This window comes from Lysobacter enzymogenes (genome assembly GCF_023617245.1).
Taxonomy (GTDB): domain Bacteria; phylum Pseudomonadota; class Gammaproteobacteria; order Xanthomonadales; family Xanthomonadaceae; genus Lysobacter; species Lysobacter yananisis.
This window is the reverse complement of sequence record NZ_CP067396.1, coordinates 397,378-454,237: the sequence shown is the minus strand read 5'-3', so window position 1 is coordinate 454,237 and position 56,860 is coordinate 397,378. Positions and strand designations below refer to the sequence as shown.

The following is a 56,860-nucleotide window of genomic DNA, read 5'->3' as shown; positions in this document are numbered from 1 at the left end:
GAAAAACGACGCTGCAACAACGACGATTGAAAATCGTCGAGCCGGCAACCATAGCAAACCGGTTGCGTCATCCATCGCCCCAGCGGGCCGTTGTCGGCGATGCAGCGTCCCATCCCTCTCCCCCATCCGACGCCAGCAGGCGCCATAATCCCAGCCGGAGGTGCCTATGCACGGTGGCGGTCTCGAACTTGCGTTGTTGTTCCTGCTGGCCGCGGTCATCGCCGTGCCGGTGTTCCGCAAGTTCGGACTGGGCGCGGTGCTGGGCTATCTGGCCGCGGGCGTGGTGCTCGGGCCGTACGGCGTCAAGGTCATCGCCGACGCCGAGCCGGTGTTGGCCGCGTCGGAAATCGGCGTGGTGATGATGTTGTTCGTGATCGGCCTGGAACTGTCGCCCTCGCGCCTGCGGGTGATGCGCAAGCCGGTGTTCGGCGCCGGCGGCCTGCAGGTGATCCTCAGCGGCATCGCCCTGGGCGCGCTGGCGATGTTCGGCGGCGGCCTGGGCTGGAAGGCCGCGACCGTGGTCGGCCTCGGCCTGGCCCTGTCTTCGACCGCGGTGTGCTTGCAGTTGTTGTCCGAACGCAAGGGCCTGACCGCCGACTACGGCAAGCTCGCGTTCGCGATCCTGCTGTTCCAGGACCTCGCCGCGATCCCGCTGCTGGCGGCGATCCCGCTGCTCGGCAAGGCCGCGGGCGTGGAAGGCCTGAACTGGATTTCGGTGGCCAAGGCGGTCGGCGCGATCGCCGCGGTGGTGTTCGGCGGCCGGGTGCTGCTGCGCCAGGTGTTCCGGGTGGTCGCGCGCACGCAGATGCCGGAAGTGTTCACCGGCGCGGCGCTGCTGACCGTGCTCGGCTCGGCCTGGATCCTGCAGACCGCGGGCCTGTCGGCCGGCCTGGGCGCGTTCCTGGCCGGCGTGCTGCTGGCCGATTCGGAATTCCGCCACGAGTTGGAATCGCAGATCGAGCCGTTCAAGGGCCTGCTGCTCGGCCTGTTCTTCATGGCCGTGGGCATGAGCATCGACCTGCAGCGGGTGATGAACGAGCCGCTGACCATCGGCGCGATCGTAGTGACCCTGCTGGCGGTGAAGTTCGCCCTGCTGTTCGCGGTCGGCGTCAGCGCCGGCGGCCTGGACAAGCGCGGCGCGTTCCAGCTGTCGACGGTGATGGCGCTCGGCGGCGAGTTCGCGTTCGTGGTGTTCAACGAAGCGTTCAAGGCCAAGCTGCTCGACGATCCGACCCGCGACCGCCTGATCGCCGCGGTCGGCGTGTCGATGGCGCTGACGCCGTTGCTGATGATCGCCGCGCAGCGCGTGCTCGACGCCAAGCCCGCGCCCAAGCCCAAGCGGCCGTACGACGAGATCACCGACGATCATCACCCGCAGGTGCTGCTGGCCGGCATGGGACGCTTCGGCCAGATCGTCGCGCGCCTGCTGGTGGCGCAGCGCACGCCGTTCATCGCGATCGAGAACAGCGCCGAGCAGGTCGACTTCATGCGCCGCTTCGGCAACATGATCTATTACGGCGACCCGGCCCGGCCGGAACTGCTGCGTTCGGCCGGCGCGGCGCAGGTGAAGGTGTTCGTGATCGCCATCGACGACCGCGACGCCTGCATCCGCACCGTGCGCACGATCCGCCGGCTGTACCCGAAGGCCAAGGTGTTCGCCCGCGCGCGCGACCGCCGCCACGCCTGGGACTTGATGGACCTCAGCGCCGAACCGATGCGCGAGACCTTCCACTCCAGCCTCAAGCTCGGCGAAGAGGTGCTGGTCGAACTCGGCGTCGAGCCGGCGACCGCGCGCAACCACGTCGAACGCTTCCGCGAACTCGACGAACGCATGCTCAACGCCCAGTACCTGGTCCACGACGACGAAGACGCGCTGCTGCAGAGCGCGCGCGACGCGCGCAAGGAACTGGAAGAACTGTTCGACGCCGACCGCGGCGAAGGCTTGCTGGCGGGGATGGTGGACAAGCAGGCGACGACGGTGCCGAGCGACAGCGCCACGCGGCATTGAAGCCGGTTCGCGGAACAACGGGGCCGCAATCGCGGCCGCCGCTTCGCTTCCGACTGTAGGAGCGACGCAAGTCGCGACCGCGGGGCTTCAAGCTCGCGCCGCAAGCGCGGTGGCGCGGTCGCGGCTCGCGCCGCTCCTACAGGCAGCGGCTGCAGTTTCGTTTCCGGCTGTAGGCGCTGCGCACGCTGCGACCGCGGGGGTTCAAGCCCGTGTCGCAAGCGCCGCGCGGCGGCTCAGTTTCCCGGCCCGCCGCGCAGGAACCGCGCCATCGATACGCCGCCGTTGTTGCCGTTGCCCGCGGTCGCCGGGGCGAATTCGGCGGCGATGTCGACGAAGCCGCGCATCACCGCGATTTCGCGCGGGGTGCGGTTGAGGGCGTCGCGCAGGTCCGGGTTGGCGCCGTGGCGCAGCAGGCGCTGGACCACCCGCAGCAGGCCGTGCAGCGCGGCCAGGTGCAGCGGACCGAAGCCGCGGGGGTCCTGCACGTCGAGCGAGGCCTCGTGGTCGAGCAGCAGCTCCAGGCCGGCGATCAGCACGTCTTCGTCGGCGGCGGTGCCCGGTTCGGCGCGCGCGCCCAGCAACAGCAGCAGCGGGGTGGCGCCGGCGGCGGACTGGTCGGCGTCGACGCCGGCCAGCAGCAGGGTGTCGAACAGGGCCACCAGGCGGCTGCGTTCGCGCGCGGTGAAGCCGTACATCGCCGCGCAGTGCAGGGCCATGCGACCTTGCGCGTCGCGCGCCTGGACGTCGGCTCCGGCGGCGAGCAGGCGCGCGGCCAGGTCGGTCAGGCCCAGCGCGCAGGCCACCATCAGCACGGTCAGGTCGCCCGGCAGGCGTTGCTCCAGCGAGGCGCCGGCGGCGACCAGGCGGTCGACGATCTCGGCGTGGCGCATGCTCACCGCCGCCGACAGCGGGGTGGCGCCGGAGTTGGCCGCGCGGCCCGGATCGGCGCCGCGCGCCAGCAGCAGGTCGACCACGGCGCGATGGCCGCCGCCGGCCGCGCGCAGCAGCGCGGTGCAGCCCTGGCTGTCGGGCGCGTCGACCGACAGGCCGAGGTCGAGCAGGCGCCGCACCGCGTCGGCGTCGCCGACGATGGCCGCGGCGGGCACGTCGCCGGCGCGCAGCGGACGCTTGGGCAGCGGCCAGCCGCGCCAGTCCAGCCAGTCGGCGAGGTCGCGCCGGCCCGAGGCCAGCGCCACGCCGAGCGGGGTCTGGCCGTCGGCGGCGAGCAGATCCGGGGCGGCGCCGTGGGCGACCAGCCGCTTGAGCATGTTCTCGCGGCCCAGCGCCGCGGCCAGGTGCAGCGCGCTCATGCCGTGGCTGTCGCGCGCGTTGAGGTCGACGCCGGCGGCGAGCAGGCGCTCGAGCAGGCGCGCCCAGCCCAGCCGCACCGCGATCGCCAGCGGCGGGTCGCCGGCCGGGGTGCGCGCGAACGCGTCGGCGCCGCGTTCGATCAGGTCCAGGGCGAACTGCTCCAGCCCGCGCGCGGCCTGTTCGCCGGCCGAGCAGGTGGCCAGGAACCGGCCCAGGCCGCCGCGGCCGGCCGGCGACACGCCGCGGCGCAGCAGCGCATGCAGCGCCGGCAGCGAGCCGGGCGCGCGGTCGAGCAGGGCGAACAACACGGTGTCGCCGGCGGCGTTGCGCACGTTGGCGTCGGCGCCCTGCCCCAGCAGCCAGTCGATGCGCTCGGCGGTCGGCGCCTGGCCGTCCTCTTCGTGCAGCTGCGCGCCCAGCTCGGCCGGGCTCAGCAGTTTGGCCAGGCCGGTCAATTCGCTGGAGCGGCCCTCACGCAGGCCGTCGCGCAGCAGCGCGGCGGGCATGCGGTCGACGATCACCCGTTCGCCGTCGGGCGCGTCCGCGTCGCCTTCGCCGCTGACCGCGGCCGGCAGCGGATAGGCGCGGTCGAGCGCGGCCACCAGCGACCAGCGCCCGGCCTCGGCGGCGCGGTCGACCGCGCGCTTGCCGTGGCGGTCGCGCAGTTCGGCGTCCAGACCCAGTTCAAGCAGGCGCAGCACCAGCGGCGGCGAGGCGGTCTCGGCCTGGCAGGCCAGGATCAGCGCGCTGGCGCCGTCGGCGTCGAGCGCCTTGGCGTGTTCGGCGCCGCCCTGCGGCAGGTGTTCGAGCAGTTTCTCCAGCACCGCCGGGCGGCCGCCGCGCGCGGCTTCCAGCACCGGCGTGCGTTGCTGGCTGTCGATCGCGGCCGCGTCGGCGCCGGCGGCGAGCAGGGTCGCGACGATGTCCTGGTGGCCGGCGAAGGCGGCGGTGTGCAGGGCGCTGCGGCGCTGGCCGTCGCGCGCGTCGATCCGCGCCTTGTGCTTGAGCAGCAGCTGCACCCCGGCCGGATCGTCTTCGTCGCCGCCGGCCGCGGCCAGCAGCGCCGGCGAGCCGCCGGGGTGCTCGGTCTTGGCGCCGCGCTCGAGCAGGAACTTGGCCAGCCGCCAGTTGCCGCTGGCGCAGGCCACGCCGAGCGGGCTGAGGCCGTCGTGGTTCAGCGTCTCCAGCTCGGCCTGGGCGTCGCGCAGCAGCGCGGCCACGCCCGGGTCGGAACTGCGCGCGGCGTGGTGCAGCGCGGTGTTGCCTTCGTGGTCGGCCAGGCGCGGGTCGGCGCCGTTGGCGAGCAGGGTCATGACCGCGTCGGGACGGCCGTGCCAGCTGTCGCGGGTGGCGGCCAGCAGCGGGGTCATGCCGGCGTGGGCGGCGTTGAGGTCGACACCGCGACCGATCAGCGCGCGCAGCAGGCGCAGGTCGGGCAGCACCGCGGCCAGCACCGGCAGGCTGCGGCGGTCGCGTCCGTCCTCGCCCGGCGGCGCCGCGTTGACGTCGGCGCCCAGTTCGATCAGCTCCAGCGCGCGCTCGACCTTGCCGGCGCGCGCGGCGACGTACAGCGCCTGCGCCAGTTCGGCGTCGCCGAGTTCGTTGGGGTCGCCGTCGAGGCGTTCGTCGTGGCCGTGGACGGTGTCGAGTTCGGGATCGAACTCGGCCCCGGGCAGCGCGTCGGCCGGGCGGATCGCCTGCAGCAACACGTGCAGCGCCGGCGAGGCCAGGGCGAAGGCGACCGCCAGGGTCCAGCGCGCGCCGCCGCCGAGCAGGCCCGGCCAGGCCAGCAACAGGACCAGCGCGACGAGGCCGGCGACGATGCCGGCCACGCCCAGGCCGCGCCAGGCGCCCAGGTCGAGGTCGGGCAGACGCGCCCATTGCGGCGGCAGCGCGGCGCCGTCGCGCTCGCTGCCCTGCCACAGCGGCCACAGCCGCCACAGCCCCAGCAGCAGCAGGCCGGCGACCACGCTCAGGCCCAGCGCGGCCAGCAACGAGCCGGTCTGCAGCAGCGAACTCAGCGGCCATGCCGCCAGCGCCGCGGTCGCAGCGGTGGCACCGCCCCACAGCGCGGCCAGGTTCAGCAGTTCGGGCTTCCAGTCGGGCGCCTGCGCCGAGGCGTCGCCGCGCTGGCGCCACAGCCGCGCCGCCAGCGCGAACGCCGGCTGCGCCAGGGCGCCGCCGAGCAGCGCCACGACCGCCCCCGCCGGCGTGCCGCCGAAGCCGGTCGCCAACGCCAGCGCCAGGCCGGCGGCCAGGGCGATGGCGAAGCCCTTCGACAGGGCGCGCGAGGTGGGAGCGTCAGGCATCGGGTTGCGCAGCCTCCGCGACGGGCGCGCCGGGCACCGGCGGGAACTGGATGTGGAAGCCGCGCGCGACGAGGTTCTCGCGCACCGTCGCCGCGTCGGCGCGGGCCAGTTTGCGCTCGGGCGACAGCTCGACTTCGAGCACGAATTGCAGCGAACCCAGTTGCTGGAGAACGGGTTCGGGCAGGCGCGCGAAATCGTCGCGCGCGCTCAGGAATACGTAGGTGTCTGGCTTGCGCAGACTTTTGTACACGTAGGCTTGCATGGGCCGGGCGATGCAGCCGGGGGAGACTGCTTTTTATGCATCGAAGATGCGACGCACAGCATACCCGCCCGTTCGGGCCGCGCGTACTTCCGCGTTCAGCGCGGGGCGCGTCCGCGGGTGGTAGGCCGGCGCGGACCGCGATCCGCGCCGCCCGGCGCCGTTTCGCCGGCCCCGGGCGAGGGTCCGGCCGCCGCCGTCAGTGGTAGCCGGCGTCGGCCGCGACCTTGCCGCGGAACACCCGGTAGGACCAGTAGGTGTAGCCCAGGATCGCCGGCAGCAGGATAACCATGCCGCCGAGCACGAACATCTGCGAGGAGCGCGCCGCGGCCGCCTCCCACAGGGTCAGCCCCGGCACGATGTTCGGCCAGATCCCCAGCACCAGGCCGACGAAGCCGAGCACGAAGAACCCCAGCGAGTACACGAACGGATCGCCGTCGCGGCCCTCGCGCCGCACCGAGCGCCACAGCGCCCAGGCGTTGGCGATCACCAGCAGCGGCACCGGGAACAGCCAGTAGAAATTCCCGCCCTCGAACCAGCGCGCCATGATCCGCGAGTCCAGGAACGGCAGCCAGGCGCTGACCAGGCCGATGAACACCGCCACCACCAGCGCCAGCGGCCGCGCCAGGGTGCGGGCGATGTACTGCAGCCGGCCCTCGGTCTTGAGCACCAGCCAGGTCGATCCGAGCAGGGCGTAGCCGAACACCACCGCCGCGCCGGTCAGCATCGAGAACGGGCTGAACCAGTCGAACATGCCGCCGACGTACTTGCCTTCCTGCATCGGCATGCCCTCGACGATCGCGCCGAGGATCACCCCCTGGGCGAACGCGCAGAACAGCGAGCCCAGCGAGAACGCCGCGCCCCACGCCGCCTTGGCGCGCCGGGCCTTGAACCGGAACTCGAAGGCCACCCCGCGGAACACCAGCGCGATCAGCATCAGCAGCACCGGCAGGTACAGCGCCGACAGCACCAGCGAATACGCCTTCGGGAACGCGGTCAGCAGGCCGACGCCGCCGAGCACCAGCCAGGTCTCGTTGCCGTCCCAGATCGGCGCGGCGGTGTTCATCATGTGGTCGAGCTGGTCCTCGTCCTCGGCGAACGGCGCCAGGATGCCCAGGCCGAGCACGAAGCCGTCCAGCAGCACGTACATCAATACGCCGAAGCCGATCACGCCGAACCAGATCACCGGCAGCCAATAGTCCATCGTCGCTCTCCGTCTCTCGCGTCCGCGGCGCTCAGGCGCCGCTCTGGCCCGGCGCGCTCACGCGCCGGCCTCGGTGGATTCGTCCGGCACCGACAGCGGCCGCGCCGGCGTCTTGTCGCCGTGCATGCGCTGCGGCGGCGGCTCGTGCGGATGCGGGCCCTTGCGGATCAGCTTGACCAGGTAGCGGAAGCCGGCGCCGAACACGGTGAAATAGACCACTGCGAACACGATCAGCGAGGTCATCACGCTCGCCGCCTCGACCGGGCTGACCGCGTCGGCGGTGCGCAGCAGGCCGTAGATCACGTACGGCTGGCGGCCGATCTCGACCACGTACCAGCCGGCCAGGATCGCGGCGAAGCCGCTCATGATCATCACCCGCCAGCCCCACAGCACCGCGCGCGACTCGTACAACCGCCGGCGCCACAGCAGCCACAGCGAACACGCCACCAGCGCCAGCATCGCCATGCCCAGGCCGACCATCACCCGGAACGCGTAGAACACCGGCTTCACCGGCGGCCGCTCGCTGGCCGGCACCGACTTCAGCGGCTGGATGTCGCCGTCCAGGGTATGCGTGAGGATCAGGCTGCCGAGCTTGGGCACGGCGATTTCCAGGTCGTTGCGCTCGGCCTTCTCGTTGGGCACCGCGAACAGGATCAGCGGCACGCCCTCGCCGGGCGGGTTGGACTCCCAGTGCGCCTCCATCGCCGCGACCTTGATCGGCTGGTGCTCGCGCGCGTTGAGCCCGTGCAGGTCGCCGACGAACACCTGGGCCGGCACCGTGATCGCGGCGAACACCACCGCCGCCTTGAGCATGCGCTTGCCGGCTTCGACGTGGATGCCGCGCAACAGGTACGACGCGCCGGTGCCGCCGATCACGAAGCAGGTGGTGATGAACGCCGCCAGCACCATGTGCGCCAGGCGGTACGGGAACGAGGGATTGAACACGATCGCCCACCAGTCGTCGGGAACGAACACGCCGTCGACGATGCGGTGGCCGGTCGGCGTCTGCATCCAGCTGTTGGCCGAGATGATCCAGAACGTCGAGATCAGCGTGCCCAGCGCGACCATGCACGTCGCCAGGAAATGCATGCGTTCGCTGACCCGGCCCCAGCCGAACAGCATCACCCCGAGGAAGGTCGCCTCCAGGAAGAACGCGGTCAGCACCTCGTACGACAGCAATGGCCCGAGGATGCTGCCGGCCTGCTCGCTGAGCACCGCCCAGTTGGTGCCGAACTGGAAGCTCATGACGATGCCGGAGACCACGCCCATGCCGAAAGACACGGCGAAGACCTTGGTCCAGAAGAAAAACAGGTCGCGCCACAGGGTGTCGCGGGTGCGCAGCCAGCGCCATTCGACGAACGCCAGCCAACTGGCCAGGCCGATGGTGAAGGCCGGGAACAGGATGTGGAAAGAAATGACGAAGCCGAACTGGATCCGCGACAGCAGCAGGGCGTCCACGCGATGTGCCTCCACGGCGCGGTGTGCGCCGTCGGGTTCATTTTTGCGCCGCAGCATGCGCCGCGCGCGCCGGGTTCGTGGGAGCACTTAAACCGCAAAGGCGGTGAGCGCGGCGTGGTCGGGGCCTGAAACTGCGACATTCGGCGACTGGCGCCGAATACGCGGCGCGGCCGGTCAAGCGCTCGGCGGGGCGCGCGCGGCGGCGGACACGATTCGCGCGATGCGCCGGCGCGATTCGCGCGCGCGGCCGCTGCGACAAACGGCGGCATTGGGCAGCATTGGGCGACATCGGCGCCGGACGCGTGATCGCGCGGATCGGCGCGGACGGGCACGCGTCAGCGCGAACGTTCGTCTGCGGCGCTCCCGCTCCGAAGCGCAGCGTCGCGCCCGCCCTTGTGGGAGGGCCTTCAGGCCCGACGCTTTCCGATCCGGGATACGAATCGAGCGGAGACAAAAGCGTCGGGCCTGAAGGCCCTCCCACAACGGCCCGCGAATCCGCATCGGCATCGCCACCCAATCCTGGATGGCCGCCCCTGCAAGGCCGCCGACCGCGGCGGCCCCGGTCGCCCCCAGTTCTCCGCCCTGCTTGCGCCCGCCGCGAAACCGCCGATCGCGCAAACCCGACGCCGGCGCATCGCCCGCCGGCTCCGCCTGTGGACCCGGATCGCCTCGAATCGTCCGGAATCGCCCCGAACCCGCCCGAATCCGCACCGCCGCCATGACCAACGACCGGCCCGCCGCGCCGCCGCCGGCTGCTACCCTGCCCCGTCTTTGTCCCAAGAGCCCGTTCGATGCGCCTCGCCTACGCCCGACTCGCCGCCCTGCCGCTGGCCCTGCTCGCCAGCGCCGCCTTCGCCCAAAGCGGCGCCGCCGCGCCGCTGACCCTGGCCGACACCATGGCCGACCCGGACTGGATCGGCCCGCCGGTCGAACGCGCCTGGTGGTCCTGGGACGGCCAGCGCGTGCAATACCAGCTCAAGCGCGACGGCGCGACCATCCGCGACACCTGGCAGGCCGGCGCCGCCGGCGGCGCGCCGCAACGCCTCGACGGCGCCGCGCGCAACGACCTCGACGCGGTCAATCCGGTCTACGACGCGCAGCGCGCGCGCATGGCCTTCATCCGCAACGGCGACGTGTTCGTGCGCGACCTGCGCTCCGGCGCGCTGACCCAGGTCACCCGCAGCAACGAGGCCGAAGCGCGCCCGCAGTTCTCGCGCGACGGCAACCTGGTGTTCCGCGCCGAGAATCAGTGGTTCCAGTGGCGCGCGGGCCAGGGCGTGAGCCAGGCCGCGCAGGTGCTGGCGCAGAACGACCCGGCCAAGGCGCCCAAGGCCGATGCGCTGCGCGACTACCAGCTGTCCACCATCGACACCCTGCGCAACGACCGCGCCCAGCGCGAAGCCTCGCGCGAGCAGGACGAAGCCTGGCGCAAGAGCGACCCCAGCCGCGCGCCGCGCGCGGTCTACCTCGGCAGCGACGTCGAGATCGTCGACACCGCGCTGTCGCCCGACGGCCGCTACCTGCTCGCGGTCACCCAGGACAAGAAGGGCGAGCCCGGCGCCAGCGGCAAGATGCCCAAGTACGTGACCGAATCGGGCTACGAGGAATTCGAGGAAGTGCGCACCCGCGTCGGCCGCAACGAGCCGCTGCCGCAGAAGCTGTGGCTGGTCGACGTGGCCGCGGGCAAGGCCAGCGAACTCAAGTTCGACAAGCTGCCGGGCATCGGCGAAGACCCGCTCGCGGCGATGCGCAAGGCGGCCAAGAAGGACCCGCTCAAGGGCGACCGCCCGGTGCGCATCGAGACCGACGGCGACGGCCGCAGCGCCGCGGTGCGCTGGAGCGACGACGGCCGCCACGCCGGCGTGCTGATCCGCGCCACCGACAACAAGGACCGCTGGATCGCCTCGGTCGACCTCGCCCGCGCCGCGCTCGAAACCCGCCACCGCCTCAACGACAAGGCCTGGATCGGCTGGGACTACAACGACTTCGGCTGGCTGCCCGACGGCGGCCTGTGGCTGCTGTCGGAACAAAGCGGCTACTCGCACCTGTACGTCAGCGACGGCGGCGCGCCCAAGCCGATCACCTCGGGCAAGTGGGAAGTCTCCGACCCGCAGCTCGGCGCCGACGGCAAGACCTTCTTCTTCCTGTGCAACCGCAAGTGGCCGGGCGACTACGAAGTCTGCGCGGCCGACCGCAACGGCGGCGGCGTGCGCGAAGTGACCGCGCTCGACGGCGTGGAGAGCTTCGCGCTCTCGCCCGACGGCCGCAAAGTGCTGGTGCGCTACTCCGAAAGCTATCTGCCGCCGCAGTTGGCGGTGGTCGATGCCAGCGGAGAGAACACTGTCAAGCTCACCGACACCCGCAAGGACGGCTTCAAGCAGCGCGAGTGGATCCAGCCCGAATACGTGCAGGTCCCGTCCAAGCACGGCGCCGGCACGGTCTGGGGCAAGTTCTACGGGCCGAAGAACTACGAGCCCGGCAAGAAGTACCCGATCGTGATGTTCGTGCACGGCGCCGGCTTCCTGCAGAACGTCAGCGAGCGCTACCCGAACTACTTCCGCGAGCAGATGTTCCACAACCTGCTGGTGCAGCAGGGCTACGTCGTGCTCGACCTCGACTACCGCGCCTCGCAAGGCTACGGCCGCGACTGGCGCACCGCGATCTACCGCCAGATGGGCCACCCGGAACTCGAGGATTACCTGGACGGCCTGGACTGGTTGGTCGCCAACAAACAGGGCGACGGCGACCGCGCCGGCATCTACGGCGGCTCCTACGGCGGCTTCATGACCTTCATGGCGCTGTACCGCGCGCCGGGCAAGTTCAAGGCCGGCGCCGCGCTGCGCCCGGTCTCGGACTGGTCGCAGTACAACCACGAATACACGTCCAACATCCTCAACACCCCCGAACTCGATCCCGAGGCGTACAAGAAGTCCTCGCCGATCGAGTACGCGTCCGGGCTCAAGGACAACCTGCTGATCGCCCACGGCATGATCGACGACAACGTGTTCTTCAAGGACTCGGTGATGATGACCCAGAAGCTCATCGAACTGCGCAAGGACAAGTGGGAGATCGCCCCGTACCCGCTGGAACGCCACGGCTTCGTCCATGCCGACGCGTGGTACGACGAATACCGGCGCATCTACGAGTTGTTCGAGCGCACCTTGAAGAAGTAACGTCCGCCCTCGAATCCCTGCAGGAGCGACGCGGGCCGCGACCGCGAAACAACGCTTGCGACGCGAGCTCGAAACCCCGCGGTCGCGACTCGCGTCGCTCCTACACCCAGAAGCGAAACCACGGCCGCTCCCTGTAGGAGCGGCGCAAGCCGCGACCGCGATACCGCACTTGCGACGCGAGCCCGAAGCCCCGCGGTCGCGACTCGCGTCGCTCCTACACCCGGAATCGAAACCACGGCCGCTCCCTGTAGGAGCGGCGCAAGCCGCGACCGCGCCACCGCGCTTACCGCGCAAGCCGCCCCTGGCAGGCCACCACCGCCTTCAGCCGAACCGGCTTGACCCAGGTCAATCCGATCCGCGCCGCGCATCGCTAGAATGCGCGCCATGAACGACTTCGACCGCGTCCGCGACTATCTCTCCGGCCTGCAGGACCGCATCTGCGCCGCCATCGAAACCGCCGACGGCGGCGCCCGCTTCGTCGAGGACCAGTGGCAGCGCGCCGAGGGCGGCGGCGGCCGCACCCGCATCCTGCGCGGCGGCAACGTGTTCGAGCAGGCCGGCATCGGCTTCTCCGACGTGTCCGGCAGCAAGCTGCCGCCGTCGGCGAGCGCGGCGCGGCCGGAACTGGCCGGCGCGTCCTGGCGCGCGGTCGGGGTGTCGCTGGTGTTCCACCCGCACAACCCCTACCTGCCGACCACCCACGCCAACGTGCGCCACTTCCGCGCCATGCGCGACGGCGAAACCGTGGCCTGGTGGTTCGGCGGCGGATTCGACCTGACCCCGTTCTATCCCTTCGCCGAAGACGTGCAGCACTGGCACCGCACCGCACGCGACCTGTGCGCGCCGTTCGGCGGCGAGGAGCGCTACCAGGCGCACAAGCGCTGGTGCGACGAGTATTTCTTCCTCAAGCACCGCAACGAGACCCGCGGCGTCGGCGGCCTGTTCTTCGACGACCTGCACGGCGACTTCGAACGCGACTTCGGCTACATGCGCGCGGTCGGCGACGGCTTCCTCGACGCCTACCTGCCGCTGGTGGACCGCCGCCGCGACACGCCCTACGGCGAACGCGAACGCCAGTTCCAGCTGTACCGGCGCGGCCGCTACGTCGAGTTCAACCTGGTGTTCGACCGCGGCACCCTGTTCGGCCTGCAGTCCGGCGGACGCACCGAGTCGATCCTGATGAGCCTGCCGCCGCTGGTGCGCTGGGAATACGGCTTCCAGCCGGAGGCCGACAGCGACGAGGCGAAGCTGGCGCAGTTCCTGGCGCCGCGCGACTGGTTGGGCGAGGCCGGCTGAGGCGCAGCGGCGGCGGCTTCCCGCAGGAGCGGCGCGAGCCGCGACCGCGGGGCGGCCGGTTGCGTCGCAAGCGCGATCTCGCGGTCGCGGCCCGCGCCGCTGCTACCGCGGCCCCGGGCGGTTTCACGCGCCAATCTGTCATTTCTAATTTTTTCCAAAGCAACACGCGAAACCCATCGCATTTGCCGCGTGAGCGCTTTCGTTTAATCGCTTTGTTATCTGCGACTGCGAATATACCCAGGCGGCCGCGGCGGAATCGTCGTCCGGGCAAAACAAAAGCCGCTGCGCGGACGCAGCGGCTTTCGGCCGGAAAATAAAAAGCCCCGCGGGCAGGGGGGGCCGGCGGGGCTGGTGGAGCGAGACCTGGGGAGGGGTCGTTCGCTCCGGGGGATCACTCCAGGGGAGGGAGAGATCGGCGACAGACGTTGCATCTGTCGCGACCTATATGACCATCCGGCACATGGATAGTTCGTGAAGATGGGAGTTAATAAATTGTTGGATTCAGGACCGATTCATTAAACCAAGCCCAGCAAAATCAAGGGCTTCCAGATAATCAATGCGCTTCGTCCCAATTAATACCCACCCCGCTGTCGACGACGAGCGGCACGCGCAGCGTGGCGGCGCCCGCCATCCGGCGTGAGGCCTGCGCCAACAGTTCCTCGACGAAGCTGTCTTCGACCTCGAACACCAGTTCGTCGTGCACCTGCAGGATCATCAGCGCGCGCTCGCGGTGTTCGGCCAGCCAACCGTCGATGTCGATCATCGCCCGCTTGATGATGTCGGCCGCGGTGCCCTGCATCGGCGCGTTGATCGCCGCGCGCTCGGCGCCGGCGCGCAGGCCCTGGTTGGAGGCCTTGATGTTGTCCAGGTACAGGCGGCGGCCGAACACGGTCTCGACATAGCCCTTGTCGCGCGCGTCCTGGCGGGTGCGCTCCATGAAGTCGCGCACGCCCGGATAGCGGCTGAAGTACAGGGCGATGTAGTCCTGCGCTTCGCCGCGGCCGATGCCGAGCTGGCGCGCCAGCCCGAACGCGCTCATGCCGTACATCAGGCCGAAGTTGATCGCCTTGGCGGCGCGACGCTCGTTGCCGCTGACCTCGTCGAGCGACTTCTTGCCGAACACTTCCGCGGCGGTGGCGCGGTGCACGTCGGCGCCGGACTCGAACGCGCGCACCAGGCCTTCGTCCTGCGACAGGTGGGCCATGATCCGCAGCTCGATCTGCGAGTAGTCGCAGGCCACCAGCTTGCGCCCGGGCGGCGCGACGAACGCGCGGCGGATGCGGCGGCCGTCGTCGGTGCGGATCGGGATGTTCTGCAGGTTCGGATCGCTCGACGCCAGCCGCCCGGTGGCCGCTCCGGCCTGGTGGTAGCTGGTGTGCACGCGGCCGGTATGCGGGTTGACCATCTCCGGCAGCTTGTCGGTGTAGGTGCTGCGCAGCTTGGCCAGGCCGCGGTAGTCGAGGATCACCCGCGGCAGTTCGTGCTGGTCGGCGATCGCCTCCAGCGCTTCCTCGTTCGTGCTGGGCTGGCCGGTCGGCGTCTTCACCAGCACCGGCAGCTTGAGTTCGTCGAACAGCAGCGCCTGCAGCTGCTTGGGCGAATCCAGGTTGAAGGTGCGCCCGGCCAGTTCGGTGGCCTTGAGCTGCGCGTCGAGCATGCGCTTGCCGAGCTCCTGCGACTGCTTGCGCAGCTCGTCGCCGTCGATCATCACGCCGTTGGCCTCGACCCGCGCCAGCACCGGCACCAGCGGCATCTCGATCTCGCGGTAGACCTTCTCCAGCGCCGGCTCGGCCGCCAGCCGCGCGCCGAGCACGCGGTGCAGGCGCAAGGTCACGTCGGCGTCTTCGGCGGCGTATTTGGTCGCATCGTCGATGGCGACCTGCGAGAACGAAATCTGCTTGGCGCCCTTGCCGGCGACGTCGCTGTACTTGATCGTGTCGTAGCCCAGGTAGCGCTTGGCCAGCGAATCCATGTCGTGGCGGCTGGCGGTGGCGTTGTAGACGAAGCTCTCGAGCATGGTGTCGTCGACGTAGCCGGCGATCTCGACCCCGCAGCGGCGCAGCACGTGCAGGTCGTACTTGCCGTGCTGGCCGAGCTTGCGCCGGGCCGGGTCGGCGAACACCGGGCGCAGCGCCGCCAGCACCGCCTCGCGGTCGAGCTGGGCCGGCGCGCCGGGGTAATCGTGGCCGAGCGGGACATAGACCGCGCGCCCGGTTTCGCTGGCGAAGCTCAGGCCGACCAGGTTGGCCTGCATCGGGTCGAGCGAATCGGTTTCGCTGTCGAAGGCGAATTCTTCGACCGCCTGCAGCGAGGCCACCAGCGCGTCGAGCTGCGGCTGGGTCGTCACCGCCTCGTAGTCGCCCTTGGCCGCCAGCTCCGGGGCGGGCGCTTCGGCCGCGCCGCCGCTGCGGGCGTGGCCGGCCGCGGTGGCGCGCAGGCCGGCGCGGTCGCTGGCGATGTCGTTGGCGGTGGACGCGCCTTCCAGCTCGCGCAGCGCCTGCTTGAAGCCGTAACGCGCGTACAGGCCGCGCAGCGCGTCGGCGTCGCGCTCGCGCAGCGCCAGTTCGGCCGGGCCGCGTTCGAGTTCGACGTCGGTCTTGATCGTCGCCAGCTGGCGGTTCAACGGCAACCGCGGCAGCGCCGCGCGCAGGTTGTCGCCGATCTTGCCCTTGATCGCCGAAGCATGTTCGATCACCCCGTCGAGCGTGCCGTACTCGCCCAGCCACTTGGCCGCGGTCTTGGGGCCGCACTTCTCCACGCCGGGGATGTTGTCGACGCTATCGCCCATCAGCGACAGCAGGTCGATCACCTGATCGGCGCGCACGCCGAACTTGGCGATCACCGCCTCGTCCGAATCCATGCGGCTGCCGCTCATGGTGTTGACCAGGACGATGCCGGCCTGGTCCGGTGCGCCCGCGCGCACCAACTGGGCGAAGTCCTTGTCGCCGGTGGAAATGGTGACGTCGATGTTCTCGGCGTTGGCGCGCCGGGCCAGGGTGCCGATCACATCGTCCGCCTCGACGCCGTCGATGCGCAGGATCGGGATGCCCAGCGCCTCGACGATCTCGCACATCGGCAGCACCTGCGCGCGCAGGTCGTCGGGCATCGGCGGGCGGTTGGCCTTGTAGTTCGGGTCGAGATCGTCGCGGAAGGTCTTGCCGGGCGCGTCGACCACGAAGGCCACGTAGTCCGGCCGTTCGTTCAAGGTCGCGCGCAGCATGTTGACCACGCCGAACAGCGCGCCGGTGGGCTCGCCGGCGTCGTTGCTCAGCGGCGGCAGCGCGTGGAAGGCGCGGTAGAGGTAGCTGGAACCATCGATCAGGACGAGTCGTTTCATGGCGGGGATTCTACGCCCTGGCGTCTCGCCGGCGAGGACGCGGGCACGGGCGCGGACGCGGGCACGGATGCGCACGCTTAACGGCCGCGCGGCGTATCCTGTGGCCCTGCACCCCGGAGAACCGCCATGCGCGCCCCCCACGCCCCCCGAGCCGCCTTCGCCGCCGCGCTGCTGGCGCTGGTCCTGGCCGGTTGCGCCAGCACCGGCGGCGCCGCCAACGCCGCCGACCCCACCGCCGGACTCAGCAACGCCGAAGTGCGCACGCGCACGGTCGAGAACGGCGACACCATCGAGGAATACCGCGTCGCCGGCCAACTGCGCGTGGTCAAGGTGGTGCCCGCGCGCGGCCCGACCTATTACCTGGTCGACGAGAACGGCGACGGCCGGCTCGACGCGAGCAAGGGCGAAGGCACGGTGTCGCCGGTGTACTTCAAGTTGTTCAGCTGGTGAGGCGGGTGGAGCGAGAAGCGAGCGCGGAGAAGTGAGGAGTGAGCGAAGGCCGCTTTCGCTCACTCCTCACTCCTCTCCGCTCGCTCCTGCCCCCATGACCACGATCCGCACCCTCACCGGCGACACCGACCTGCGCGCGGTCTGGCCGCTGGTTGCGCAACTGCGCCCCGAGTTCGACGAAGACCGCTTCGTCGCCCAGATGCACCGCCAGATCGCCCAGGGTTGCCGCGCCACGGTGGTCTTCGACGACGACGGCGCGCCGCGTGCGTTCGCTTGCTGGCGGGTCATGGAGATGCTCGCGGTCGGGCTGCACGTGTACGTGGACGACCTGATCGTCGACCAGTCCGTGCGCAGCCGCGGCTACGGCAAGACGATGCTGGATTGGCTCAAGGCCGAGGCCAAGCGCCTGGGCTGCGCGCGGCTGCAGCTGGATTCGGGCACGCAGCGGCAGGACGCGCACGCGTTCTATCTGCGCGAGCGGCTGCGGATCGAGGCGTTCCACTTCGGGGTCAAGCTGGATTGAGGTTGGCGAGCCGGGCGATGCCGAAGGCTGTGGATCCCGGCGTTCGCGCGGATGACGGCTTGGCAGATTCGCGGCAAAGCCAGCGGCGACGACCCCACCTGTCGTCGTGCCCGCGAACGTGGGCATCCAGCGCTTCATCGATGCATGACGCTGAAGTCTCCGGATTCCCGCATTCGCGCGGATGACGGGTTGAGCGGACGCGACGAGACCCACCCGACGTCGTACCCGCGACGCCCGCAGCCCCGCACCGGTGGCGTCGCGTCGCGCTGCCGCGTCGTCGCCGTCGCGCCGCTTTGCCGATCGAGGCCGTCCGGCACGCGCGTTCTGGCGGCGGGCCTGCTAGGGTGGCCCGTGCCCACAGGGGGCGACTACAGCAGGGACGGAGTCGATGCCACGCATGCCCGGTTTGCGCGCTGTCTGCGTTCGCGGTTTGGTCCTGGCGTTGCTCGCGCTGCTCGCCGCCTGCGGCGAACCGGCGGCCAACGTCGCCCAGCCCAAGGCTTACGACCGCCTCGGCGTGCAGGTGCAGATTCCGGGCAACTGGAAGCTCGCCGACGATCAGCGCCTGGGCGGCGTGCACTACCTCACCGTGGAAAGCCCGGGCTCGGCGGTGTTCATCGCCATGGTCCAGTCCGACCGCAACCGCGAACTGGAAGAGTTCGCCCGCAGCTTCTCGGCCGAAGCCGACAAGCAGATGCCCGGCGCGCTGGAGCGGCAGAGCCGCTTCGATCTGTCGGCCTTCGCCGACGGCACCATCCGCGAGCACTACACGGTGAGCCTGGGCGGGGTGAAAGTCCCGCACCTGCGCGAGTACCACAAGATCACCGGCGCGCGCCGCAGCGCGTTCCTGGTCACCCAGAGCGCCGATGAAGACCTGGCCCAGGCCAAGCCCGGCTTCGACCTGATCCTGAAGTCGTTCAAGTTCAACGAGGCCACGGGCGGGTGAAGGCGGAGGAGTGAGCGGAGAGGAGTGAGGAGTGAGCGATAGCGCAGCAACCGCTTTTTCTCACTCCTCACTCCTCTGCGCTCACTCCTCGCTCCTCAGCCTTCGCAGCGCGCGCGCAGGCCCAGCGTCCGCGCGATGTCGCGCCAGTCGAACGCGCCCACCGCCTGATCGTCGTGCACGGCGTAGAACGCGCCGTCGGGGAAGCGCACCGAGCCGGTCTGCTGCAGCCACACGCCGTCGGTGTTGCCGACGCTGCGGCCGGCGAAGGCGCCCAGGTGGCGCAGGCTGGCGCGGTCGAACACGTGGAACGCGCTGCGGTCCTTGTACTGGTCGGTGGCGATCCAGTAGCCGCTGCCGTCGGCGCATTGCCACAGGGCGATGCCTTCGGCCTGGGCCTTGAACAGGCCCTGGCCGATGGTGCGGCCGCGGTAGCGCCCGTCGAGGCCGTATTCGCGCAACGCGGTGCCGGTGGCGAGGTCTTCCTCGGCGATCAGCAGGCGGTCGTGGGCGGGATCGCCCCACACCGATTCGGGGACGCGGATCGCGCCTTCGGCGCTGGTGTCGCCGAACGCGCCGAGGTGGCGCACCCGCGGCGCGCCGGCGCCGAGCGCGAGTTCGTAGCGCTGCAGGCGCCGGCCGAGTTGCTCCAGCGGCGGCGCGATCGCGTCGCCGTTGCCGTCCTCGCCGGCCATGTAGGCGTCGGTGACGATGGCTTCGAGCGTGCCCGGCGCGCGCTGCCGCACCCACAGGCCGTACGGCTGCTGGAGTTCGCCCTCGCCGAAGGTGGCCAGCGGGCGCAGCCGCGGCGTGCGCTTGTCGGCCACGCCCGGCTGCGCGCTGCGCGCCGGCGGCAGCGACAGCTGCAACACCTGCACGCGATGGTTGTCGCGCTCGACCACGAACGCCAGGTCGCCGAACACGGCGATGCCGTTGGGCCGGCGGAACTGGCCCGGCCCGGCGCCGGCGCGGCCGTACTGGCCGACGCGGTCGCCGTTGTCGCCGTCGTAGATCGCCAGGCCGTCGCCTTGCTTGGCCGTGGCCAACAACCACAGGCGGCCGTTGGGCGCGCGCCAGACCGCCGGCGAATCGATGTTGTCCTCGGGCGTGGACGCGGTCAGGAACGCTTCGGCGACCACGCGATGATCGATGCCGGACCGGGCCAGCAACGGGTCGCCGGCCTCGGCTGCGCGCCGGTCGGGTTCGTTGTCGCCGGGCCGCGCGTCCGCGGCGATCGCCGGCGCCGCACCGGCGGCGTCGCCCGCGGCCCGGGGCGTGGCGCAACTGACCAGCGCGGCCACGGCAACGGCCGCCGCGAGGCCGGCGGCGAGGACGGAAAATTTCGGCATGCGCGACACCCGGATGGCTTGGACGACGTAAACGATCCCCTGCCGCTGTTATAGAACCGTCACGTGCCGCTTTGATGACAAGCGCGGCGACGCGGCCGCAGCGGCGACGGCAGCGCCCGTTCGTCGCTTGCGCGCCGGCGCGGTCATCGTCCTGCCATCGCCCGGACTTACAACGCTCGCCAACTTTCGCCCGGCGAGCTTTCGATGCGCAGCATGCAGTCCATCCCGTTCCGTCGCCGCCACGCGCTGTGCGCCGCGCTGCTGGCCGCCTGCGGCGCGCCCGCCGTCGCCGCCGAAGTCGAGCCCGGCAACGAACGCCGCGCGACCGAACTCGACCGCGTCACCGTCACCGGCGACATCGCCTATCGCGACCGCAGCGACGCCACCGCGCCGACGCTGAGCTACGGCCTGGACTACTTCCAGCGCTTCGAGCCGCTGACCGTCGGCGACATGCTCAAGCGCGTGCCCAGCGTCGGCTTCGTCTCCGACGTGCTCGAATACGACGGCGCGCGCCTGCGCGGCCTGGACCCGGGCTACACCCAGATCCTGATCAACGGCAAGAAGGTGCCAGGCGCCGGCGGCGACCGTTCGTTCTACGTCGACCGCATCCCGGCCGAACTGGTCGAGCGCATCGAAATCGTGCGCAGTCCCAGCGCCAACCGCTCCGGCGACGCGGTCGCCGGAGCGCTCAACATCGTCCTGCGCGACGCCTACGAATTCGACGGCGGCTACCTGCGCGCCGGCGCCATGCATTTCGACGACGGCAAGACCAAGCCGGTGCTCGGCGCGGTCGGCAGCGGCGAATTCGCCGGCGGGCGCGTGCTCGGCGGCATCAACGTGCAGGGCCGGCACAACCCCAAGCGCAAGCGCAGCGACCGCTTCGAATCCTTGGGCGGCGACTTCGTCGACCGCGAAGACCAGAGCGACGTGCGCGACGGCACCGACACCTCCGGCAACCTGTCCTACGTGCGCGAGATCGGCAGCGGCCGGCTGAGCCTGGACGGTTTCTACGTGCGCACCGACCGCAGCGAAACCGAGCATTCGCGCGAGTACGACCATCCCTCCAGCCGTTCGCGCGACCGCCTGCTGTCGGTCAACGACCAGAAGGTCGACATCGACCAGAAGAATCTCGTGCTCGGCGCGTCCTACGCCTTCGACATGGCCGGCGGCCGCAGCGAGATCGACCTGGGCTACGCCCGCTTCGACGACGACCGCTTCGACACCGAGCAGGAAACCGGCTACGACAACGAAGATTCGCCGCCCTCGTTCGACGGCCTCGAAGGCACGCGCATCCTGACCGATGCGCGCGACCGCGAACTCAGCCTCAAGCTCGCGCACCAGCGCGAGTTCGGCGCGGCCAGGTTGGAGTTCGGCGTCGACGGGGCGGACAAGCGCCGCGACAGCTCGCTGCGCACCAGCGAGGTGAAAGCGAAGAAGGAAGGCCAGCCGCTGCCGCCGTACGCCGAGTTCGACCATCAGCGCAGCCGCATCCAGGAACGCCGCGCCGACCCGTACGCGATGCTGTCGGGCAAGCGCGACCGGCTGGATTGGGAAGCCGGCCTGCGCTACGAGACCACCCGCGCGCGGATCGACCTGCGCAGCGAAGAAGGCGCGCCGCTACAGCGCCAGGACAAGGACTACAGTCTGCTGCTGCCTTCGGCGCACCTGCGTTTCGACCTGACCGGACAGGACCGCATCAGCGCCTCGCTCGCGCGCACCCTGCGCCGCCCGGATTTCGACAAGCTGCTGCCGCTGACGCTGGAAGAGGAATACGGCGACAACGACTTCGTCGGCAATCCGCAGTTGCGGCCGGAAACCGCGTGGGGCCTGGACTTGGGCTACGAACGCCGGCTCGGCCAGCGCGGCGTGGTCGGCTTCAACCTGTTCTACCGCAAGGTGCGCGACCTGATCGAAGTGACCGGCACCGGCCGTCCCAGCGCCAAGGCGCTGGAGGACCACGAGGAAGCGGTCGAGGCGTTCCTCGACGAACACCCCGGCGCCGGCCCGGGCGCGCCGGGGTATCCGGCGTTGGATCCGGACAGCTTCGTGTTCACCGCCGCCAACGTCGGCGACGGGCGCGCATGGGGCGCGGAGTTCGACTTGTCGACGCCGCTGACCGCGCTGGGGCTGGAGCACACCGGCGTGTTCCTCAATTACTCCTGGCTCGACAGCGAAGTCGAGGACGGATTCGGCAAGCGCCGCTTCAACAACCAGCCGCGCTTCGTGCTCAACGTCGGCTTCATCCAGGATTTGCCCGAGTGGGGCGTGTCGTTCGGCGCCAGCTACCGGCGCCAGGGCGGCGCGTATTCGCGCGTGCTCGGCGAGGAAGTCTCGACCGACTACGGCGCCGACCTGGAGGCATTCGTGGAGAAGCGCTTCGGTTCGCGGATCGCGGTGCGGCTGACCGGCTCGAACCTGCTGGACGCGTCGAAGGACGAAGCGTTCCATAAGTTCGACACCTTCGGCGATCAGCTCGGGCGCGATTACGACGAGTACGAGCGCGAGAGCGAGAAGGCGGGGCCGGTGTACCAGTTGACGGTACGGTACGCGTTCTAGCGGTTATGGCTTCAGCGCCGGTGCGCTTGGCTCGGGCCGCTGGAGATCGGCTGCGTCGGATCGGAGAGCGTCGGGCCTGAAGGCCCTCCCACAAGAGCGTGAGCTCCCACATGCGGCGGACTGTTGTGGGAGGGGCTTCAGCCCCGATGCCGTTCGCTCAGGTCGCAGCGGACCAGCCTCATCGGATCGAAAAGCATCGGGCCTGAAGACCCTCCCACAAGAGCGGGGAACTCCCGCATGCGGCGCGCTGTTGTGGGAGGGGCTTCAGCCCCGACGCTGTTCGCTCAGATTGCCGGAGAGATCGGCTTCGTTGGATCGAAAAGCATCGGGCCTGAAGGCCCTCCCGCTGCAGGCCGAGGCCTTAGGTGCAGATGCAAGCCGAAGCCTCGGGTGCGAACCGAGGCTTCAGGCGGGCTGCAGGTTCGCGTACGCCAGCACCAGCCATTTGCTGCCGACGTCGTCGAAGTTGACCTGCACCCGCGCATGCGCACCGTCGCCTTCGTAGTCGGTCACGGTGCCGACGCCGAAGGTGCCGTGACGCACCTGGGCGCCGAGCTTGATCGGCGATTCGTCGATGCGCGCGTGGCCCATGTCGCGGCGCGGCGCGGCGCGGTACATCGGCCGCGAGACCTGCACCTTCGGCCGCACTTCGTTGAGCAGCGGCGCGGGAATCTCGCGCAGGAAACGCGAGGGCACGCCGTACATGTCCGCGCCGTGGATGCGCCGGGTCTCGGCGTAGCTCAGCACCAGCTTGTCGCGCGCGCGGGTGATGCCGACGTAGGCCAGCCGCCGCTCTTCTTCCAGGCGCCCGGATTCCTCGGTCGAACGACCGCTCGGGAACAAGCCCTCTTCCAGCCCGCCGAGGAACACCAGCGGGAACTCCAGGCCCTTGGCGCTGTGCAAAGTCATCAGCTGCACGCCGTCCTCGCCGGCCTGGGCCTGGCCCTCGCCGGCCTCCAGCGCGGCGTAGCTGAGGAACGCGATCAGCTCGGGCATTTCGGCGTTCTCGTCCTCGTCGCTGCGGGCGAAGCGCGAGGCCACCGAGACCAGTTCGTCGAGGTTGTCGGTACGCGAATCGAGCTGGCCGCGCGATTCGTTGGCGTAGTGCTCGCGCAGGCCCGAGCGCTGCAGCACGTGGTCGATCTTCTCCGGCAGCGGCATCTGCGCGACGTCGCTGTCCAGGGTGTCGATCATCAGCGCGAAGCCGGCCAGCGCGTTGCGCGCGCGCGCTGCCAGCACGCTCTCGCCGGCGACCCGGCGCGCGGCCTCCCACAGCGCCACCGCGTCGCCGCGAGCGCGCTTGCGCACCTCGTCGAGGGTGCGCTCGCCGATGCCGCGCGTGGGCGTGTTGACCGCGCGCTCGAACGCGGCGTCGTCGGCTCGGTTGGCGATCAGGCGCAGGTAGGCCAGGGTGTCCTTGATTTCGGCGCGTTCGAAGAAGCGCTGGCCGCCGTAGACGCGGTAAGGCACCTGTTCCGACAGCAGCGCCTCTTCGAACGCGCGCGACTGGGCGTTGCTGCGGTAGAGCACGGCCACATCGCCGTAGCTGCCGCCGTCGCGCACCCACTGGCGCATGCGCTCGACCACGAAGCGCGCCTCGTCCATCTCGTTGTAGGCCGCGTACAGGTCGATCGCCTCGCCGTGGCCGGTGTCGGTCCACAGCTTCTTGCCGAGGCGGTCGGGGTTGTGGGCGATGACCGCGTTGGCCGCGTCGAGGATGTTCGCGCTGGAGCGGTAGTTCTGCTCCAGGCGGATGGTCTGGGCGCCGGGGAAGTCGCGCAGGAAGCGCTGCACGTTCTCGACCTTGGCCCCGCGCCAGCCGTAGATGGCCTGATCGTCGTCGCCGACCACGAACACGTGGCCGGAATCGCCGGCAAGCACGCGCACGAAGGCGTACTGGATCGCGTTGGTGTCCTGGAACTCGTCGACCAAAATCTCGCGGAAGCGCGTCCGGTAATGCGCCAGCAGCGCGGCGTTGTCGCGCAGCAGCTCGTGCGCGCGCAGCAGCAGCTCGGCGAAATCGACCAGCCCGGCGCGCTCGCAGCGCTCCTGGTAGGCCTCGTAGCAGCGCAGCATCGCTTCCTGCCACTCGTCGCCGCCGGGCTGGATGTTGCGCGGGCGCCGGCCTTCGTCCTTCTGCGCGTTGATCCACCAGGCGATCTGGCGCGGCGGGAAGCGGGTGTCGTCGAGCTCCAGCGCCTGCACCACGCGCTTGACCAGGCGCAGCTGGTCGTCGCTGTCGAGCACCTGGAAGCCTTCGGGCAGCTTGGCCTCCTGCCAGTGCAGGCGCAGCAGGCGGTGGGCCAGGCCGTGGAAGGTGCCGATCCACATGCCGCGCGCGCCGCGCGCCAGCTGCGCGTCGACGCGCGCGCGCATCTCTCCGGCGGCTTTGTTCGTAAAGGTCACCGCGAGGATGCCGTGGGTCGGCACCCCGATCACCTCGTTGAGCCAGGCGATGCGGTGGGTCAGCACGCGGGTCTTGCCGCTGCCGGCGCCGGCGAGGACCAGATAATGCCCCGGCGGCGCCGAAACGGCTTCGCGCTGGGCCGGGTTGAGAGCGTCGAGCAGATGCGATACGTCCATGCGGCTATTGTAGCGGTCCGGGCGCGGGAACCCTCCCGCGCGGCGAGGTGGCGATGCGCTGGCGTGCGCGGATGAACGTGTCGATGAACCGGTCGCTCGCCGCCGCGGCGTTGCTCGCGCTGGCGGTCGCAGCGCTGGCGCCCTCGCCCGCACCGGCGCAACCAGTCGCAACGCAGGCCGCCGCCGCGCCGAGCGAACGCGTGCTGCGCGTGGGCGAGCGTCGCCTGCGGGTAATCGTCGAAAACCCGCCCAGCCGCGCGCGCGCCGAAGAGCTGCAGCGATGGCTGGCCGAATGCGCGCGCGCCCAGCTGACCGCGTTCGGCGCCTTCCCGTTGCGCGAGGCGACGGTGCGCATCCGCCTGGTGCCGCGCCGCGGCCGCGATCCCAGCCCGGTGCCGTGGGGCCAGACCCAGCGCGAGGACGGCGTGTCGGTGCTGCTGTACGTGCGCGAAGACGCGAGCGGCGACGAGCTGCGCGCGGACTGGACCGCGGTGCACGAACTGGCGCACCTGTTCCATCCCTTCCTCGGCGACGACGGCCGCTGGCTGGCCGAAGGCCTGGCGAGCTACTACCAGAACGTGCTGCGCGCGCGCGCCGGCCTGCTCGACGGCGAGGAGGCCTGGCGGCGCCTGGACGCGGGCTTCCGCCGCGGCCGCGCGGCCGGCGGCGATGCGCGCATGGACGAAATCGGCTGGAGCCGCGCCAGCACCATGCGCATCTACTGGGCCGGCGCGGCGTTCTGGCTGGACGCGGACCTGAGCCTGCGGCGCGAGCGCGGACGCAGTCTGGACGAGGTGCTGGCGGCGTACTCGCGCTGTTGCCTGCGCGAGGACAGCCGCAGCGCGCCGCAAGCCTTCATCGCCGCGCTCGACCGCGCCGGCGGCGGCGGGACGCTGGCGCGCGTGTACGCGCGGCATGCGGCGATGACCGGGTTTCCGTCGCTGGACGACGACTATGCGGCGCTCGGGATCGACGCCGGGGGCGAGGCGCTGCGGTTTTCGCAGGAGCCCGCGGCGGTGCGCTTGCGCGCGGCGATCATGGGGCCGCGGGCGGCGGTGGCGGTGCGGTCTTCGGCCGATGGCGACGGCGAATAGGCGGGGTTCGTCGTTGTCGCTTTGGCTCGGTCGCGGCTCGCGCCGCTCCTACAGTCTGGGACGAAACCGGACGCCGCCCCTGTAGGAGCGGCGCGAGCCGCGACCGCGAGACCGCGCCCGCGACGAAAGCCGCATCGCGAACCGGCGACGCCGGCCCGCGATGCAGGCGGGCCTCAATGCCCGTTCTTGGCCGCCTTGATCCCGGCGCTCATCAGCTTGTCGGTCCAGGCGATACCGACCGCCGACACGATGAACAGCAAGTGGATCAGCGCCTGCCACATCACCCCTTGCTCGGTGATGTCGGTGCAGCGCATCGCCTTGTCGAGGGTGCCGTTGGCGGTCATCGCCGCGACCGCGCGCGCCATCTCGTAGGCCTCCGGCGTGCCGCACAGCGGCAACCCGAGGCTGCCGGCGCCGATGAAGGTCTTCAGCAGGTGGATCGAGGAGATGCCGATGATCGCCATCGCCAGCTTGACCTTGAGCACGCTGGCGTTGACGTGGCTCAGCCACTCGGGCTGGTCGGGATGGCCTTCCAGGCGCAGGCGCGAGACGAAGGTCTCGTAGCCGCCGACGATCACCATCACCAGCAGGTTGGAGATCATCACCACGTCGATCAGGCCGAGCACGATCAGCATGATCGCCTGCTCGGTGAGGTTGGCCGCGTCGGTGATCAGGTGGATCAGTTCGCGCACGAACTGGAACACGTACACGCCCTGGGCCACGATCAGGCCCAGATAGAGCGGCAGCTGCAGCCAGCGCGAGCTGAAGATCAGGGCCGGCAGGGGATTGAGTCGGTTGATCTTGGGGTCGGTCATGCGGATCGATTGCGGTAGTAAAGGGAGCGGTTCCCGCGTAGCGGGGGGCCAAGAGTAGCCGGGCGACGGCGTCATCGCCATGGCAACGGCCGTCGCATTCAGGCGCGGCACGCGTCGCATGCGCGCTGGCACGCGCCTTTCCAGGCCCGCAACGGCCGCTCGCGCGGGGCCGCGCTTACACTGCCGGCTGCCGCGAAACCCGGTTTTCGCACGCCCGTCCACTCAGCGGAGTCCGTCCCCCATGATCGACCTGCACTACTGGCCCACCCCGAACGGCCACAAGATCACCCTGTTCCTGGAAGAAGCCGCCGACGCCGGCCGCCCCCAGGCCTATCGCATCGAGCCGGTCAACATCGGCGCCGGCGACCAGTTCAAGCCCGAATTCCTGGCCATTTCGCCCAACAACCGCATGCCGGCGATCGTCGACCATGCGCCGGCGGACGGCGGCGCGCCGATCAGCGTGTTCGAGTCCGGCGCGATCTTGCGGTATCTGGCGGAAAAGACCGGGCTGTTCGCGCCCGCCGACCTGCGCGGCCGGGTCGAGGTCGATGAATGGCTGTTCTGGCAGGTCGGCGGCTACGGCCCGATGCTGGGCCAGAACCACCACTTCAACCGCTACGCGCCGGAGAAGGTGCCCTACGCCATCGACCGCTACCAGCGCGAGACCGAACGCCTGTACGGCGTGCTCGACAAGCGCCTGGCCGGGCGCGAATTCGTCGCCGGCGAGGCCCTAAGCATCGCCGATTTCGCCTGCTATCCCTGGGCCCGCGAGCACGACTGGCACCACGTCGACCTGGCCCGCTACCCCGCGGTGCAGCGCTGGCACGACGCGCTTTCCGCACGCCCGGCCTTCCAGCGCGCCTACGAAATGGGCAAGGTATACCGCGCCGACAAGGCCATGACCGACGAGATGCGCAAGCACCTGTTCGGTACGCCGGGGTCGTCGGCGCCCCATCCGCAGTAACGCCAGCCGCCCCGCTGCCGGCCCCGCGCCGGCGGCGTTCGCCACGGACCGCCCAATTCGATGAACACACCCCGCCGCTTCGCTGCCTGCCTGCTCGCCATGTCGCTGACCGCCGCCACGCCCGCCCTCGCCGCTCCGCCCGCCGCCGCGCCGGCCGACGGCCGCCTGACCCTGGAAGCGCTGACCGGCGACGCGCCGTTGTCGGGGCCGAGCCTGCTCAAGCCCAAGGTGGCGCCGGACGGCAGCAAGGTGAGCTTCCTGCGCGGCAAGCCGCGCGACCGCAACCGCCTGGACCTGTGGGCCTACGACATCGCCAGCGGCAAGACCGCGCTGCTGGTGGATTCCGACGACGTGCTGCCCGGCGCGGAAGTGCTCAGCGACGCGGAGAAGGCGCGGCGCGAGCGCCAGCGCATCGCCGCGCTGTCGGGCATCGTCGATTACCAGTGGTCGCCCGACGGCAAGCGCCTGCTGTTCCCGCTCGGCGGCGAGCTGTACCTGTACGACCTGACCAAGACCGGCAAGGCCGCGGTGCGCCGGCTCACCCACGGCGAAGGCTTCGCCACCGATCCCAAGCTTTCGCCCAAGGGCGGCTACGTCAGCTTCGTGCGCGACCGCAATCTGTGGGTGATCGACCTGGCCGACGGCAAGGCGACCCAGCTCACCGCCGACGGCAGCGACACCATCGGCAACGGCGTCGCCGAGTTCGTCGCCGACGAGGAAATGGACCGCCACACCGGCTATTGGTGGGCGCCGGACGATTCGGCCATCGCCTACGCCCGCATCGACGAATCGCCGGTGCCGGTGCAGAAGCGCTACGAGGTCTATCCCGACCGCACCGACGTGGTCGAGCAGCGCTATCCGGCGGCGGGCGACCACAACGTGCGCGTGCAGCTGCGGGTGGCGTCGATCGGCGCCGGCCGCGGCGCGCCGCGCGAGATCGACCTGGGCAAGGAGCAGGACATCTACCTCGCCCGCGTCGACTGGCGCGACGCCGGACGCCTGACCTTCCAGCGCCAGTCGCGCGACCAGCACACGCTCGAACTGATCGAGACCGACCTGGCCAGCGGCCGGCAGCGCACGCTGCAGACCGAGACCAGCAAGACCTGGGTGCCGCTGCACGACGACCTGCGCTTCCTCGCCGACGGCCGCATCCTGTGGAACAGCGAGCGCAGCGGCTACGAACATCTCTACCTGCTGTCGGAAGACGGCGCCAAGGCGACCGCGCTGACCTCCGGCGACTGGCCGGTGGACAGCGTGCTCGCGGTCGACGAAGCCGCCGGCCAGGTGTATTTCGCCGCCGGCAAGGACCGCCCGACCGACGCCCAGATCTATCGCGTGCCGCTGGCCGGCGGCGCGATCGAGCGCCTGTCCAAGGACGACGGCATCCACGCCGCCAGCTTCGCCAAGAACGCCAGCGTCTACGTCGACAGCTGGTCGAACCCGACCACGCCGCCGCAGCTGGAGCTGATGCGCAACGACGGCAGCCGCATCGCCGCGCTGATCGCCAACGACCTGAGCGATCCCAAGCATCCCTACGCGCCCTACCTCAAGGCGCAGCGGCCGCTGGAGTTCGGCACGCTCAAGGCCGCCGACGGCAAGACCGAACTGCACTACAGCCTGATCAAGCCGACCGGCTTCGATCCGGCCAAACGCTATCCGGTGGTGGTCTACGTGTACGGCGGCCCGGCGGCGCAGTCGGTCAAGCGCGTCTGGGCGCCGGACTTCAACCAGTACCTGGCCCAGCAAGGCTTCGTGGTGTTCTCGCTCGACAACCGCGGCACCCCGCGCCGCGGCGCGGCGTTCGGCGGCGCGCTGTACCGCAAGCAGGGCACGGTCGAAATCGCCGACCAGCTCGAAGGTGTGAAGTGGCTGAAGTCGCAGCCGTGGGTGGACGGCGCCAAGATCGGCGTCTACGGCTGGTCCAACGGCGGCTACATGACCCTGATGATGCTGGCCAAGGCCAGCGACCAGTACGCCTGCGGCGCCGCCGGCGCGCCGGTCACCGACTGGGGCCTGTACGACAGCCACTACACCGAACGCTACATGGGCCTGCCCAAGAGCAACCCCGACGGCTACCGCGAAGGCCGCGTGCTCGAACACCTGGACGGGCTGACCTCGCGCCTGCTGCTGATCCACGGCATGGCCGACGACAACGTGCTGTTCACCAACTCCACCGTGCTGATGAGCGCGCTGCAGCAGCGCGGCCGCCCGTTCGAGCTGATGACCTACCCCGGCGCCAAGCACGGCCTGCGCGGGCGCGACAACCTGCACCGGCTGCGCCTGACCGAGGATTTCTTCGAGCGCTGCCTCAAGCGCTGAGCGCCCTGCCCCGCCACCGACCGACGACAAGGAACGCGACGCGATGGAAACCGAATACCGCAAACCCTGGGTGCAGCGGCATTGGGTGTTGATGCTGGTGCTGAGCTTCGTGGTGATGATGGCGCTGTCGCTGGCCATCGGCCTGGGCTCGCTCTACGCGTTGATGTCTTCGGTCAAGGACACCGCGCCCTATCGCGAGGCGATGGCGCGGGTGCGCGGCGACGCCGGCATGGTCCAGGCCCTGGGCGAGCCGATCCAGACCAAGTGGATCCCGCTGGGCGTGGTCGAGCAGCGCGAGCAGGGCCGGGCCGCGTTCGTGGTGTTCCTGCGCGGCCCGCGCGGCGAAGGCAGCGTCGACGTGCAGGGCGGCTTCGAAAGCGGCACCTGGCATTACCAGCGCCTGCAGGGCGAAGCCTTCGGCCCGCCGCGCGAGCGCTTCGACCTGCGCAGCGCCGCCGACCACTGAGCCGCGCGGCGCCGGCCCCGGGGCCGCGCGCATGACCTTCGGCGCTTGGCCGCGCGCGGCCGCCGGCCGATGCTGGCCAACGCAGCGCGTCAGCCGCCGCTTTTCCTTTCCGCACTTCCGACAAGGGTCGCCGCCATGAAACCGCTCGTTCTCGCTATCGCCCTGGCGCTGTGCGCCCCCGCCCTCGCCGCCGCGGCGGACGCCGCACCCGCCGCGGCCCAGGCCGCCAAGCCGGTTCCGGCCTGGGTCAACCAAAGCAACGAGTACACCCAGATCCTGATCAAGGCCCAGGCCGATTTCTCGCCCGAGGGCTTCTCCTTCTTCGGCATCCCGGGCTACGACGACAAGGTCAGCGACCTGCGTCCGGGCGTGACCGAGCGCTACCGCGCGGCGATGGGCAAGGCGCGCGCGCAGTTGCAGGAGAAGCTCGAACTCGAGCGCGATCCCAACGTGCGCCAGGACCTACAGATCCTGCTCGGCGCGATCGACCAGAGCGTGCAAGGCAGCGAACTCAACGAGAAGCTGATGCTGCCGTGGTTCGACGCGCCGCAGACGGTGTTCTCGGGCATGAACGCGCTGCTGTCCGACCAGACCCCGCCGGCGCGCCGGGCCAAGGCGTTGGCGCGCCTGCAGGCCTACGTCGGCCAGGCGCCGGGCAGCCAGCCGCTGACCGCGCTGGCGCGCCAGCGCTACGAGGAGCGGCTGAGCAATCCGGCGCTGTTGCAGCCGACCAAGCTCGAGGTCGAGCAGGCGCTGGCCAACGTCGAGACCTACGCCGCCGGCATCCGCAAGCTGTTCGTCAAGTACAAGATCTCCGGTGCCGACAAGGCGCTCGCGGCGATGGAAACGCAGCTGCGCGAATACGGCCAATGGACCCGCGAGCAGGTGCTGCCGAAGGCGCGCGCCGACGCGCGCCTGCCGGCGGAGCTGTACGCGTTCCAGCTCAAGCAGTTCGGCATCGACGTCGATCCGCAGCTGCTGATGCAGCGCGCCCAGGTCGAGTTCATGGAGACGCGCGCGGCGATGCGCCAGCTGGCGCCGCTGGTGGCCCAGGCCAAGGGCCTGAAGGTCGCCGATCCGCACGACTACGTCGCGGTGATCCGCGCGCTCAAGGCCGACACCATCCCCAACGACCAGCTCGAAGGCCGCTACCGCAAGGTCATCGACGCGATCGACCCGATCATCCGCAAGGAGAAGATCGTCGACGTGCCGCAGCGGCCGATGGTGATGCGCCTGGGCAGCGAGGCCGAATCGGCGGCGCAGCCGGCGCCGCACTTCCTGCCGGCGCCGCTGGTCGGCAACACCGGCCAGCAGGGCCAGTTCGTGCTGCCGGTGGCGGTGCCCAGCGCCGGCGGCAAGGCGTTGCACTACGACGACTTCAACTACGAATCGGCGGCGTGGACGCTGTCGGCGCACGAGGGCCGGCCGGGCCACGAACTGCAGTTCACCGCGATGGTCGAGCGCGGCATCTCGCTGGCGCGCACGATGTTCGCCTTCAACTCGGTCAACGTCGAAGGCTGGGCGCTGTACGCCGAAGCCGAGATGGTGCCGTACGAGCCGCTGGACGGGCAGCTGATCGCGCTGCAGTTCCGCCTGCTGCGCGCGGCGCGCGCGATCCTCGACCCGATGCTCAACCTCGGCCTGACCGACCGCGCCAGCGCGGCCAAGATCCTCGGCGAACAGGTCGGTTTTTCCGAAGCGATGACCAAGCAGGAGCTGGACCGCTACATGTTCAACGCGCCGGGCCAGGCCGGCAGCTACTTCTACGGTTACAGCCGCATCCTGGAACTGCGCATGCAGACCGAGCTGGCGCTGGGCGACAAGTTCGACCGCCTGGGCTTCAACAACTTCCTGCTCGACCAGGGCCTGCTGCCGCCGTCGCTGCTGGCCAAGGCGGTGCAGGAGGACTACGTGCCGCAGCGCAAGGGCAAGTGACGCGCGCGGCTTCGGCCGCGGGATGAACGAAGGCCGCGGCCATTGCCGCGGCCTTTTTCGTTGCCGGTTTGCCGCGCCGTGCGGCGTCTCTTGTCGCGAAACCGCGTTCCGACGAAATCCGGAACCCACAATGTGTTGCTGTTGTTGCGGTTGCCTTTGCTCGCCGCCCAATCCGATGCGAATTTCTCGTAGCCCCGAAGGGCGCGCGCATGGATGCGCGCGTGCGCCATGGGGCAGGATGCCCCTTATGGCGCAGCCCCGCGCCGGGTGCTGGACCTAGTGGCTTTTGACTTAAAACAAGCGTTTTTCTTTGGCTGGCGGAGTCAATGTCCAAGTGCATCACCCTGCGCCCGCGGGTTTTTGAGTTCCTCATAGAGCACCTCGACGGGCGAGCGCCTGCCCAGGCTACGACGGGGGCGGTTGTTCATTTCCCACGCCACCTCTTTGAGGCGCTGCGCAGAATGCACCGACAGATCGGTGCCCTTGGGAAAGTATTGCCGCAACAAGCCGTTGGTGTTTTCGCAGGTTCCGCGTTGCCACGGGCTATGGGGGTCGGCGAAGTAGATCGCTAAACCAGTGCGTTCGCTCAACTGCCGATGCGATGCCATTTCCTTGCCCTGGTCGTAGGTCAAGGTCTTCTTCAAACTTTCCGGCACACCTTCGAACGCCGAGCTGAAGGCCTCCAGCACCGTGTGCGCGGTCGCGTCGGCGAGCTTGACCAGCTTGACGTACAAGGTGCGGCGGCAGACCAATACCCCAATCGCCGAGCGATTGTGCGCGCCCACGATCAGGTCGCCCTCCCAATGCCCCGGCATCAGGCGCTCATGCGCGGCCGGCGGCCGCAGGCGGATGTTGGGTAGATCCGGCAGATGGCCGCGGGCGTCGCTTCCCTGGCGCGTGCGGCGGCCGGATTTGCGCCCTTGCCGCAGCAGACGGGTCACCTGGCGGCGCAATTCGCCGCGCGGCATCGCATAAATCGCGGTATAGATCGTTTCGTGCGACACGCGCAGCCAGGGCCGGTCCGGGTACAGATCCCGCAGTTTGTCGGCAATCTGTTGCGGCGACCAGCACCGTTCCAGCCAATAGCGCACGCGTCGCCACAGCACGGTGTCGCGTCGCAGCTTGCGGCGCACCCGCGCCCGTCGCCGCAGTCGCTGGGCCCGCCGGCCCGCCCGAGTCGCATCGTAGCCAGGATCGAAACGGGGGCGTCCGCGCAGCGGCGGCCCCGAATGGGACCGAAACCCATTACGGCGCAACTCGCGAGCGATGGTGCTTTGCGCACGACCCAACGTCTGCGCGATTTGCCGTCCGCTCGCCCCTTGGGCGATCAAGACCATGATGGCCCCGCGCTCTTCTGCGCTCAGATGCGAATACTGCTGACCCATTCACAGTGCCTCACTGAGGTGATGCACTTGAGGTTAGAGACCAGCGCTACTTTCTTTTGTCGCGCTGACAAAAGAAAGTAGCTCGACCGCTTGCGGGCGAAAGCTCTTGATGGTGGCTTGTCGTCGCGCGACACATTGGTAACGGTGAGAGCAGCAGCAACGTCAAAATGGGTTCCGGCTTTCACCGGAATGACGGACGTGGGGTTGCGTATCCGACTGCAGGAGCGGCGCGAACCGCGACCGCGACAACGCAACCACGCCGTAACTTTCGCTGCAGGCGCGATGTCGCGGTCGCGGCTTGCGCCGCTCCTACAGGGGGCGTGCCGCGGTGGGCGCTGCTTTTTCGTGTACCTACGGGTGAAGACAAGCGAACATCAAGGGCTTCCGTCCGCAAGCGGCCGGGTCACTTTCTTTGTCTTAAGCCACAAAGAAAGTAACCAAAGAAAAGGCCTTATCTTTTTCGGATCAAGAGCCACTATGGCTCGAAAGGGGCGCAGGGCCGCGCCATAAGGGGCATCCTGCCCCATGGCGCGCGTGCGCATCCATGCGCACGCCCTCCGGGGCTGCGGGACGACTGCATCAGGCTCGGGGGCGAGCACGAGCAACGGCAACGGCAACGGCAAAATGGATTCCGGCTTTCGCCGGAATGACGGAGTTGCGCGCTGCCGGCGCGCGCGTGTTGGCGCGACACGCCGCGCCCGAAGCCCCTGTAGGAGCGGCGCAAGCCGCGACCGCGAAACTGCGACTACGACGAACACCCGACGCACACGCCGCCCCCGCCGCGCGCCGCCCTCCCGCCTCAATACACCAACGACCACTGCATCGTATGCAGCGCGAACACGAACCACACCACCGCCACGCAGGCCGCCGCGATCGCCAGCGCGCAGGCGCGGCGCACGCGGTGCGCCGGCGGGCGCAGGGCCTGGCGCGCGTTGAGGATCGACACCGCCGCCACCGCCACGCTCAACAGTCCCAGCAGCTGCGCCATGCGCAGGCCCGAGTCGAGCTGGCCGTCGAACAGCCGCGGCGATAGTTCGATGCGTCCGAACATCCACGCCCACAGCGCCAGCAGCAGCAGGTTCGCGATCAGGCCGAAGAAGGTCAGCAAACGCAGGTCGCGCCCGCGTCCGTCGAGCTTGAGTTGACGCTGCGTGTGCCGGCGCACCAGCACCGCCGCCGGCCATAGCAACAGCGCCAGCACGTGCACCGCCACGGTCGCGTAGAACAGCGGCAGCATCCAGCCGGCCGAACGCCACGCCGGCACCGGCTGCAGCCACATCGCCGGCGGCGCGTCGTCGGTGCCGATGGCGACGATCTTGCCGTCCACGCGCTTGGCCGCCAGGCGGCTGTCGCCGTCGACTTCCTGCCACACGTAAGGCTCGATCTCGCGCCAGCGCTTGATCCGCCCGTCGCGCGCGCGCAGGGTCGAGACCGAAACCGTGTCGTCGTCGTTCAACGAAACCACCGCGCTGCCGAGCAGGCGCGCGATGGCGAGGAAGTTGCTCGCCGACTGGCGGCTGTTCTCGTAACGCCCGACCAGCTGCTTGCCGTGCAGGCGCGCGGTCAGCCGCGTCGCCGGCGGCGCGCCGCGCTCGGGGTAGTAGCGCTTGAGCAAGCCGTCGATCAGGTCGCGATGCAGCGCGCGCCCGGCCTTGCCGGGGCCGTCCACCGACACGAACACGCCCAGCCTCTTGTCCGGCAGCAACGCCAGGCTGCTCTGGAAGGCCTCGGTCGCGCCGCCGTGGCCGAGCGCGGTCAGGCCGTGCTTGTCGCGGCGGAAGAAGCCCAGAGTCATCGCGTCGAGCCCGGCGATCGGCCGCACCGCCACCCGCTGCATCGCCTGCGCGGTGTAGGGCTTGAGGATCTCGGCGCCGCGGAACCGGCCCTGGTCGAGCTGGGCGATCATGAAATTAGCCATGTCGCGGCCGGTGGTGGACAGCGCGCCGGCCGGCGCGGCGTTGACCAGTTCGAACGGGATCGGCGCGGCGCCGGGCTCGGCGTAGCCGAGCGCGACGTCGCCGGCCAGGCCCTTGGGCAGCGGCTGGCGGAAGGTCGAACGGCGCATGTCCAGCGGCATCAGCACGCGCTGCTCGATGTAGTCGTTGAACGGCTGGCGGGCGACGCGCTCGACGATGTAGCCGGCCAGGGCCACGCCGTAGTTGGAATACGCCGGCACCTGCCCGGGCGGATAGATGCGCTCGGGCTGCACCGTCTCCAGGTAGGCGCGCAGCGGGCGCAGGCGCGAAGGGTCGGCGGCGAACAGGTGCTTGGCCGATTCTTCGAAACCGGCGCTGTGGGTCATCAGGTGGCGCAGGGTCAGCGGCTGGCCCTGGTAATCGCGGATGCGGAAGTCGAGGTAGTCGTTGACGTCGGTGTCGAGGTCGAGCTTGCCCTGTTCGACCAACTGCATCACCGCGGTCCAGGTGAACAGCTTGGAGATCGAACCGGGGCGGATCACCGTGCGCGCGGCGTCCATCGGCCGGCCCTTGGCGCGATCGGCGTAGCCGTAGCCCTTGGCCAGGATCACCTGGCCGTCCTTGACCACCACGACCACCGCGCCGGCCAGGCCGCCGCGGGCCAGGGCGCTGGGCACCAGTCCGTCGGCATAGGCCTCGACGTCGACCGAGACCAGCGCCGGGGTCGGCGCCAGGCCGCTGCTGGCGTCGGCGTCGAGCAGGATCTCGCCCCCGCCGTCGTCGACGCCGGGCTCGGCCGGCAACGGCGCCACCGCGACCGGCGCAGGCGGCGGCAACGCCACCGGCTTGGGCGCGATGGCGACCGGCGCGGGTATGGGCGCGGGCACAGGTGCAGGCACGGGCACGGGCACGGGCGTGGGTGCGGGCGGCGGCGCGGCGGGCTTGGGCGCGGGCGGCGGCAACGGCCGCAGCGGGATCGCCTGGGTGTCGTCGCCGACGCCGCCTTCGGCCAGCGGCGAGGCCTGGCGGATCACCCCGCCCGACAGCGGCGCGACATACGGCGCCGACCCGGGCGGGCGCTGCAGCGCCGGCGGGTCGACGATCACGCGCGAGGGCGGCGGCGCGGTGGTCGCCGCGCGCACGGCGGCCGAGGGGCCGCGCGGCGGCTCGGGCGCTCGCCGCGCTGGCGCGGAAGCGGCCGGTGCGGGATGCGACGCGGCCGGTGCCGAGGCCGCCGCGGCGGGACGCGGCGCAGCCTGGGCGGGGGCCGTCGAGGTGGGGCGCGACGCGGCAGGTGCAGGAACGGTGGTTGCGCGCGGCGTTGCCGCCGGCGCAGGCGCGGCGTTACGCGGCGCCGGGGTGGCGGCGGGACGGTTCGACGCTGCGCTGCCGGAGGACGGCGCGGACGTCGAAGTCGCGGGCGGTGCGGACGCGGCGGCCGGCGTACGCGGCGGCGTCGCCGTACGCAGCGAACCGGAGGCGGGCGCGGGCGTCGGCGCGGGCGGGCGCGGTGTCGGGGACGTCGGCGCGGACGTCGAAGTCGCGGGCGGCGCGGCCGCGGCGGCCGGCGTGCGCGGCGGTGTCGAAGTGCGCAACGAACCGGAAGCGGGCGCGGGCGTCGGCGCGGGCGGGCGCGGCGTCGAAGTCGCGGGCGGTGCGGGCGTCGCGCCCGTGCGCGCCGGGGGCGACGCGGCCGTGGCGGGCGCGGGACGACGGGTTTCGGCGGCGGCGGCGGGCGCGATCGGCACGGCCACGGGCGCCGGCGCGGACAACGCGCCCGACGGGGTCGCGGCAGGCGGCGGCGCGGCCGCGGGCGACGGCGTCAGCGGCACCGCCGTGGTCGTGGCCGGAAACGCGGCGGCGCCGGAGGCGCGAGGCGCGGCGGCAGGCTCGGCGGCGGCCGGACGCGCTTCCGCGGGCCGCGTCGCAGCCGGCCGCGACGCGGCCTGATCGGCCTCGGCCGCCGCACCCGGCTCCGGCGAAGCCGGCGGCTGCGCCGCCACCGCCAACGCCCAGCACAGTCCCACCGACGCACTCGCGCGCCACGCCCAGCCCCAGACCTTCCCACTCATCCCTAAAACCCCCTCTCGCCCGGGGCGTCGCCCCGGCACATCCGTCATCGCGACCGCGCGCCGGCGTCGGGGCCGACGGCAGCCCGGCAGTGTACGCGCCCGCAGCGACGCATCGGCGGCGGCGCCCGGCTGGCCCGCCCCGCGCGAACGCGCCGCCTGAAGGCCCCGAGCCGCGGCCACTCCTGCCCCGCCCCTGCCAGCCCCGCCTGAGCCCCAGGCCGAGTCCAGCCGCTCAAACCCCTGACCTCCAGCTCAAGTCCCGCACCCCACACCCCGCACCCGATTTTCAAAACGACCAACCCCGTTTCACAATCCGCACAATCGCTTGACCGCCACGCTTGGCAAGCCTCCGCCCCGCGCCCTAGAGTCGCGTGTGCCCCTTTCCGGCCCCGTCCATGCCCGCCAAGCGCAGCAAGACCGTCATCGTCGCCGCGCCCGCCGCCGCTCCCAATCCCGGCGTCGCCCTGCGCGCCCTGCGCCGCCAGCGCGGTTGGACCCTGGCCGAGATCGGCGCGCGCACCGGGCTGCCGATCTCCACCTTGTCCAAGATCGAGAACGGCAAGATGTCGCTGAGCTTCGACAAGCTCACCCGCATCGCCCAGGGCCTGGAAGTCGACATCGGCGAGTTGTTCTCGAACCAGCCGCCGGCCGGCAACGACGCCTTCAGCGGACGCCGCAGCATCACCCGCGCCGGCGAGGGCTATGCGATCCGCACAGAGAACTACGATCACCTCTATCCGGCTTCGGAACTGCTCAACAAGCGCCTGGTGCCGATCATCGCCGAGGTCCGCGCGCGCAGTCTGGACGAGTTCGGCGAACTGATCCGGCACAGCGGCGAAGAGTTCGCGATGGTGCTGGAAGGCGCGATCGAACTGCACACCGAGCTGTACGCGCCGGCGCGACTCGAGACCGGCGACTCGATCTATTTCGACAGCGCCATGGGCCACGCCTACATCGCCGCCGCGCCGGGCCGCTGCCGGGTGCTGGCGGTATGTTCGGGCGGCGAGGCGCACCTGCGCGAAGCGATGGCGCGGCAGGACGGCGCGCGCCAGGACGCCGCCCGCTACGAGCCGCCGCGCCCGTCGCGCGCGCGGCGCGAGGACGGCTGAGCGCGGCGCGCGCCGGCGCCTGCCACAAAACTTCGCGCAAGAGACGGCCCGCGCAAGGCCGATACGCTGCATCCGGCTGATCGCAGTCACACAAGCCGCAGGCAGCGATCACGGCGCCGAGTTTTCGCCGGACGAAAGTTTTTCGCCGCGCCGCGCCGGATCGTGCCGCGCCGGATCGTGCCGCGCCGGACCGGGCCGCCGCGGACCGCTCAGCCGCGCAGCCGGCGCAACGCGCGGCATTCGTCGAGCCAGGCCAACAGCGCCGCCGCGGCGCGGCGCTCGCCGGCGCGGCCGCGCAGCAGTTCGCGCACCGGCACCGGCGCGCCCGGGTCCAGCCGCGCCAGCAGCGCGCGCTCGGCCGCGGCCTCGCCGTCCACGCGCAGGCCGTGGCCGTGCGCGGCGAAGCGCCAGCCGCCGGGCTCGCGCCGGCGCAGCACGGTATCGATCAAGGCCGCCCGCGCGTCCGCCGCGAACGCGCGCGCCGGCGCGCGCGCCGGCGGCGGTTCGAAGCCGCCGGCCGACAGGCGCTGCAGCGACACCGCGCGCACCCGCGTGCGCAGCGCCGCCGGCGCCGCCATCGCCCGCGCGCTGTCCAGCGCCGCGCGCAAGGCCGGCGGCAAGGCCTCGGCGAGCACGCCGTCGGCGCCGATCCGCGCCGGCGCCAGCACTGCGAGATCGGCCGGCAACGCGGCGCGCAGCAGCTGCGCGGCCGGATCGATCTGCGCGTCGGCGCGGCCGAGATCGACCATCAGGTCTTCCAGTTCGTACACCGGCCGGTGCTCGTGCCGCGGCACGCCGAGGTTGACGCTGGTGCAGACGCCGCCGTCGACGCTCTCGCCGACGTGGTAGTAGTCGGCCGGCCAATACAGCACGTCGCCGGGCTCGGCCTCGACCAGGAACGAGCTGTGCAGATGGGCGCGGTAATCGGGCAGGGTCGAGATCGCCTCGCGCCACGGCTTGCGCGTCCAAAAGCGCATGCGCTTGCGCCCCTGCACCGGCACCATGAAGGTGGCGAAGCGGTCGCGGTGCACGCCGACCGGGGTGGATTCGTAATTGCCGTGGAACAGGGTGGTGATCGCGCCGGTGACCGGCAACCCGGCCTCGCGCCACAGCGGCGCGAAGAACGCGCGCTCGCTGCGCCACAGCGGCCAGCGGTAGCTGTGGAACGCGCTGATCACCAGCGCGTAGCGGCGCTCGCCGAGCGCGGCCAGCATGCGCTGGCGATAGCCGTCCAGCGACGCGTCCTCGCACCGCGGCATCCACGGCGCGGGGTCGAGTTGCTGCAAACGGCCGAGCGTGAGCACGGTGTTGTCGGGCTCTTCCGGCAGCCGCCGGCGGCTACGCGCCGCCGCGGCCACGGCGCTGCGGAACACTTCGTCGAGGGCGAACGGCCGGCCGTGGGCGACGCCCTTGAACAGCACCGGGCGACGGTCCCAGTCTTGCGCGACGAACGCCGGCCAATCGAGCGTCTCGCGCAGGCGCGGGCTGCGGCGCGGGTCGGATGCGCTCATGCGTCCTCCTCATCGCCGCGGCGGCGCAGGCCGCGCAACTCGTACAAGCGCTGCAGCACGGCGACCAGATCGGGATCGACGCCGCGGCCGGATTCGTGCCCGGACTCGCGCGCGCACAACGCCGACACGCGCGCCGCTTCGCCGCTGCGCAACTGCGCCAGCAGGCGATCCAGGCGCGGGTGATCGGGCATGGCGAAGCTGTGGCCGGCCACCGCCCAGCGCCAACCCGCGTCTTCGCGCAGGCGCAGCAGCGGATTGCGCGGATCGCATTCGACCTCGTCGCCGGCGCGCAGGCGCGACGGCGCGCGCGGCACCGGCACCGGTTCCAGCGCGCCGGCGCTGACGCGTTCCAGCCAGCCGGCGCGCACGCTGCGTTCCAGTTCGCCGGCCGCCACCGCCGTGCGCATCGCCGCGGCGACCCGCGCCAGCGGCGCCAGCGCGGTCGCGCCGCGCTGCGCGCGCGGCGGCGGGAAGTCGAGCATCGCCACGCGTTCGTCGGCGCCGAGTTCGGCGTCGACGCTGTCGGCCAACGCATCCTTGGCCGCGATCATCGCGTCGCCGCCGCGCACCGGCACGCGCAGGGCCAGGCCGAGGCAACCGCCTTCGTCGCCGAGTTCGTGCCAGTGCCGGCCCGGCCAACACAACGCCTCGCCGGGCCGCGCGCGCAGACTTTGCGCCGGCGCGCGCCCGGGCGCGGGCCGCGTCCGCCACGAACGCAGCGCGCACGCGCCCAGCAGCGGCAGCTGGATCAGGACGTGGCGCGGCGCCAGGCGCAGGCCCAGCGTGGCCGCGTCGGCGTCGCCGATCCACAGGCTCGCCTCGACCGGCAGCGCCGGCAGGCCCAGGCGCGCGAACAGCGGCGCCAGCAGCGCGCGCGTGCGCGCCCACAGCGGGTAGTCCAGGAACAGCGGATGCGCGACGCGCAACTGGAAGCGCGCGCCGTCGAGGCGTTCGCGCAGCCGTTGCAGATAGCGTTGCGGATCGTCGCGGTCCTCGGCGCCGGGCAGCAGGTCGCCGGGCGCGCGCAGTTGCGCGCCGTCGCGATAGAAACGCACGTCCGGCAGCGCCATGAAGCGGGTGCCGGCGCGGAACGGTTCGGCCGCGCGCGCGATCAGCGCGAACGCGCGCTGCGGCGGCAACGGCGGCGCGCCGGCGCCGGGCGCCAGCGCGGCGCGGCGGTCCCAGTGCGGCCACAGCGGCGACCAGTCCACGTCGGGCGTGTCGTCCTGGCTCGGCGGATCGTCCGGACGCGGCGAGGCGCTCATGCCGGCGCCGCCTCGAACGCGCTGCGCACGCGCCGCGCGTAATCGGCCAGCGGCTCCAGCCCCATCGCCCGGCGCCGCGCGTCGACCTGCGCCGGCTGCTCGATCGGACACGGCTCCAGCGCCGCGCCGCGGCGGCGGAACTTGGTGCCGAAGCGCTGCTTGCGGCCGCGCTGCACGCGCAGCGCGTCGGTGAGGTAGGCCAGCTCGCGCAGGCTCATGTCGCCGTCGCGGGCGGCGCGTTCGACCAGGCGCAGGCAGCGGTCCTGGAACGCGCGCGGCCCGTCGGCATGCTGCAACAGCCGGCACGCGGCCGCGGCGGCGTCCGCGCCGACCAGGGCCCGGCCGGGCCAGCCGTGGCGCGCGACCACGCGCTGCAGCCAGTCCATCGCCGCGTCCACGCGTTCGCGCAGTTGCGCGTCCAGCGCGGCGTCGGCGAAGCCACTGGCGGTCCACGGCGCGCGCAGCGCCGCGTCGATGCGGTCGATGCGCAGCAGGCGCTCGGCGATCCGCGCGGGGTCGTCGAGCGCATCGTCCTCGACCGGATCGCCGTCGCTCGCCGGCGTCGCGGACAGCGCCTCGATCCGCAAGTGCATCGATTCGCCTTCCCAGCGATAGATCAGACGCCGGTCCTGCGCCGGCCAATCGAACGCGGCCTCGCCGTCGCGCGCGCCCCACCAGCGCAGGCGCACGCCCAGGCGCGCGTCGCCGCGTTCGCCGCACACCGGCAGCCGCGCCGCCGGGTCGGCCAGCGCGTGCGCGACCGCGTCGCGCAGCGCCACGCACAGGTCCAGCGGCGCGAACTCGGGCCCGGCCAGCAACTCCGGCGCCGGATTCATCGGCGGCCGTTGCGGCCCGCGCAACGGCACGCGTTGCAGCCGCGACTGCGGCGGCGGCGACAGCGCCAACAGCGGCGCATCGGCGCGCAACTGGCGGAAGAAATACGGCACGTCGCCGCGCGCGAGCTGGCGGCGTTCGGCGGCGTTGAACGGTCGCGCCGACGCGGCGTCTTCGACCGCGCCCTGGTCGAACGCGCCGGCGTCGAGCGCGGCCAGGTAATCCGCGGTCGGCCGCAGCAATACCCGCGTGCAGCCCCCGCGCAGCGCGCGGCGCAGTTCGTCGGCGACGCGCTCGTTGTTCAAGTGCAGCAGCATCCAGGCATCGAACATGCCGCGCAGGAAGCCCGGCAGGTAGGCCGCGTAGCCGACCGCGCCGGCGCGGTCGCGCACCAGCGTGCGCGAGGCGCGGCGACGCCACGGCCGCCGGTTCGCGCACAGCCGCCAGCCGCCGGCCTCGATCGGCGCGCCGGCCGGCGCTGCGCCTTCGCCCGCGCGCAGCCGCGCGCGATCGTCTTCGCGCAGCCACACCAGCGCCGGCCCTTCGCTCTGCGCCGGGCCGGCGCGTTCCAGCCCGGGCGCGTAACTGCCTTCGTCGCGCTCGCCGACGACCAGGCCGGTGTCCTCCAGCCGCCGCACCGGGAACAGGCAGATTTCCAGGTCCACCGGGATCAGCACGGTCTCGCCGTCGCGCTCGCCGGCCAGCACGTTGCCCGGGCCGAGATCGACCAGGCCGAAACCGAAGCACGCCGCGGCCAGATTGCCGGCGCGGCGCCACAGCCGCGCGGCCGCGCGCGGCGCCAGTACGGTGGCGCGCTCGTGCTCGCCGCGGTCGGCGCCGCGGATGCGGCGGTAACCGGGCGGCGGTTCGATCCATTCCTGCCACAGATAGCGGCCGCGATCGCGCGCGCGCGGCGCGCCGTGGAATGCGTCCAGGGTCGGCAACCGCACCGGGCCGGCCGCGGCCGGCAGGGCGTTGATCGCGGCGAACACGCCGGCGCGTTCGCGCGCGGCCAGGAACGCGATCTCGGCGTCGGCCGGGCGCGGCTTGTAGGCCAGCGCGCCGCCGCGCTCGAATTCGACCCGCAGCACGCGCTGGCGGCCGTTGTGGGTTTCCTCCGGATGCGCCCACAGCGCGACCGCCGCGCCGCTGCGGCCGTGGGCGCCGAGCGCGCCGGCCTCGCCGTCGCGGCGCAGCCGGCGCAGGAACAGTTCGAGAAAGCGCCGGTGGCTGTCGCGCAGCGCCTGCAGCCGCGCGTGCAGGCGCGTGCGCCGCGGCGCCAGGCAGTGGCGCAGCGCCTGCACCACCACCGGCGCGTGCAGGTCGCCGTTGTCCAGCGCCAGCGCGGCCGGCGCCACCCGCGCCGCGTGGCGGCGCGCGAGCGCGGCGCAATCGCGCTCCAGCGCGGCCAGGAATACGCGCCAGGCGCGCAGGCGCGGATCGGCCAGCCACTCGCGCAGGCGCGCGGCATCGGCGGCGCCGCGCCACGCGCGTGCGGGTTCGAGCAAACCGCCCGCGCCCAGGCGCGCGCGCGGCGGCCACCACCACGCGTCGCCGCCGCGCTCCAGCGCGGACAGCCAGCGTTGCAGCAAGGCGCCGGCCTCGTCGCGCTGCGGGCGCGAGGCGGTGCGGGTCGGCGAAGGGGGCGGAACGGAGCGGGCGGACGTCATCGCGCGGCGCGGCGGCATCTCATCGTGGAGCGCGCGGCGGCGTACGTGGACGGCGGCGGCGGGCGGCGGCCGCGACGCACGCGTCCTCGCCGCGCGGCGGCGCAGAAACGACGGCCGGCGCGCGGCCGGCCGTCGTCGGGTGCGGCGATCGGCGTCAGAGGATGCAGTAGATGCGGATGCAGGTGGACGCGCGATAGGCGGCCTGGGCCGGCGCCTGCTTGCGCACTTCGCCCAGCTTCAGCGCGGCGTTGGCCGGCTTGGCGGCGGGCTTCACGGTGGCGGCTTGCTTCTTCATGGGTCGGTTCTCCTACGGTGGCGAGGCCGCGGCGACGGCCGCGGCGGGGGAACGTTGCGCGGGACGCGCCCGCGCGCAGCTCACGGGCGACGACTCAGACGCAGTAGATGAAACGCGAGCACGAGCGCGGCGCGAACTGCTGGCCCTGGCCCTGGGTCTTCTTCTGCTGCTGGCCGGGCGCCAGCTTCGGCGACGGCGCGGCGGACTTGGCATTGGCGGTCTTCATACGGCTCTCCTTGACGTGATGTCGTCGCGGAACGCGTGGGTCCCGGACGTTGATGGCCTGAAGCAGGCGCGGGCTCCGCCGACCGTCGCCGCGCGATCGCGCGCGACGGCCCGGAGGCGTTCCGACTCTAGCCCAGGCTCACGCTTTCGCCTCCCACAGGCACCAGAAGCGTGAGCAGGTTCTCAGCCGAACGTGAACGTCGAGACGTCGCGCGGTCGCGCATGGCGGCCGCGGGAGCGCGGAAAACAGCGGGTTTTCGCCGCTTGCGCGCGGCGCGGGCGCATTGCCGGCGGATGTGCGATTGCAGCACGCCGCGGCAGCGCCGCGATCGATGAACGATTCAGCCGCGTCGCGTCAACTGACCCGCGCGAGCATGCGCCGGTTGCCGATCAGGCGCGCCCAGCGCGCGCCCACATCGCTCAGGCAGACATACGCCGCCTCGCCGGCCAGCCGCACCAGCATGCGCGCGTCCAGGCGCAGGCGCGGTTCGGCCGCGCACAGTTCGAAGTCGTAGCCGAGCCGGCGCGCGAACCAGGCGCAGCGCGCCAGGTGATAGCGGCTGCTGAGCAAGGTCACCCGCGAACGCATGCCTTCGCCGAGCAGTTCGCGCGCGTTGCGCAGGTTCTGCAGGGTGTCGCGCGATTGGTTTTCCAGCCGCAGCGGCGCGTCGCTGGCCAGGCCGCGCGCGAGCAAGCCCAGGCGGGCCAGTTCGGCTTCGCTGGTTTCGTCCGCGGCGCCGCCGCCGAGCAGCACCACGCTGCGCGGCGGACGCTCGCGCCACAGCGACACCGCGCGATCCAGGCGCGCCTCGAAATCGCGGTCGAGGCGTCCGCCGGGCGCGTGCTTGCCGAACAGCAGCACGCATTCGCCGCGTTCGGGCCGGCACGGCGCGTTGCGCGCGACCCGCAGCACGTGGACGAAATAGCCCAGATAGACCAGGCCGGCGCTGAGCGCGCACGCGGTCGCGGTCACCGCCGCGACCTGCAGGATGTCGCGGTCGCCGAACAGGGACAGGCGGTGGGCGGTGCGGGTGGTCAAGGCGGGCGCGCGGGATCGCAAGTCGGGCGGCCGCGGAGCGCGGCGCGGGCGCCATGATACTCGCGGCGGCCGGGGTTCGCGGGCGCCGGGCGGAGCGCGTCGGGCCTGAAGGCCCTCCCACAAAAGCCAAGGTCCTCCTGCAAGGGCCACGGCTCTTCTACCCAAAGCCGAGGCCTTCCCACAAACGCGCTGCGAACGCCGCCCTGCCCCGTGCGACGGGACGACCTTCAGACCCGGCGCCGTTCGCTCCGCTGGCGGGAGGACCTTCAGGCCCGATGCTGTCCACTCCGATCGCAGGAGCAGCTTCCGGCGCGACGCTTTCCGCTCCGGTGGCGGCAGGGCCTTTCGCTCTCGTCGTGGGAGGGCCTTCAGGCCCGACGCGTTCCACTACGGTCGCCGCGCGCCCCGGCTGGCTATACTTTCGCCGTCTCCATCCCAGCCGACCGCCCGCCGCAGTGACGCCCGCCGCTCCACCGATGCCGCCGCTGGCGATCCGCGCCTACACCGCGACCACCGCCCTGGGCCGCGGCCTGGACGCCCAGGCGCGGGCCTTGCGCGAGCGCCGCGGCGGGCTGCGCCGCAACGATTTCCCGACCACGGCGCCGCAGCAGGCGCCGCTGGACTGTTGGATCGGCCGCGTCGACGGCCTGGAAGACGCGCCGCTGCCGGCGCACCTGGCCGTCTGGGAATGCCGCAACAACCGCCTGGCCTGGCTGAGCCTGCAGCACGACGGCGTCGTCGAAGCCGCCGCCGCGCTCGCCGCGCGCTACGGCGCCGAACGCGTCGCGGTGATCGTCGGCACCTCCACCGCCAGCATCGGCGCGACCGAGGAAGCCTATGCCGGCTTGCGCGGCGATCCGCCGCGGTTTCCGCCGTCGCTGTCGCGCGCGCACCTGCACACGCCGCATTCGCCCGGCGCCTTCGTCGCCGCGGCCACCGGCCTGCGCGGGCCCTGCGTCACCGTCGCCACCGCGTGCTCGTCCAGCGCCAAGGTGTTCGCCCAGGCCGCGCGCCTGATCGGCGCCGGGCTCGCCGACGCGGCCCTGGTCGGCGGCGTCGACACGCTGTGCGGCAGCGTGCTGTTCGGCTTCAATTCGCTGCAGCTGGTGTCGCCCGACCCGTGCCTGCCGTTCGACGCCCACCGCACCGGCCTGTCGCTCGGCGAAGCCGGCGGCTTCGCGGTGCTGGAGCGTTGCGGCGCGGACGAGGCCGGATTGCAGCTGCGCGGCTACGGCGAATCCAGCGACGCCCACCACATGTCCACGCCGCACCCGCAGGGCCTGGGCGCGCGCCTGGCGATGGCCGACGCGCTCGCGCGCGCCGGCGTCGAGCCCGCCGAGATCGGTTATCTGAACCTGCACGGCACCGCCACGCCGGCCAACGACCAGGTCGAGGCGCTGGCGGTCGCGTCCTTGTTCCCGCCGCAGCTGCACGCGTCCTCGACCAAGGGCTGGACCGGCCACACGCTCGGCGCCGCCGGCATCGTCGAATCCGCTTTCGCCCTGCTCGCGCTGGAATCGGGCGAGCTGCCGGGCACCCTCAACAGCCGCGAGCCCGATCCGGGCAACGGCCCGCAGATCCGTTTCGACAATGCGCGCGCGCCGATCCGTTACGCCATGAACAATTCCTTCGGCTTCGGCGGCAACAACTGCTCGCTGGTGTTCGCGCGCGCATGAGCGCCGCCTCCCACTCCGCCGGCGCGCGCCCCGCCGCCGCGCTCGCCGCCGCGATCGAAGGCGTCGGCTATTGGAGCCGCGGCCTGCCCGACTGGAACGCCGCGCGCGCCTACGCGCTCGGCGGCGAAGCGGCGCCGGACGCGCCGGCGCGGCCGTCGCCGCAACTGCTGCCGGCCAACGAACGCCGGCGCGCGCCGGAGACGGTGGCGGTGGCGCTGGACGTGGCCGCGGCCGCCTGCGCCGCGGCCGGACGCGATCCGGCCGCGCTGTCGTCGGTGTTCGCCTCCAGCCACGGCGACATGGCGATCACCGACTACATGTGCGCGACCCTGGCCGCCGATCCGCGCGCGATCTCGCCGACCCGCTTCCACAACTCGGTGCACAACGCCGCCGCCGGCTACTGGACCATCGGCGTCGGCGCGATGCGCCCGGCCACCGCGCTGAGCGCGCTGGAGGCGAGCTTCGCCCAAGGGCTGATCGATGCGCTGGCGCAATTGGCGGCCGGCGAAGCGGCGGTGCTGCTGGCCGGCTACGACGGCGCCGGCTACGGCCCGCTCGGCGCGGCGGCGCCGAGCGAAGGCCTGCTCGGCGCGGCGCTGGTGCTCAGCCGCGCGCCGCGCGCCGGCGCGCCGCGCCTGCACGCCTGGCTCGGCGATCCGCCCGCCGCGCCCGCCGCCCCGGGCCGCCTGCTGCAGCGCGACGCCGGCAACGCCAGTGCGCCGATGCTGCCTTTGTTCGATGCGCTGGCGACCGGCGCCGTCCCTCGCATCGCCCTGCCCGCCGGCAGCGGCCGCGGCCTGTGGCTGGAACTGGACCATGACTGACACGTCTTCGCGCACGCGCGTGCCGGTGCTGGCGCCGGCCCCGCGCACCGAGCGCGCGCGCCTGCACCGCGACAACGTCGCCGTGGTGATCCCCGCGCTCAACGAAGCGCTGCGCATCCGCGAAGTGGTCGAAGGCGCGCTGGCGCAATGCGCGCTGGTGATCGTGATCGACGACGGCTCCGACGACGGCACCGGCGAGCGCATCGCCGACCTGCCGGCGGTGCTGCTGCGCCATCCGCGGCGCCAGGGCAAGGGCGCGAGCCTGCGCGACGGCTTCGCCGAAGCGCTGCGCCGCGGCGCGGCGGCGGTGCTGACCATGGACGGCGACGGCCAGCACGCGGCCGCCGACATCGCCCGCCTGATCGACAGCGGCAACCGCCATCCCGGCCATATCGTGATCGGCGCGCGCCTGCGCAAGCGCGCGGCGCAGCCCACCTACCGCCGGCTGGCCAATAATTTCGGCGACTGGGGCGTAGCCTGGGGCACCGGCTACCAGGTCGCCGACAGCCAGAGCGGGCAGCGCCTGTACCCGGCCGAGGTGGCCGCGCTGGAGCGGGTGCCGGGCGAGGACTTCGTGTTCGAAGCGCAGATCCTGATGTCGGCCGCGCAGCGGCTGGGCACGCGCTGCGTCTCGGTGCCGATCGAATCGCGCTACAACGCCGACGGCGAGCAGGCCTACCGCGCCAGCCACTTCAAGCCGCTGCGCGATTTCAGCCGGATCACCTCGCACATCGTGCTGCAGTGCCTGCGGCGCGGGCGGGTGCCGGAGGTGTACCGCAGCATCCGCGCCAATCCGCCGCTGATCGACGATCCCAGCGGCGAATTCGCCGGCGCGCCGCGGCGCGAAGCGTCGACCGGGCCGCGCTGAGGCTTGCGGGCGTTGTCCGGCGAGCGGACACAAGAGCATCGGGCCTGAAGGCCCTCCCACAAAAGCGCGAATGCCTCGGGCCTGAAGGTCCTCCCGCAAAAGCCGCGCTCAGCGGGTGGACGGCGGAGGCGGAGGCGGCAGGCCTTGCGGGCCGCGGTCGCTCATCGGCGGCGGATTGAGCACGTAGATCGCCACGCCGCGCGCGAACTTCTGCCGCGGGCTGATGCTCACGCCGACGCCGCCGCCGCTGAAATGGCGGCCGCCGCCGTAGCTGCCGCCGCCCGCGCCGACGCTGACGCCGGTGCCGCCGTCGCCGTCCTGGGTGCCCTGGAACAACACGCCGTTGGCGCCGAGCTTGGCCGCTTCGGCGCGCAGCTTGTTGATCACCGAATTCATCTTGTTCTGCTCGCCGTAGGTGAACGCGCCGCTGTTGCTCTGCAGCAGGGCGATCTCCTCGTAGCGGCTCGGCGGCGGCGCGAAGTACACGCGCACCTGCTCGAGCGGCACCGGCGGCCGCGGCTGGCCGGTGATCACATGGGAGCTGGCGCAGGCGCTCAGGCCGAGCGCCAGGACCAGCAGCAAAAGAGGTGTGCGCATGGCGGCTTCCATCGACGGACCTGGCGCCATGCTAGTACGCCGCGGCCGACCGCGCGGTGAAGCGCGCCATGGCGGCCGCGGCCGCATTCATCGGCGGCCGCCGCGGGCCGACCGGCGGCGCCGGGGCGCTCAGATCATGCCGCCGTTGACCCCGATCACCTGGCCGTTGACGTAGCTCGCATCGTCCGAACACAGGAACGCGACCACCGCCGCGACCTCGTCGGCGCGGCCGGCGCGGCCGGCCGGCACCATCTGCTTGATCGCCTCCGGCGCGAACGCCTCGGCGGCCATGCGTCCCTCGACCACCCCGGGCGCGACCACGTTGACGGTGATGCCGCGGCTGGCCATCTCGCGCGCCAGCGACTTGGACGCGCCGTGCAGGGCCGCCTTGGCCGCGGCGTAGTTGCTCTGGCCGCGATTGCCGAGCACCGCCGCGACCGACGACACGCTGACGATGCGGCCGAAGCGGGTGCGCGCCATCGGCAGCAGCAGCGGTTGGGTAACGTGGAAGAAACCGTGCAGCGACACATCGATCACCCGCCGCCACTGCGCGTCGCTCATGCCGGCCATCGGCCCGTCGTCGTGGATGCCGGCGTTGTTGACCACGCCCTGGATCGGCCCGGCCTGGAGCAGGCGTTCCAGCGACGCGCGCGCGGCGTCGCCGTCGGCGACGTCGAACGCCACCGCCTCGGCCTGCCCGCCGTCGGCGCGGATCCGCGCCACCACCGCCTCGGCGCGCTCGACGCCGCTGTTGGCATGCACGATCACCCGCCATCCCTGCGCCGCCAGGCGCAGGCAGATCGCCCCGCCCAGGTCGCCGCTGCCGCCGGTCACCAGGGCCCGCCGCACCGGCGTGTCCGCTGCGCTCATCGTTCGTCTCCTTCGGCGCCGGACGGCGTCGCCGCCGCGTCCGCCCGTGCGTGGTCGTCGACCGTTTCCTGTTCCCGCGCCATCACCGCCGCGCGGCCGCTGGCGAGCAACTCGCCGGCGTGCAGGACCTCGAATTCGTACTGCCAACTGCCCTCGCCCGCGGCGAGCTGGCGCGCGCGCCCTTCCAGCGCGCCGGGCAGGTCGTCGATGCGCGCCGCGCGCAACTCCACGCCGCGCAGCGCGACCAGCACGCCGGGCCGGGCGCGGCCGCCGTGCGCGCGCGCCAGCAGGCCGCCGTGCACGGCCATCAGCTGCGCGCCGTACTCGCACAGGTGCAGCGCATGCAGGCGCCCGCCCTCGCGCAGCGGATGGGCCGGATCGCGATGGCCCTCGCTGCGCGCGACGATCCGCTCGGGATCCCATTCGAGCACTTCTTCCCACAGGCACATCAGGCCCTGGTGCGGAATCAGCGCGGCGATCGCTTCACGGCTGCGCATCGGCGGCCTCCTCCGCGGTCGCCATCGCCGGTTCGCGCACGATCAGCAGGGCCAGCGCGAAGTTGAACACCACGCCGAGCGCGACCGTCGCGCCGATCGCGCGCAGCACCGGGATCGAGGACAGCGCCAGCAGCGCGAACACCATGAACGTGGTCAGGCTGCAAACGATCACCGCGTGCAGGGTGCGCAGTTGTTCGTCGCGGTCGTCGCCGGCGTGGTCGAAGAACAACGCGTAATCCAGGCCCAGGCCGGCGGCGAGGATCAGCGAGACCAGGTGGAACAGGTTGAGCTCGACCCCGAAGCCGCGCAGCGCGGCCAGGATCAGCAGCGTGCTCAGCGCCATCGGCGCCAGCACCCGCAGCACCCGCCGCGGCGAGCGCAGCGCCACCCACACCGCCAGCGCCAGCAGCACGCCGGCCAGGGCCAGCGCGGTCAGCACCCGGCCGCGGTACTCGGCCACCAGCGATTCGGACGCCTGCTTGAGATCCAGCAACTGCCCGCCGTGCCTGCGCACCACCGCGTCCACCGCCTCGGGATCGTGCAGGCCGGTCAGCGACACCAGCGCGGTGGCGCGGCCTTCGCGTTCGCGCAGCAGGCCCTCGATGCTGGCCGCCAGCGCGGTGCCGGCGAGGTCGCGCGGGCGCAGCGGCGGCGCATGCCGCGCGGCTTCCACGTCGCGCAGGAAGTCGGCGAAGGCGTCGCCGCGGAACGGCGTCGCCGCGACCGCGGCGTCCAGCGCCGCGCGCAGCGCCTGCGGTTCGGGCAGGCGCTGCTGGCGCTGCAACTGGGTGCGCGCGCTGGGCAGGTAGCGCGCGGCCAGGTCGTAGCCGGCGATGGCGCCGCGCTGGCGCAGCAGCGGCAGTTCCGCGAGCAGGCCTTCGGAGGCCTGCAGCGCGGCTTCGGCGTCCTTGGCCTCGATCGCGATCACGTAGCGCACGTCCGGCGCGCCGAGCGCTTCGCGCAGCTGCGCGTCGCGCGCCAGCGCCGCTTCCGACACCGGGGTCAGCTTGGCCAGGTCGTTCTGCCAGAACGGCCCGGGCACGAACAGCACCACCGCCAGGGCCAGCGCCGCCAGCAGCGAGACGCTGGCCACGCCGAGCCGCGGCCAGCGCGCCAGCGCGCTCCACACCCGCGCCAACCGCCGCGACTGCGCGACGTCGCGCGGCGCCGGATCGATCAGCGCCGGCAATACGAAGCGCGTGGTCAGCGCGGCGGTGGCGAGGCCGACGATGGTGAACACCGCCAGTTGTTGCAGCCCGTCGACGCCGGAGACGAAGAAGGTCAGGTAGGCGATGCAGGTCGAGGCCACGCCGGTGCCCAGCGTCGGCCACAGGCTGCGCGCGCTGGCCCACGGCGACAGGCCCGGGCGCTGGTGGCTGTAGAGGTGGATCGGATAGTCCTGGACCACGCCGATCAGGGTGAAGCCGAACGCCACGGTGATGCCGTGCACGCCCTCGAAGATGCACGCCACCGCGCCGAGCCCGGCCAGGCCCGCGGTCGCCAGCGGCAGGCCGCCGATCAGCGGCGCCTTCCAGCTGCGGTAGGCCAGCCACAGCAGCGCGACGAACAGCAGGCTGTCGATGGTGCCGATCAGGCTGGCCTCGCGCTGGGTGCGCCCGCCGATCTCCAGCGAGAACGCGCCCGGGCCGCTGACGGTCAGCCGCGCCGGGCTGGCGCCGCGCGCGCGCTCGAACGCGGCGCGGATCGCGGCGATCGCCTGCTCCTGCCCGGCCGGGTCGAAACCGGCGGCGCGGGTTTCCACCGCCAGCAACGCTTCCTTGCCGGCCGGATCGAACCACACCCCGTCCAGCGTCTGCGGCGCCTGCGCCGGCTGCCAGGCCTCGGCCACGCGCAGCATTTCCATGGTCGGGTCGCTCGGCAGCAGCGGCTCGATCAGCTCGCCCGCGGGCGAGCCCAGGTCCTGCACCCGGCTGTCGAGCTGTTCGCGCAGGTAGCCGGCGTCGAGGCGCTGCGCGTCGAGCGTGGGCGAGAGCAGGTAGCGATACGGGCGCAGGCGTTCGGGCACCGCGTCCAGGCCCAGGCCGGCGCCGTTGGCGACCAGCTTGAACGCCGGCTGCGTCGCCAGCGCCGCGCGCAACGCCTGCGATTGCGCGGCCAGCGTCGCCGGCGCGTCGCCGTCGATGGCCAGCAGCAACAGGCGCGAACCCGGGCCTTCGCCGAGTTCGTCGATCAGCAGCTTCTGCGCCGGCGTGCGCGCGCTGGGCATGAACCGGCGCAGGTCGCCGCTGAGCTGCAGGTGCGCGCCGATCGCCCAGCCGGCCACGGCCAGCACGCCCAGCCACAGCAGGGCGAAGGCGATGCGGCGGGCGGGGGTCATCCGGATCGGCGCGGCCATCAACGCGCCGGGCCGTGGCTGCGGCACAGCGCGGCCAGCTGGCCGGCATCGGCGATGCCGGCGGCGGCGCGCGCGGCGCTGCCGAGCAGGGTGCGCTGTTGCTCGCTGCCGCGGGCCGGGCGGGTCTCGATGCAGCGCAGTTCGTCGTCGCGGCCGAGCAGCACGATCTCGCGCACGCGCGCGGCGACCTGCGGATCGCGCGGCTTCATCGCCACGATCCACTGCTTGCGCGTGCCCTGCGCGTCGAGCGCGTAGTGCCGCTCCAGTTCGGCGCGGTCGCCGCCGAGCAGGGCGCCGAAGCTGGCCTGCAGCGCGACCAGTTCCGGCGCGCGCGACAACGAGAAGCGCCGCGGCGGCTTGCCGGCGCGGGCGATGCTGACCTCGCCCTGGCCCGGCTTGGCGCCGGTGCGGATGGTGGTGGTTTCCGCGTACGGCTCGCGCACCTCGCGCACCAGGGTGCCGGGGTCGGGGCGGCGGTATTCGCCGGACACGCGCAGCGGCGCCTTGAGCAGGGCCGAGCCGCGCACCTCGACGAAGTCGGTGCGCGCCGGCACCGGCTGGGCCAGGCGCGGCAGGATCCAGGCCGCGTCGGCCGGCTGCGCGCCCTCGTCGGCGACGCGCGCGGGCGCGGCGGCCTGCTCAGCCGGCGCGGCGAGCGGCCACGTCGCGGCCAGCAGCAGGGCCAGCATCGGGCAGAGCAGCGTCGGGCGGAACGTGGGAAGCGTCATCGGCATGCCAGAAATCGTAGAAGTTGAACCAGTTGTACGGCGCGCTGCGGGCGTGATGCTGCAGGCGTTCGGCGTAGCGCTGGACCAGCGCGGCCAGCCGCGCGGGACGCTCGCGCCGTTCGATGTGCAACGCCGGCTCGAAGGATTCGAACGCCAGCTCGTAGCGCGCGCCGCCGCGGTACAGGCCGAAGGCCAGCACCACCGGCAGCTTGAGCGCGGCGGCGACCAGCCACGGCGAGGTCGGGAACCGCGCCGGCGCGCCGAAGAAGCGCGCGGCCTGCACCGGCTCGCCGGGCCCGGCGCGATCGACCAGCATCGCCACGATCGCGCCGTGGTCGACCGCGTGCTTGATCTGCAGGACGATGCTCGGCCCGTCCTGGCCGGCGTCGATGACGTTGGCGGCGATCTGCGGGTCGAGCGCGTCGAGCATGCGCATCAGCGCGGCGTTGTGGCCGCGGTCGAGCACCACCTTGACCTGCAGCTGCGGCCGCCGCCGCGCCAGCACCCGCAAGGCTTCGAAACTGCCCAGGTGCGAGCCGAACAGCAGCACGCCCTGGCCGCGTTCCAGGTACGGGTCCAGCGAGTCCAGGCCGCGCACGTCCACCGCGAAGCCGTCCATGCCGCGGCTGAGCATGTAGACCCGGTCGAGGATGGTCGCGGCGAAGGTGTGGATGTGGCGGGCGACCTCGAACAGGCTCGGCGCGCGCTCCAGCGCGCGCGCCAGCCAGGCGCGCGAGGCGCGGCGCTCGGGCCCGCGCATCAGCAGGTAATAGGCGACGATGGGATACAGCGCCAGCCGCGCCACGCCGCGGCCGCCGCGCTGGGCGATGAAGGCGATGACGCGGTAAGCCAACGGACTGCCGCCCTCGGGCCGGTCCTTCCAGTGCGCCGACGCGCTCATGCGCGCGCGTCCGCGGGCGGCGCGGACGCGGCGACGATCTCGCCGCTGGCCAGCAGCTCTTCGCCGCGGCGCACGCGAAAGCGCCAGCGCAGCGGCGGCGCGGGCGCCGGGGCGGCATGCGGCGGCTCGGCCTTCGCCTGGTCGGCCTTCGCTGCGTCGGCCGGCTTCGGCTCGATCCGCTCCAGCTCGACCCGCGCGGTCTGCCCCGGCAGCAGCGGCTGCAGGAACTTGACCTGCGGCAGGCGCAACGCCGGCAAGACGCCGTGCTGCGCCTGCAGCGCGTCGAGCACGCGCTCCAGCACCACTACGCCGGGCACCAGCGGCCGATCCGGGAAATGGCCCGGCAGGCAGGGATGGTCGGCGGCGACGACGAAGTTCATCAGGCGGCTTGGGCGGCAGCGGAGCCCGAAGAATAAAACACGCGTGTGTGAAACGCGCCCGAACGGCGGCGCTGCAAGCGTTTTCTCGCGATCCGCGCGCGCCGCGCCGGCCGGTCCGGTAGCGCTGCGTTCACCCGCCCGGCGTCCGCGGCGTCGGCGCCGCCGCGTCGCGGCCGCGCGTCACGTGGAAAACAGCTCCTTCCAGAAACGCGGCCCGAGCCGGGCCATGCGCCGCAGGAAGTCGAAGAAGCCGCTCTCCGGCCGCTCCGGGAAACGCTGCCGGCGGACCAGGTACTCGCCGGCGAACATCGCGCCGAGCACGCCGTAGTTGATGATGTTGGCGAACCACGACCACTGCTCCTGGGTGATCGACGGCGAGGGCAGATAGCCCAGCCGCGCCAGCAACCCGTCGGGCACCGCGATCAGCGCCAGCGCGGCGTTGGCCGCGGTCAGCAGCGCCATCGTCCACGCCCACAGCGCGGTCAGGCCGCGGGTGTAGCGATACAGCGGCGGGTCCAGGTCGCGCGGCGCGCAGTCGTGCAGGGCGGCGACGATCCGGGTGATCAGGCCCTCGCGCGGCGCGCGCAGGCTGCGCGCGAACCACCAGGCCAGCCAGGCGTTGAACAGCACCGGCGGGGTCAGCAGCAGCATCTGCGCATACGGCGTGCGCGCCAGCGCGGCCAGCGCGGCCAGCAACGCCGCCGCGATCGCCCACGGCGCCGGACGCAGCGCCAGCAGGCCGTCGAGGACGACGAACACGACCAGATCGGCCAGCGCCAACGCCGCCAGCGCGCCGCCGCCGTCGTGGCTGGCCCAGTGCGCGAGCAGCGGATAGGCGACCGCCAAGGCCACGCGCGCCGGACCGCTGACGCTGGACGCTGCTTCGTTCACGGCAAATCGGCTCCGGCGGCGGAAGGACGCCGCATCCGCGCGCGGCGCGCTCAGGCGGCGCGGTGCTGCTCGATGTGGCTCGACAGCGCGCGCAGCGAGGCGAAGATGCGGCGGTTCTCGTCGTTGTCCGAGCGCAGCTGGAAGCCGTAGCGCTTGGTGATCGCCAGCGCCAGTTCCAGCGCGTCGATCGAGTCCAGGCCGAGGCCGTCGTTGAACAGCGCCGCGTCCGGATCGATCTGCTCCGGCGCCACGTCTTCCAGGTTCAGGCTCTCGACCAGCAGCTGCGCCAGTTCGCGTTCGGCGGGGCTTTGTTCAGACATCGTGTGTTCCGTAACCGCTATCGCAAGGGGCGCCACGATCCTTCATCGCGCGGCACGGCGCAACCGCCGGCTTCGGCACGGTCGCCGCCGGCGCCCGCCCGTGCGCGGGTAAACGCTTCGGCATCAATCACTTGCGCCAGCGAAACGCTGCGTTGCCGGGGTTCGCCTGCGACCGCGCGGATGCGCGGCCGGCGCCGCCCGCGAGCTATCATTTGCGCATGAAGCCTTCCGTTTCCGCGTTCGCGACGGCCCTTGCGGCCCTCGCCGCGGGCGGCTCCG

The 56,860-nt window shown here is 72.0% G+C and carries 45 protein-coding genes and 2 pseudogenes; 20 read left to right on the top strand and 27 right to left on the bottom strand.

Annotated elements, in window-relative coordinates:
* The first annotated feature begins 166 nt into the window (after positions 1-166).
* Complete coding sequence (locus JHW41_RS01840) at positions 167-2,008, top strand: monovalent cation:proton antiporter-2 (CPA2) family protein (protein ID WP_250448821.1); 1,842 nt, start codon at positions 167-169, stop codon at positions 2,006-2,008.
* A 233-nt stretch (positions 2,009-2,241) separates the two neighbouring features.
* On the opposite strand, the gene JHW41_RS01835 is transcribed toward JHW41_RS01840, so the two are convergent.
* The 5 genes from JHW41_RS01835 to JHW41_RS26195 all read right to left on the bottom strand — a co-directional run bounded on the left by JHW41_RS01835 (position 2,242) and on the right by JHW41_RS26195 (position 9,030).
* Entirely contained in the window at positions 2,242-5,628 is a 3,387-nt protein-coding gene (locus tag JHW41_RS01835) for an ankyrin repeat domain-containing protein (protein ID WP_250448820.1), read from the bottom strand.
* Positions 5,621-5,890 carry a YcgL domain-containing protein gene (locus JHW41_RS01830; protein ID WP_057949425.1) on the bottom strand — a complete coding sequence of 90 codons (270 nt, stop codon included), beginning with the start codon at positions 5,888-5,890 and terminating at the stop codon, positions 5,621-5,623. The genes JHW41_RS01835 and JHW41_RS01830 overlap by 8 nt, the downstream gene beginning before the upstream one ends.
* 196 nt (positions 5,891-6,086) lie before the next feature.
* Entirely contained in the window at positions 6,087-7,091 is a 1,005-nt protein-coding gene (gene cydB / locus JHW41_RS01825) for a cytochrome d ubiquinol oxidase subunit II (RefSeq protein WP_057949426.1), read from the bottom strand.
* Positions 7,092-7,148: 57 nt separating this feature from the next.
* The gene (locus tag JHW41_RS01820) at positions 7,149-8,549 is read right to left on the bottom strand and encodes a cytochrome ubiquinol oxidase subunit I (RefSeq protein ID WP_078996399.1); all 1,401 of its coding nucleotides are present in this window, start codon (positions 8,547-8,549) and stop codon (positions 7,149-7,151) included.
* Between the two features lie 37 nt (positions 8,550-8,586).
* Positions 8,587-9,030: a DUF6053 domain-containing protein gene (locus JHW41_RS26195; RefSeq protein WP_428995443.1), complete on the bottom strand. Its 444-nt coding sequence runs from the start codon at positions 9,028-9,030 to the stop codon at positions 8,587-8,589.
* On the opposite strand from JHW41_RS26195, the gene JHW41_RS26190 reads away from it, so the two are divergent.
* From JHW41_RS26190 to hemF, 3 genes are all read left to right on the top strand, one after another.
* Positions 8,945-9,271, top strand: a complete 327-nt coding sequence (locus JHW41_RS26190) for a DUF6053 domain-containing protein (protein ID WP_428995442.1) — start codon at positions 8,945-8,947, stop codon at positions 9,269-9,271. The two genes, JHW41_RS26195 and JHW41_RS26190, sit on opposite strands and share 86 nt — an antisense overlap.
* Positions 9,272-9,340: 69 nt before the next feature.
* Positions 9,341-11,722 (top strand): S9 family peptidase, encoded by a 2,382-nt coding sequence (locus tag JHW41_RS01815; protein ID WP_250448819.1) that lies wholly within the window; start codon positions 9,341-9,343, stop codon positions 11,720-11,722.
* A gap of 384 nt (positions 11,723-12,106) precedes the next feature.
* Positions 12,107-13,018: an oxygen-dependent coproporphyrinogen oxidase gene (hemF, locus tag JHW41_RS01810; protein ID WP_250448818.1), complete on the top strand. Its 912-nt coding sequence runs from the start codon at positions 12,107-12,109 to the stop codon at positions 13,016-13,018.
* 553 nt (positions 13,019-13,571) lie between these two features.
* On the opposite strand, the gene polA is transcribed toward hemF, so the two are convergent.
* Positions 13,572-16,355 (bottom strand): DNA polymerase I, encoded by a 2,784-nt coding sequence (polA, locus tag JHW41_RS01805; RefSeq protein WP_250448817.1) that lies wholly within the window; start codon positions 16,353-16,355, stop codon positions 13,572-13,574.
* 126 nt (positions 16,356-16,481) lie between these two features.
* Between polA and JHW41_RS01800 the strand changes: the two genes are divergently transcribed.
* The 3 genes from JHW41_RS01800 (at position 16,482) to JHW41_RS01790 (ending at position 18,274) form a co-directional block, all read left to right on the top strand.
* Complete coding sequence (locus JHW41_RS01800) at positions 16,482-16,805, top strand: DUF2782 domain-containing protein (protein WP_250448816.1); 324 nt, start codon at positions 16,482-16,484, stop codon at positions 16,803-16,805.
* Between the two features lie 94 nt (positions 16,806-16,899).
* Entirely contained in the window at positions 16,900-17,328 is a 429-nt protein-coding gene (locus tag JHW41_RS01795; protein WP_250448815.1) for a GNAT family N-acetyltransferase, read from the top strand.
* A gap of 397 nt (positions 17,329-17,725) precedes the next feature.
* On the top strand, positions 17,726-18,274 hold the full coding sequence (locus JHW41_RS01790; RefSeq protein WP_250448814.1) for a hypothetical protein: 549 nt from the start codon (positions 17,726-17,728) through the stop codon (positions 18,272-18,274).
* A gap of 95 nt (positions 18,275-18,369) precedes the next feature.
* Here JHW41_RS01790 and JHW41_RS01785 read toward each other — a convergent pair whose 3' ends face one another.
* Positions 18,370-19,620: a phytase gene (locus JHW41_RS01785; protein ID WP_250448813.1), complete on the bottom strand. Its 1,251-nt coding sequence runs from the start codon at positions 19,618-19,620 to the stop codon at positions 18,370-18,372.
* Positions 19,621-19,833: 213 nt separating this feature from the next.
* On the opposite strand from JHW41_RS01785, the gene JHW41_RS01780 reads away from it, so the two are divergent.
* The gene (locus tag JHW41_RS01780) at positions 19,834-22,176 is read left to right on the top strand and encodes a TonB-dependent receptor plug domain-containing protein (protein WP_250448812.1); all 2,343 of its coding nucleotides are present in this window, start codon (positions 19,834-19,836) and stop codon (positions 22,174-22,176) included.
* A 137-nt stretch (positions 22,177-22,313) separates the two neighbouring features.
* Here the strand turns inward: JHW41_RS01780 and JHW41_RS26185 are convergent.
* Positions 22,314-22,439: pseudogene (locus JHW41_RS26185) on the bottom strand (hypothetical protein); the annotation flags it as partial.
* Between JHW41_RS26185 and JHW41_RS26180 the strand changes: the two are divergent.
* Positions 22,414-22,485, top strand: a pseudogene (locus tag JHW41_RS26180) (hypothetical protein); the annotation flags it as partial. The pseudogenes JHW41_RS26185 and JHW41_RS26180 sit on opposite strands and share 26 nt — an antisense overlap.
* A 96-nt stretch (positions 22,486-22,581) precedes the next feature.
* On the opposite strand, the gene uvrD reads toward JHW41_RS26180, so the two are convergent.
* Positions 22,582-24,759 carry a DNA helicase II gene (uvrD, locus tag JHW41_RS01775; protein WP_250448811.1) on the bottom strand — a complete coding sequence of 726 codons (2,178 nt, stop codon included), beginning with the start codon at positions 24,757-24,759 and terminating at the stop codon, positions 22,582-22,584.
* Positions 24,760-24,842: 83 nt separating this feature from the next.
* Between uvrD and JHW41_RS01770 the strand changes: the two genes are divergently transcribed.
* Complete coding sequence (locus JHW41_RS01770) at positions 24,843-25,853, top strand: hypothetical protein (protein ID WP_250448810.1); 1,011 nt, start codon at positions 24,843-24,845, stop codon at positions 25,851-25,853.
* A gap of 173 nt (positions 25,854-26,026) precedes the next feature.
* On the opposite strand, the gene JHW41_RS01765 is transcribed toward JHW41_RS01770, so the two are convergent.
* Positions 26,027-26,668, bottom strand: coding sequence for a TIGR00645 family protein (locus tag JHW41_RS01765; protein ID WP_057949437.1), 642 nt, complete (start codon positions 26,666-26,668; stop codon positions 26,027-26,029).
* 241 nt (positions 26,669-26,909) lie between these two features.
* Here JHW41_RS01765 and JHW41_RS01760 point away from each other — a divergent pair, with 241 nt between their 5' ends.
* The 4 genes from JHW41_RS01760 to JHW41_RS01745 all read left to right on the top strand — a co-directional run bounded on the left by JHW41_RS01760 (position 26,910) and on the right by JHW41_RS01745 (position 32,352).
* The gene (locus JHW41_RS01760; RefSeq protein ID WP_250448809.1) at positions 26,910-27,632 is read left to right on the top strand and encodes a glutathione binding-like protein; all 723 of its coding nucleotides are present in this window, start codon (positions 26,910-26,912) and stop codon (positions 27,630-27,632) included.
* Positions 27,633-27,731: 99 nt separating this feature from the next.
* Positions 27,732-29,951, top strand: a complete 2,220-nt coding sequence (locus JHW41_RS01755) for a S9 family peptidase (RefSeq protein ID WP_078996408.1) — start codon at positions 27,732-27,734, stop codon at positions 29,949-29,951.
* A gap of 43 nt (positions 29,952-29,994) precedes the next feature.
* Entirely contained in the window at positions 29,995-30,417 is a 423-nt protein-coding gene (locus tag JHW41_RS01750; RefSeq protein WP_057949440.1) for a cytochrome c oxidase assembly factor Coa1 family protein, read from the top strand.
* 135 nt (positions 30,418-30,552) lie between these two features.
* A complete protein-coding gene (locus JHW41_RS01745) occupies positions 30,553-32,352 on the top strand; it encodes a DUF885 domain-containing protein (protein ID WP_078996409.1) in 1,800 nt (599 codons plus the stop codon).
* A gap of 323 nt (positions 32,353-32,675) precedes the next feature.
* On the opposite strand, the gene JHW41_RS01740 is transcribed toward JHW41_RS01745, so the two are convergent.
* Positions 32,676-33,737 (bottom strand): IS30 family transposase, encoded by a 1,062-nt coding sequence (locus tag JHW41_RS01740; protein WP_057945874.1) that lies wholly within the window; start codon positions 33,735-33,737, stop codon positions 32,676-32,678.
* A 799-nt stretch (positions 33,738-34,536) separates the two neighbouring features.
* On the bottom strand, positions 34,537-36,540 hold the full coding sequence (locus tag JHW41_RS01735) for a serine hydrolase domain-containing protein (protein ID WP_250448808.1): 2,004 nt from the start codon (positions 36,538-36,540) through the stop codon (positions 34,537-34,539).
* Here JHW41_RS01735 and JHW41_RS01730 point away from each other — a divergent pair.
* Together JHW41_RS01730 and JHW41_RS01725 are read left to right on the top strand one after the other, a co-directional pair.
* Entirely contained in the window at positions 36,509-37,603 is a 1,095-nt protein-coding gene (locus tag JHW41_RS01730) for a hypothetical protein (RefSeq protein WP_250448807.1), read from the top strand. The genes JHW41_RS01735 and JHW41_RS01730 overlap by 32 nt on opposite strands.
* 517 nt (positions 37,604-38,120) lie before the next feature.
* Positions 38,121-38,834, top strand: a complete 714-nt coding sequence (locus JHW41_RS01725; protein ID WP_078997177.1) for a helix-turn-helix domain-containing protein — start codon at positions 38,121-38,123, stop codon at positions 38,832-38,834.
* A 209-nt stretch (positions 38,835-39,043) separates the two neighbouring features.
* Here the strand turns inward: JHW41_RS01725 and JHW41_RS01720 are convergent, their stop codons facing one another.
* The 6 genes from JHW41_RS01720 to JHW41_RS01700 all read right to left on the bottom strand — a co-directional run bounded on the left by JHW41_RS01720 (position 39,044) and on the right by JHW41_RS01700 (position 45,673).
* Positions 39,044-40,345, bottom strand: a complete 1,302-nt coding sequence (locus tag JHW41_RS01720; protein ID WP_250448806.1) for a cupin domain-containing protein — start codon at positions 40,343-40,345, stop codon at positions 39,044-39,046.
* Positions 40,342-41,610 (bottom strand): hypothetical protein, encoded by a 1,269-nt coding sequence (locus JHW41_RS01715; protein ID WP_250448805.1) that lies wholly within the window; start codon positions 41,608-41,610, stop codon positions 40,342-40,344. The genes JHW41_RS01720 and JHW41_RS01715 overlap by 4 nt, the downstream gene beginning before the upstream one ends.
* A complete protein-coding gene (locus JHW41_RS01710) occupies positions 41,607-44,114 on the bottom strand; it encodes a DUF6624 domain-containing protein (protein ID WP_250448804.1) in 2,508 nt (835 codons plus the stop codon). Before JHW41_RS01710 ends, JHW41_RS01715 begins: the two co-directional genes overlap by 4 nt.
* A 154-nt stretch (positions 44,115-44,268) precedes the next feature.
* The gene (locus tag JHW41_RS01705) at positions 44,269-44,409 is read right to left on the bottom strand and encodes a hypothetical protein (RefSeq protein ID WP_157490453.1); all 141 of its coding nucleotides are present in this window, start codon (positions 44,407-44,409) and stop codon (positions 44,269-44,271) included.
* Positions 44,410-44,503: 94 nt separating this feature from the next.
* A complete protein-coding gene (locus JHW41_RS25925) occupies positions 44,504-44,635 on the bottom strand; it encodes a hypothetical protein (RefSeq protein WP_256375635.1) in 132 nt (43 codons plus the stop codon).
* 354 nt (positions 44,636-44,989) lie between these two features.
* Complete coding sequence (locus JHW41_RS01700; RefSeq protein WP_057949449.1) at positions 44,990-45,673, bottom strand: YdcF family protein; 684 nt, start codon at positions 45,671-45,673, stop codon at positions 44,990-44,992.
* A gap of 476 nt (positions 45,674-46,149) precedes the next feature.
* On the opposite strand from JHW41_RS01700, the gene JHW41_RS01695 reads away from it, so the two are divergent.
* The 4 genes from JHW41_RS01695 to JHW41_RS26175 are packed head-to-tail and all read left to right on the top strand — an operon-like array spanning position 46,150 to position 49,126.
* Complete coding sequence (locus JHW41_RS01695; protein ID WP_250451348.1) at positions 46,150-47,349, top strand: beta-ketoacyl-[acyl-carrier-protein] synthase family protein; 1,200 nt, start codon at positions 46,150-46,152, stop codon at positions 47,347-47,349.
* On the top strand, positions 47,346-48,173 hold the full coding sequence (locus JHW41_RS01690; protein WP_250448803.1) for a beta-ketoacyl synthase chain length factor: 828 nt from the start codon (positions 47,346-47,348) through the stop codon (positions 48,171-48,173). The genes JHW41_RS01695 and JHW41_RS01690 overlap by 4 nt, the downstream gene beginning before the upstream one ends.
* Entirely contained in the window at positions 48,166-49,041 is an 876-nt protein-coding gene (locus JHW41_RS01685; protein ID WP_250448802.1) for a glycosyltransferase family 2 protein, read from the top strand. The genes JHW41_RS01690 and JHW41_RS01685 overlap by 8 nt, the downstream gene beginning before the upstream one ends.
* A complete protein-coding gene (locus tag JHW41_RS26175; RefSeq protein WP_428995611.1) occupies positions 48,983-49,126 on the top strand; it encodes a DUF6053 domain-containing protein in 144 nt (47 codons plus the stop codon). Before JHW41_RS01685 ends, JHW41_RS26175 begins: the two co-directional genes overlap by 59 nt.
* Positions 49,127-49,149: 23 nt before the next feature.
* On the opposite strand, the gene JHW41_RS01680 is transcribed toward JHW41_RS26175, so the two are convergent.
* The 9 genes from JHW41_RS01680 to JHW41_RS01640 all read right to left on the bottom strand — a co-directional run bounded on the left by JHW41_RS01680 (position 49,150) and on the right by JHW41_RS01640 (position 56,581).
* A complete protein-coding gene (locus tag JHW41_RS01680; RefSeq protein WP_138885433.1) occupies positions 49,150-49,638 on the bottom strand; it encodes a DUF4156 domain-containing protein in 489 nt (162 codons plus the stop codon).
* Between the two features lie 129 nt (positions 49,639-49,767).
* Positions 49,768-50,508: a 3-oxoacyl-ACP reductase FabG gene (gene fabG / locus JHW41_RS01675; RefSeq protein ID WP_250448801.1), complete on the bottom strand. Its 741-nt coding sequence runs from the start codon at positions 50,506-50,508 to the stop codon at positions 49,768-49,770.
* Positions 50,505-51,005, bottom strand: coding sequence for a phosphotransferase (locus JHW41_RS01670; protein WP_250448800.1), 501 nt, complete (start codon positions 51,003-51,005; stop codon positions 50,505-50,507). The genes fabG and JHW41_RS01670 overlap by 4 nt, the downstream gene beginning before the upstream one ends.
* Positions 50,992-53,361, bottom strand: a complete 2,370-nt coding sequence (locus tag JHW41_RS01665) for an MMPL family transporter (protein WP_428995441.1) — start codon at positions 53,359-53,361, stop codon at positions 50,992-50,994. The genes JHW41_RS01670 and JHW41_RS01665 overlap by 14 nt, the downstream gene beginning before the upstream one ends.
* The gene (locus tag JHW41_RS01660; protein ID WP_078997185.1) at positions 53,361-54,050 is read right to left on the bottom strand and encodes a LolA-related protein; all 690 of its coding nucleotides are present in this window, start codon (positions 54,048-54,050) and stop codon (positions 53,361-53,363) included. The genes JHW41_RS01665 and JHW41_RS01660 overlap by 1 nt, the downstream gene beginning before the upstream one ends.
* Positions 54,001-54,990, bottom strand: coding sequence for an acyltransferase (locus JHW41_RS01655; protein WP_057949455.1), 990 nt, complete (start codon positions 54,988-54,990; stop codon positions 54,001-54,003). Before JHW41_RS01655 ends, JHW41_RS01660 begins: the two co-directional genes overlap by 50 nt.
* Entirely contained in the window at positions 54,987-55,370 is a 384-nt protein-coding gene (locus JHW41_RS01650; protein ID WP_250448798.1) for a hypothetical protein, read from the bottom strand. The genes JHW41_RS01655 and JHW41_RS01650 overlap by 4 nt, the downstream gene beginning before the upstream one ends.
* 180 nt (positions 55,371-55,550) lie before the next feature.
* A complete protein-coding gene (locus JHW41_RS01645; protein ID WP_250448797.1) occupies positions 55,551-56,261 on the bottom strand; it encodes a ketosynthase in 711 nt (236 codons plus the stop codon).
* A 50-nt stretch (positions 56,262-56,311) separates the two neighbouring features.
* Positions 56,312-56,581 carry a phosphopantetheine-binding protein gene (locus JHW41_RS01640; protein ID WP_057949458.1) on the bottom strand — a complete coding sequence of 90 codons (270 nt, stop codon included), beginning with the start codon at positions 56,579-56,581 and terminating at the stop codon, positions 56,312-56,314.
* Between the last annotated feature and the right edge of the window lie 279 nt (positions 56,582-56,860).

What these genes read in the sequence shown, in the direction of transcription:
- JHW41_RS01840 (WP_250448821.1), top strand. Translation starts at nt 167, where the DNA reads ATGCACGGTGGCGGTCTCGAACTTGCGTTGTTGTTCCTGCTGGCCGCG.
- JHW41_RS01835 (WP_250448820.1), bottom strand. Translation starts at nt 5,628, where the DNA reads ATGCCTGACGCTCCCACCTCGCGCGCCCTGTCGAAGGGCTTCGCCATC.
- JHW41_RS01830 (WP_057949425.1), bottom strand. Translation starts at nt 5,890, where the DNA reads ATGCAAGCCTACGTGTACAAAAGTCTGCGCAAGCCAGACACCTACGTA.
- cydB (WP_057949426.1), bottom strand. Translation starts at nt 7,091, where the DNA reads ATGGACTATTGGCTGCCGGTGATCTGGTTCGGCGTGATCGGCTTCGGC.
- JHW41_RS01815 (WP_250448819.1), top strand. Translation starts at nt 9,341, where the DNA reads ATGCGCCTCGCCTACGCCCGACTCGCCGCCCTGCCGCTGGCCCTGCTC.
- hemF (WP_250448818.1), top strand. Translation starts at nt 12,107, where the DNA reads ATGAACGACTTCGACCGCGTCCGCGACTATCTCTCCGGCCTGCAGGAC.
- polA (WP_250448817.1), bottom strand. Translation starts at nt 16,355, where the DNA reads ATGAAACGACTCGTCCTGATCGATGGTTCCAGCTACCTCTACCGCGCC.
- JHW41_RS01800 (WP_250448816.1), top strand. Translation starts at nt 16,482, where the DNA reads ATGCGCGCCCCCCACGCCCCCCGAGCCGCCTTCGCCGCCGCGCTGCTG.
- JHW41_RS01795 (WP_250448815.1), top strand. Translation starts at nt 16,900, where the DNA reads ATGACCACGATCCGCACCCTCACCGGCGACACCGACCTGCGCGCGGTC.
- JHW41_RS01790 (WP_250448814.1), top strand. Translation starts at nt 17,726, where the DNA reads ATGCCCGGTTTGCGCGCTGTCTGCGTTCGCGGTTTGGTCCTGGCGTTG.
- JHW41_RS01785 (WP_250448813.1), bottom strand. Translation starts at nt 19,620, where the DNA reads ATGCCGAAATTTTCCGTCCTCGCCGCCGGCCTCGCGGCGGCCGTTGCC.
- JHW41_RS01780 (WP_250448812.1), top strand. Translation starts at nt 19,834, where the DNA reads ATGCAGTCCATCCCGTTCCGTCGCCGCCACGCGCTGTGCGCCGCGCTG.
- uvrD (WP_250448811.1), bottom strand. Translation starts at nt 24,759, where the DNA reads ATGGACGTATCGCATCTGCTCGACGCTCTCAACCCGGCCCAGCGCGAA.
- JHW41_RS01770 (WP_250448810.1), top strand. Translation starts at nt 24,843, where the DNA reads ATGAACCGGTCGCTCGCCGCCGCGGCGTTGCTCGCGCTGGCGGTCGCA.
- JHW41_RS01765 (WP_057949437.1), bottom strand. Translation starts at nt 26,668, where the DNA reads ATGACCGACCCCAAGATCAACCGACTCAATCCCCTGCCGGCCCTGATC.
- JHW41_RS01760 (WP_250448809.1), top strand. Translation starts at nt 26,910, where the DNA reads ATGATCGACCTGCACTACTGGCCCACCCCGAACGGCCACAAGATCACC.
- JHW41_RS01755 (WP_078996408.1), top strand. Translation starts at nt 27,732, where the DNA reads ATGTCGCTGACCGCCGCCACGCCCGCCCTCGCCGCTCCGCCCGCCGCC.
- JHW41_RS01750 (WP_057949440.1), top strand. Translation starts at nt 29,995, where the DNA reads ATGGAAACCGAATACCGCAAACCCTGGGTGCAGCGGCATTGGGTGTTG.
- JHW41_RS01745 (WP_078996409.1), top strand. Translation starts at nt 30,553, where the DNA reads ATGAAACCGCTCGTTCTCGCTATCGCCCTGGCGCTGTGCGCCCCCGCC.
- JHW41_RS01740 (WP_057945874.1), bottom strand. Translation starts at nt 33,737, where the DNA reads ATGGGTCAGCAGTATTCGCATCTGAGCGCAGAAGAGCGCGGGGCCATC.
- JHW41_RS01730 (WP_250448807.1), top strand. Translation starts at nt 36,509, where the DNA reads ATGGCGACCGGCGCGGGTATGGGCGCGGGCACAGGTGCAGGCACGGGC.
- JHW41_RS01725 (WP_078997177.1), top strand. Translation starts at nt 38,121, where the DNA reads ATGCCCGCCAAGCGCAGCAAGACCGTCATCGTCGCCGCGCCCGCCGCC.
- JHW41_RS01720 (WP_250448806.1), bottom strand. Translation starts at nt 40,345, where the DNA reads ATGAGCGCATCCGACCCGCGCCGCAGCCCGCGCCTGCGCGAGACGCTC.
- JHW41_RS01715 (WP_250448805.1), bottom strand. Translation starts at nt 41,610, where the DNA reads ATGAGCGCCTCGCCGCGTCCGGACGATCCGCCGAGCCAGGACGACACG.
- JHW41_RS01710 (WP_250448804.1), bottom strand. Translation starts at nt 44,114, where the DNA reads ATGACGTCCGCCCGCTCCGTTCCGCCCCCTTCGCCGACCCGCACCGCC.
- JHW41_RS01705 (WP_157490453.1), bottom strand. Translation starts at nt 44,409, where the DNA reads ATGAAGAAGCAAGCCGCCACCGTGAAGCCCGCCGCCAAGCCGGCCAAC.
- JHW41_RS25925 (WP_256375635.1), bottom strand. Translation starts at nt 44,635, where the DNA reads ATGAAGACCGCCAATGCCAAGTCCGCCGCGCCGTCGCCGAAGCTGGCG.
- JHW41_RS01695 (WP_250451348.1), top strand. Translation starts at nt 46,150, where the DNA reads ATGCCGCCGCTGGCGATCCGCGCCTACACCGCGACCACCGCCCTGGGC.
- JHW41_RS01690 (WP_250448803.1), top strand. Translation starts at nt 47,346, where the DNA reads ATGAGCGCCGCCTCCCACTCCGCCGGCGCGCGCCCCGCCGCCGCGCTC.
- JHW41_RS01685 (WP_250448802.1), top strand. Translation starts at nt 48,166, where the DNA reads ATGACTGACACGTCTTCGCGCACGCGCGTGCCGGTGCTGGCGCCGGCC.
- JHW41_RS01680 (WP_138885433.1), bottom strand. Translation starts at nt 49,638, where the DNA reads ATGCGCACACCTCTTTTGCTGCTGGTCCTGGCGCTCGGCCTGAGCGCC.
- fabG (WP_250448801.1), bottom strand. Translation starts at nt 50,508, where the DNA reads ATGAGCGCAGCGGACACGCCGGTGCGGCGGGCCCTGGTGACCGGCGGC.
- JHW41_RS01670 (WP_250448800.1), bottom strand. Translation starts at nt 51,005, where the DNA reads ATGCGCAGCCGTGAAGCGATCGCCGCGCTGATTCCGCACCAGGGCCTG.
- JHW41_RS01665 (WP_428995441.1), bottom strand. Translation starts at nt 53,361, where the DNA reads ATGGCCGCGCCGATCCGGATGACCCCCGCCCGCCGCATCGCCTTCGCC.
- JHW41_RS01660 (WP_078997185.1), bottom strand. Translation starts at nt 54,050, where the DNA reads ATGCTGGCCCTGCTGCTGGCCGCGACGTGGCCGCTCGCCGCGCCGGCT.
- JHW41_RS01655 (WP_057949455.1), bottom strand. Translation starts at nt 54,990, where the DNA reads ATGAGCGCGTCGGCGCACTGGAAGGACCGGCCCGAGGGCGGCAGTCCG.
- JHW41_RS01650 (WP_250448798.1), bottom strand. Translation starts at nt 55,370, where the DNA reads ATGAACTTCGTCGTCGCCGCCGACCATCCCTGCCTGCCGGGCCATTTC.
- JHW41_RS01640 (WP_057949458.1), bottom strand. Translation starts at nt 56,581, where the DNA reads ATGTCTGAACAAAGCCCCGCCGAACGCGAACTGGCGCAGCTGCTGGTC.